The following is a 57,671-nucleotide window of genomic DNA, read 5'->3' as shown; positions in this document are numbered from 1 at the left end:
GCCATCCACGGCGCTTCGCCGCTGACGGTGTTCCGCAAGGTGACGCTGCCGGCGATCGGGCCCGGCCTTGCGGCGGCAAGCTTCTTTGCCTTCCTGCATTCGTTCGACGAACTCGTGCTGTCGCTCTTCCTATCGAGCGCCCAGCTGAAGACCCTGCCCCTGCGTTTGTGGGCAGACGTGAACTACCAGCTCAATCCGGTGCTCGCCGTCGTGTCGACACTGGAAGTGCTTCTGGTCGTCGGCGGTATCCTGCTTGCACGGCCGGTTCTGGCCGGCCCCAAGCGTGCCGCCGTATAACACCGCATACCAAGTCCAAGAGGAGGAAAGCCAACATGCTGAGGAGACATGTCATGGGAGTACTGAAAGCAAGCGTAGCCACGGGATTGCTGGCAACGGCAATCACGCTGGGCGGCATTACGGGAGCCGCCGCCCAGAGCAAAGAAGTGATCATGCAGGATCCGGGCGGCGCTTATGGCGAAGCGCTGCGCAAGATCATGTACGATCCCTTCGAGAAGGAAACCGGCATCAAGGTCGTCACCGTGCAGGAAGCGCGCAGCGGCCCGAAGATCAAGGCGCAGGGTGCGACCGGCAAGGCCGGCTGGGACCTGACCTTCATCTTCGACCAGGAAACCAAGCTGCTCGGCGATTGCTGCCTGCTCGATATCGATTACAGCAAGCTGTCCGAAGGCGCCCAGAAAACGCTGGCCACCATGCCCGACAACCTGAAGCGAAAAAAGGGTGTGGCGCTGCAGGTGATCGGCGTCGCCCTCGCCTATAATACCGATAAGTACACCAAGACCAAACCGAACAACTGGGCCGACTTCTGGGACGTCAAGGCGTTTCCCGGTAAGCGCTGCATGCCCGGCTGGTCCCGCTTCGTGTTCGAAGCAGCCCTGATGGCCGATGGCGTCGCCAAGGACAAGCTGTACCCGATCGACATGGACCGGGCCTTGAAGAAGATCGCCGAGATCAAGCCGTCCGTCAGCAAGTGGTGGACGACGTCAGCCCAGGCGCCCCAGCTGATGCTCGATGGTGAAGCCGACATGTGCATGGCCTATGCCGGACGCATCAACAACCTCATCGTCAACGAAGGCGCCCCGGTCAACATGACCTGGAATCAGGGCTTTATCTACTACGACTTCTTCGCGATCCCTAAAGGGTCTCCCAATCCGGAAAATGCGTTGAAACTGCTGTCCTACCGGCTTGAAGCCGACCGTGCAGCAGCGCTTTCCACCGCCTATCCGGTGCCGGTCCCCTCGCCGCTCGTCTACGAGGCCGCCGATCCGCAGGTCAGCCGCCTTTGGGGCAACAACCCGGACAACGTCAAGCAGGCGGTCGAATGGAGTGCCGACTACTGGGGTGCGCCTTCGCCAGACGGCAAGTCCACCAATGAAGAATATGCCCAGGAAAAGCTGAACGCGCTTCTGGCCCAATAACATCACCGAAGGCCGCGGCCTAAGTCGCGGCCCTTTTCCCCTTGCACCTGTTGATTGGAACTTTGGTATTCTCATGCAGACCTATCCCGACGTCCTGCTTTTCATCGACGGCGAGTGGCGCCATGCGCTGAAGGGCGAAACCCTTCCCGTCACGGATCCGGCCACCGAAGAGGTGATCGGCAACATTGCCCGCGCCCGCAAGGAGGATCTCGACCTTGCGCTCGCCGCGGCCGACCGGGGCTTCAGGATCTGGCGCGACACCTCCCCCTTCGAGCGCTCGAAGATCATGCGCAAGGCGGCGGATATCCTGCGTGAACGCGCCGACCGGATCGCCTTCCTGATGACCCGCGAGCAGGGCAAGCCGCTTGCGCAGTCAAAGGCCGAGGTTTTGAGCGGCGCCGACATTATCGACTGGTTCGCCGAGGAAGCACGCCGCACCTATGGCCAGATCATTCCGGCCCGGATCAGCGGTGTGTCACAGATGGCGATCAAGCTGCCGGTTGGGCCAGTTGCCGCCTTTACGCCCTGGAACTTTCCGATCAACCAGGTGGTGCGCAAATTGTCAGCGGCAGTCGCCACCGGATGTTCGATCATCGTCAAGGCGCCGCATGAGACGCCGGCCTCGCCCGCAGAACTGATCCGCGCCTTCGCCGATGCCGGCGTTCCGGCGGGTGTCGTCAATCTGGTCAACGGCAAGGCGTCGGAGATCTCCGAATACCTGATCCCGCATCCGGTGATCCGCAAGATCTCGTTTACCGGCTCGACTCCGATCGGCAAGCATCTGGCCGCACTTGCCGGGCTGCACATGAAGCGTGCAACGATGGAACTTGGCGGCCACGCGCCGGTCCTCGTGTTCGACGATGCCGATATCGGCAAGGCGATCGAAGTGTCTGCCGCCTCGAAATTCCGCAATGCCGGCCAGGTTTGCGTCGCACCCACCCGCTTCCTGGTGCAGGACGGCGTTGCCGACCAGTTTCTCGACGGCATGGTCAAGGCCGCGCAGGCCATCAAGGTCGGCAACGGCTTCGATGCCGACACACAGATGGGCCCGCTTGCCAATGAGCGTCGGATGACCGCCATCGAGGCGATGATCGGCGATGCCGTCGCGCGCGGCGCCGAACTGAAGACCGGCGGCCGGCGGATCGGCAACAAGGGCCATTTCTTCGAACCGACAGTGCTGGCCAATGTGCCGATCTCGGCCGAAATCATGAATGACGAGCCCTTCGGGCCGGTCGCAATCGTCAATCGCTTTAAGCATTATGACGAAGCGATCGAGGAAGCCAACCGCCTGCCCTTCGGCCTGGCATCCTACGCCTTCACCGGCTCCATCAAGACAGCGCACGCGCTCGGCCGGCAGATGGAAGCGGGCATGCTCAGCATCAACCATAACGGTCTTGCGCTGCCGGAAGTCCCCTTCGGCGGCATCAAGGACTCGGGTTACGGCACCGAAGGCGGGTCCGAGGCGACACAGGCCTATCTTGAAACCCGCTTCGTCAGCCAGATGAGCTGATGGCATGCGCTCCGGGCGACCGGTTCCGGAGCGCGTCCTCCCCACCCATTCTGAGTGAGCATGCATTGGTAACGGGATTGTGATATAATGCTGGTCTGGTTCAGAAAGCAGTGCGCAAGTTATGGATAAGGCATTTGTCAAAGGGTTGCGGCTTCTGGAAACGCTGGCCAATAGCGACTGTCCGCGCAGCGTCACCGACCTTTCGGTGCAGCTTGAGCTGACCAGGAGCAATGTCCACCGTATGCTGGCGACGCTGACCGATCAGGGATACGTCCGGCAGCTTCCCAGATACAGTACCTATGAACTGACCACCAAGATCTGGCAGCTGGGCAGCAATGTCATCCGGCGGATGGACGTCACTACGCTCGCCCGCCCCGCCATGCTGAAACTGTCTGAAAAGACGGGCGAGACCATCCATCTCTCGATCCTTGAAGACACAGATGTGGTCTATCTCGACAAGATCGAGGGCTCTCACCACATCCGCGCCCATACCAGTGTCGGGTCGCGCGCCCCCGCATGGACGGTGGCCACCGGCAAGGCCATGCTGGCGGAGTTGCCCGACAGTTATCTCGACAGGTTCGAACCCCTGATTAAGCCCCATACTTCATCATCGAAAAAAAGCGTCGCCGAACTGCTGGCCGACATCAAACTGGTGCGCCAGCAGGGCTATGCCGCGATCTATCACGGCGAGTGGCGAGAAGGCATTGCCGCTTGCGCCTGCGCTATCACAGATAGATCCGGTGAGCTTGTTGGCGCCATCGGCATGTCGGGTCCGGATTCGCGCCTGAAGCGCAAGCAGATCAAGCAGTTTTCCAGTGACGTGATGGAAGCGGCAAGGACCATCCGGCTGGCCCTCGGAGGTTGAGATTTCCGGCCGAAAAACACGCCGCCTCTCCTATCCCGGCACCGACGCAGATTCCCCGTCGACCGTCACAAAATACCAACTTCAGGGCAATTTCTGCCCATATTGGCCGCGATCATACCTCAGGCCCTTGGGCCATCTGCAAAAATTCCGCATTATCGCTTGTCAACCGCAAGTGGATGAGACGAGCCTCACCCCAGCTGCTGTCGGGGGGAGAGCAGACAACCTCGCCGCAACGGCCCCGATCTTCGCAACCTCATGCCGCCTTCACCTTGTCCCGATAAATCCTGATCCGCTCCCTGATCCCGACCCGGCTTGCGGATCGCACCAGACTGGCGAGATCAGCATCATAATCCGCAGCGTCGGTTGCCACGTAAAGCGCTTTCACCGTCTCCGCCTCCAACCGATGGCCGGCAATGCCAATTCCAGACAACAGCTCCTCCAGGCCATCCGCAGCAACGATATCGGTCGCCAGACCTTGCGCCAACGCCGCTTGGTCCGTTAGCGTCAACCCGCCCGTCAAGCAGGTCCGCGCATTGTCGCGCCCGATCCGACCGGCAAGCCGCGAGGTGCCGAGCACCAACCCGAACGCCGCGCCCGGAAAGGAGAAACTTGCCCCCTCAAGCGCAATGCGCCGATCGCAACTGACAAACAGATCGGCGCCGGCGCCAAAACACCGTCCCTTGCCGATCGCCACCGTCATCACAGGCGAAGAATGCACCTTCTGCAGCAGCTTTTCGATCTCGACAAACCGCAAAAGCAGGCTCGCATCCGTCTCGCTCTCAAGCGTCGAGAGGTCGAAACCGGTGCAGAAATGTTTGCCCTGCCCCTCCAGCACGATTACTCTTGCGCCCTCATCCAGGCACCGGTCGAAACCGGCGCAGAGGTCTGCCACGATCTCGGAACTCAGCGCATTGCCCTTAGCGGCCCGATCGATAATCAGATGATGCCGCCCGTCCCTTTCGACCACCGATACACTCCGAGGCGTGTCGCCTTCGGTTACACTCAAAGCTACCATGTCAATCGCCTCTCCCGGTTCCTCCGACCAATCGCGATACGGCCTGCGCCGCCTCTACGACCATCAACCCCCATGATTTGATTTCGCGCGGCTTGAACCGCGTGCCGGGGCCGGAAATGCCGATTGCACCCACCACCCGGCCTGTCGCATCCGATATTGCCGACGCGATGCCAAACACGCCGTCGCGCCACTCCCCACGGTTGACCGCATAACCCTGCTTGCGGATAGCAGCGAATTCCGCTGCCAACACATCAGCGTCGGTCATCGTCTGGTCGGTGAAGGCGGTGAGCGGCTGCGTCAGCCGCAGCCGCAAAGTCTCGGGTGGTAATTGCGCCAGCATCGCCTTGCCGGTCGCCACGCACCAGGCCGGTGCCCGCCCGCCGACGCTGGTATAGGAGCGGATCGGCTGCAGGCTCTCGATCTTGTCCATATAGACCACTTCCGCCATGTCCAGCACCGAGAGATGCACGGATTCACCGGTCAATTCGGCAAGCTGCGTCATGTGCGGACGGGCGATCTTTGCCAGATTGAAGCGCGAACCGACCTTGAGCCCGATTTCCCAGACCTTGGATGACAGTTCGTAACTGGCATTCGCATCATTGCGCCGCACATAACCAGTCGCCACCAGCGTTGTCAGCAGCCGGTGCACATTGCTTTTGGTCAGATCCAGCTCCCGCGCAAGGCTGGTCACGCCGCGCGGTTCGTCGCTGTTGGCGAGCAGTTCGATCAGCGTAAGGCCCTTGACGAAAGTGGTATCCATGGCCGCCCTTCAAACGAAAAATCCATGCCGGATCGGCATCAGATCGAGTTCAATATTCGACCCTGTGTTTCATTTATTAGAATACACCTTTGAGATTGTCACGTCCCCCAGGGCCGTGTCGATGCAAAGTTTCGATGGACAAACGGCATGACTTGATCTTTAATCGCCAATATTCGATACAATGTATCATTATTTGGAACATCTGGAATTGCGTCAAAACCGGATTGCGCTCCACGGGAGGAGACCCTTGATGAATGAACGTGAACTGCCTCTGCAGGGCATCAAGGTGATTGAATTCTGTCAGGTCGCGGCCGGCCCCTTCTGCGCCATGCTGCTGGCCGATTTCGGTGCCGACGTGATAAAGATCGAGAATGTCGATGGCGGCGACGGCATGCGAAAATGGCCGCCAATCAATAACGGTTACAGCGAAAACTTCGCCTCTCTTAACCGCAACAAACGGTCACTGGCACTGGATCTCAAGAGCCCGGAAGGTAAGGAAATCGCGCTAAAGCTCTGCTCCGAGGCGGATGTCGTGGTGGAGAATAATCGGCCAGGCGTGATGGATCGGCTCGGGCTCGGTTACACCCAGCTCAGCCGTATCAACCCGGCTCTTGTTTACGCCTCGATCTCCGGTTTCGGCCAGACCGGGCCGCGTGCGGCGGAAGGCGGTTTTGACGTCACCATCCAGGCGATGGCCGGCGTCATCAGCGTTACCGGCGAGGACAATGGCGGACCGGTGAAATGCGGCGTGCCGATCAGCGACTTTTCGACTGGGCTTTATGCAGCCTTCTCGATTTCGAGTGCGCTGCGCCAGGTCGGCATTGACGGAAAGGGCCGATTTATCGACATTTCCCTGCTCGGCGCCACGTTAGGCGTTGCGGCACTGCAGACTTCGGAATATTTTGGAACAGGCGTTTCGCCGCGGAAAATGGGAGCTGCGCATCCGCGCAATGCGCCTTATGAAGCTTTCAAATCCGGCGACGGGCATTTTGTTATGGCAGCAGGAAACGACAAACTTTGGAGATCCGTCTGCGAGATCGTCGGGCGTACAGATCTGCCGCTTGATCCGCGGTTCAAGACGAACAGCGACAGGGCGATCCATCAGGTCGAATTGCGCATCCTGCTGGAAGGAGTCTTCGCCAAAAGCTCCTCGGCCGAATGGCTGGAGAAGTTCCGCGCTGCTGGCGTTCCCTGCGCACCGATCAACGATTATGCCGCAGCACTTTCCGACCCTCAGGTCGAGGCCATGGGCTGGATCCAGAATATCGAGCTCCCCGGCGGCGTGACCGCCCGCACCTTCGGTTCGCCGGTGCGGCTGGATGGCGAAACGTTGAAGATCCGACAAAATCCCCCGGCGCTTGGCGAACATAACGCCGAGATCATCGCGTCTCTGGAGGCGGGCAAGCCTGCCGTCCCGGTGCAAGAAAAGGTGGCGTGATGAGCATCAAGAACTTCAGAGACTTCGTGAAGGATCTGACCGACTTGGCCGACCGCGATCCCGACGAGGCGGTGATGCTGCAGGCGGCGCATCCGCTGATGCAGGACTTGCTGCGCACCGACCAGTGGCTACCGGACATGTTCGCCAAACCCAATCCGGACCGCTACAGCCAGTATCTGCTACATTGCGACCCCAAAGAGCGGTTCTCTATTGTTAGCTTTGTCTGGGGGCCGGGCCAGGAAACGCCGATCCATGACCACACGGTCTGGGGCCTGCTCGGCGTGCTGCGCGGCTCGGAAATCTCGCAGCGTTACCAGCAGGAATTCGGCGCCATGCACAAGATTGGCGATCTGGAATATCTTGAAAGCGGCCAGATCGACATGGTCTCGCCGACGATCGGCGATATCCATCAGGTCCAAAACGGCCTGAAGACCAAGCCGTCGGTCTCGATCCATGTCTACGGGGGCAATATCGGCCGTATCAACCGCCACGCCTTCAAGAATGACGGTAGCCAGAATTCCTTCATCAGCGGTTACAGCTCTGAAATCGTGCCGAACATCTGGATGGCAGACAAGCCATAAGGGCGGGCCGATATCGGCCGCCCCTTTTCCTCGATACTTGGGGAAACGCTTCAGGCGACCGGTGCTGGCTCGCCCGTTTTGGCATGATCGCGCAGATACCCATCGAGCGCCTGAACCTTATCGGCAGTCAGATGCAGACCAAGCTTGGTCCGCCGCCAGAGGATATCCTGCGCCGTAAACGCCCATTCCTTCACCATCAGCCAGCGAACTTCGCATTCGTAGAGATCGACGCCAAAATGCTGGCCGAGGTCCACCATGCTGCCAGCACCCTTCAGCATCTCCCGAACATCCGTGCCGTAAAGCCGTAGCAGCCGCCTGGAATGGGCTGCTGTAAGAAACGGATAGGCTTTGCGCAGATCGGCGAGCGCATCGGAAAACCCAGTTGCCGGAAAATCACCACCCGGCAGATGCGATGACGCCGTCCATGGCCTGCCCTTGGCACCGATCCCGGACGCGATCTTCTGCAGCGCGTGTTCGGCAAGGCGGCGATAGGTCGTTAGCTTGCCGCCAAAGACATGCAGCACCGGCGCCTCACCCGCGACCTCTTCCAGCTTCAGCACATAATCGCGCGTCGCCTCCTGCGCTGCTGTCGCGCCATCGTCGAACAGCGGCCGGACGCCGGAATAGGTCCAGACGATATCGGCTGGTGTGACCGGCTCAATGAAATATTCGCTCGATGCCGCGCAAAGATAGTCCACCTCGGCATCGGTGATCTCAACCTTGGCCGGGTCACCGGTATAGTCGCGGTCGGTCGTGCCGATCAGCGTGAACTCGCCTTCATAGGGAATTGCAAAGATAATCCGCCCATCCGGATTCTGGAAAAACAGCGCCCGCTCATCCTCGAACTTGCGACGGATGACGATATGGCTGCCCTGCACCAGCCGGACATTGTGAGCGTCGTCGCGTCCCAGCGCTTCGCCGAGCACCTTGTCGACCCAGGGGCCAGCCGCATTCACCAGCATCCGCGCTTTGTGCTCCACCCTTTTTCCATTAGCTTCGACTTCGATCCGCCAGAGATCTCTGTCACGCCGGGCTGAGATCACGCGGGTCCGGCTGAGAATGGCGGCCCCCCGTGCCTGCGCGTCACGGGCATTCAGCACCACCAGCCGTGCATCATCCACCCAGCCATCGGAATATTCGAACGCCTGGGAGAAGATTGGTTTCAACGGCTTGCGCAGTGGATCGCACCGCATGTCAATCGACCGGGTCGCCGGAAGCAGCTTGCGGCCGCCGATATGGTCGTAGAGAAAAAGCCCAAGCCTGATCAGCCACGCAGGCCGGACACCACCCTTGTGGTAAGGCAGGACAAAACGCATCGGCCGGATGATATGCGGCGCCATCGCCCAGAGGACTTCCCGTTCCGTCAGCGCCTCACGGACCAGCCGGAACTCGTAGTGCTCTAGATAACGCAAGCCGCCATGAATCAGCTTGGTGGCAGCCGATGACGTGCCGGCGGCAAAGTCCGTCTGTTCGGCCAGAGCCACCGAATATCCGCGCCCGGCTGCATCGCGGGCAATGCCGCAGCCATTGATGCCACCACCGATGATGAAGAGGTCGTATATCGGATCGTTCATTGCCATTTACCCTATGGTCGTCGTTACGGCGTGCCGCCCGGCACGCCGCCTGTGTTGAAGAACCTGTCAGTTGCAGGGGTAACGAAGCGCCTCTTTATCCAGGAAGCGGCGCACATCGCCGGCAATCTGGGAGGCCGCCTTGCGGATGGTGAATCGTGAAGCGCCGGCAATATGCGGCGACAGCGTCACGTTCTGCAGCTTCAGCAGAGGCCAGTCCGCCGGCGGCGGCTCCTTTTCGAACGTGTCCAGGGCGCAACCGCGCAGCTTGCCCGAGGTCAGCGCGTCATAAAGCGCATTGTAATCGACCAGCGGCCCGCGCGCCGTGTTGACGAAATAACTGCCGTCCTTCATCAGCGCGAACTTCTCGGCGCTCATCATGCCACGCGTCTCTGTCGTGACGCGCGGATGCAGGGTCACGACATCGCTCTGAGCCAACAAAGTGTCGAGATCGGAGGTTGTCACGCCATCGTCGGCATCGTCGCGGGTCAGCTGCTTGTAGGGATCGCAGACGATGATCTTGCATCCGAACGGTCTCAGCATCTTGACGACACGGCTACCGACTTCGCCGTAACCGATCACGCCCACCGTCATTTCGCACAGTTCGCGACCGGTGATTTCCTCATGGTACAGATCGCCACGATAATCGCCATTCATCAGCGCCACATGGCCGCGGGTGAGATTGCGGATTTCTGCCAGCATTGATGCCATCGCGAATTCGGCCACCGCCGACGCATTGCGGCCGGGCGAATTCGATACCTTGACGCCGAAATCCTTGGCCGCCGCCATGTCGATATTGATCGGCCCGCCGCGCGAGACGGCGATGAACTTCAGATCGGGCGATGCCTCGAACGTATCGCGGATGACCGGCGCCAGATGGCAGATCAGGATCTCGCAGCCGCTGATGAAATCGTAAAACTGCTCCGGGCGGCCGACAAATTCGCCGACCGGCAAGGTCGGATCGACCTTGGTGATATTACGCTCGATCGGCCAGCCAAGCTCCATCGTCTCGATCACGAATGCCCGACCGGGCATCTCGGTCTCTAAGGCCTCCTTGAAATAGAAGGGCTTCATGAAGCCGTCGCCGATGATCCCGATACGGACCGGATTAGCATTGTCATTATCCATTGTGCGTTCCCTTTCATTTCAAAAATCATAGCCGATCCGGCATTCATGCCGGCTCTGCCACGCTGTTGCGCTCCAGCATGGGCCCCGCCGCCATCGGTGGACCCGAAATATCCTCGCGCCAACACGCCTTCAGATGCCCCGGCGACACTTCGACAAGCGGCGGCACACTTTGCGCGCACATCGGCATTGCGTCAGGACAGCGGGTCCGGAATACACAGCCCGAGGGCGGCGACAGGGGCGAGGGGATATCCCCCTCCAGCATCTGGCGTTTTGGAGGTGAAAGGCTGGCCGTCACGCCATTTGGCTGTCGGCACCAGCTTGAATGTGTAGGTCAGCCGGTCGGCGCTGATGTCGTAGCTGGCTGCCCGTTTGCCGACGACCTTCTGCAAGGCCTTGTCATAGACGACCAGCGGCTCATAGGCGAGGGTAAGCGCCATGTAACCGGTCGTTGCCATCAAGGGATTGCAATTGCCGGGAAAACCGCCCGGACCGACGGCGAAACCGCCGGTCATCGTCTTGTCGGCGGCAAAGGTCGTGGTAGCCATCGGCATCATTGCCACACCGATTGCGATCGAAGCGGCAGTCATTTTCAATGTCTTCAACAGCACGACAGGTTCCTCCCTTGTGCACTCTACTTTTCACAATCCCGGCCGTCCTCACGCGGCCGGAATTGCGCCTCCTCGGATGCCTTTGTGCTTATGCCTTCATGACGATGTTCGGAGATTTGTAGACGACCGCATCGTTGAGACCGATGCCGAGGCCCGCGGTTTCCGGAACAGTGAACGTTCCGCGTTCCGGCTGCAGGTCCACGTCGCAGAGTTCGATGTTCCAGGATTTCTGCGCGTAGGTATGGTGCTCGTGGATCGTGAAGTTCGGGATCACGGTTTCCAGATGCAGCGCTGCCGCCGTCGAGATCGGGCTGCCGCAGACATGTGCCTGCACGCCGACATCGTACATATGGGCGTAATCGCAGACCTTCTTCGCTTCGGTCAGGCCGCCCGTCAGGCCGATATCCGGCTGGATGACGTCAAGGCTCTGGTCTTCGAGATAGGGCCGTAAGCCCGAGCGGGTATAGATGCGTTCGCCGCCGGCAATCGGTATGCGGGTACCGCGCGCCACCTTGTCGTGCAGACGGGAATTCTGGTAGTTCACCGGCTCTTCGTAGTAGAAGATATCCAAATGTTCGCAGGCCCGCGCGATCTGCAGCGCCGATGTCGCACTCGTTGCGCCATGCACCTCCAGAATGATGTCGATATCGCTGCCGACGGCATCACGAATGGCTTCGAGACGCTCCACATACATCCGGATCTGCTTCGGCTGGAACATCCGCGTCAGATCGTAATGACGCTTGCCACCGGCATCGAACATCAGCGGATCGACCTTGACGCAGGTATAGCCTTCGGCGACGGCACGAAGAGCGGCATCCGCATAGGCCTTCGGATCCGTCAGGCTTTCGACCTTCTCCTGCCCCCAGCCGAACTGCAGCTGGCTGGCATAGGAGCGCAGCGTCGGATTGGTCTTGCCGCCCAGCAGCTTGTAGACCGGCAGGCCGGCGGCCTTGCCCTTGATATCCCAGCAGGCCATGTCGATGGCGCTGATGCCGGCAAACACCACGGCGCCACCACCGAGACCCCAGAAGGATTCACGGTACATCCGCTCCCACAGAAGTTCGTTCGACATCGGGTCAGCGCCCATGGCAAATGACTCGACCAAATTCTTGACCATATGCGCGGCCGCACTGCGGCCGATGCCATAAGCCATGGCCGCTTCGCCGACGCCCATCAGACCTTCGTCTGTCTCCAGTCGCAACAGCACCGGGTGCCATGGCGGCCGCTTGGGGCATTCGATGTCGAAAATTTCGGCCTTCACGATTTTCATGCGTAGTTACCTCTCCCGTTCGGCTTGCGCCGTCCTCAACTCCCGGAACCGGGAGGAAAACAGCTCCGCCTCCCTCCCATGCGTTTGCACGATCTGACGTGCGACGAGCCATGAGCTCAGCAAGTGCTGTTCCAGCACCGCACCGAGACCAGGGCCATCCCTCCGCCGCAGCATCTCAACGATCTGCCGGTGCTCCTCCTCAGAGCTTTCCCAGCGATCGGTGGTGGTGACGCCCAGACGGTTGAAATAATTGTAGACCGTCATGCGCAGCGAAATATTCGCGTAATAATCGATCAGCACCGGGTTGCCGCTCAGCACCACTATCGTCTTGTGGAACAGACGGTTGGTGGCCCACCAGTCGTTCGGATTGTTCGCCAGCCGCAACCCATCCATCTTTTCGCAGAGGCCTGCCAGGTGATCGACCTCGGCATCGGTGACGCGCCCGACCGCCAGTTCGGCGGCCCGATATTCGAACATGCCGCGCACTTCGAGCATGGATTTGATGTCGGCATCGGTCAGCGTGGTGATGATCGCGCCGCGATTCGGCGACATCTCGACCAGCTTCTCACCCACCAGGATCGACATCGCCTCACGCAGCGGCGTGCGGGTGATCCCCATCCGGTCCATGATCTCGCGCTCGTTCAGCTTCTGCCCGGGCAGAAGCACACCATTGGAGATGTGATCGCGGATCTGATCTGCAACGAGCCGGGAAAGCGGCTGGCGAATTTTCATGCTGAATTTCCTCCTGGCGACTTTCATATACGAAATATTCCGGTTTCATATATTAAAAATTATATCACGTATATTTTTCTGCTAGAAACCGTCCAGGCAGGCAGTGAGGCCGGGTCGGTCCGCGCTGTGCGCATGGAATGAAACGGGAGGGTCCGGTGGTGAATTTGGCAAATGGCTTGGGCGAGGAATTTGGCGCGCTGATCACATCGCGGTTTCCGCAGGTGAAGCTCACCAAATGTGGACAGAGCGAACCGTGGAAAATTCCGGCCGGAACCGAGGTGGCCTTCATCGGCCCAGGCCCCGGCTGGCGCAACCCGCCCAAGGACCTGCCGGTCTATTGGGGAGCCTTGAAATGGGTTCAGGCCGTCTCCGCTCACATCGATTTCTTCGAGGCGAAATTCAACAGATCCACGTTTTGACCTTGGGCTCAAACAGCTCAGAGGCATTATTGAAATGCTGATTCACCAATGATTTCAGAGACAACAGTTGCCGCCTGGATTATCAACGGGCTGGTTGTCGTGCGATTATGAAAAACCGCGTATTGCAGCGATGGCGGCTGATAGGGCGTGCGAATGATCTGCAACCGGCCACTGGCGAGCTCGGCGCGACAGAAGGCCGGTGGCAAGGCGGCAGCGCCAAGACCTGCTGCGGCGAAATCGCGCAGGCCCGCAAGGTTCGAGGCGGTCAGGATCCGTGAGGGGTATAGCCCGCGCTGTTGAAAGAAATCGATCAGCATTTCATGGAAACGCGACGCTCGCGGCTGTAATATGAGCGGCAGCTTTGCCAGTTCGGCAATGGTGTCGATTTTGCCTTGCGGCAGTAATTTTGGGCTGCACATCCATTTTGACCGGCTCTCGGTGAGGATGATGTACTTGAACTCGCCTGCACGCATCGGCAGCGAAGGACACACAATGAGATCAAGCGTATTGTGTCGCAGGCCGTCGACAAGAAAATCGTTCAATCCGACAGTCGGATCCACCTGCACGCCCGGAAAACGGGCGCCGAATTCCTCCAGCATCTTTTCCAGATAAAGCGCCGATACCAGCTCGGTAATGCCGAGCCGCAATATGCTCCCTTGAGAGGGAGAAAGCGCTGTTGCCTCCATGATTTCGGTACGCGTATCCAGCATCTTTTCGCACAGCAGAAGAATGCGGCGGCCTGTGGGGCTGAGCGTGAGTGAGCGCCCGGCGCGCTCGAACACGTCTATTTGCAGCGCAAGTTCAAACTCTTGAAGTCGTTTGGATATCGTCGATTCGGTCGTATTGAGCCTTTCGGCAGCCTTGCCGATGCCTCCCAAACGGGCAACGCAATGAAATGCCTCAATTTGCTTCAACGTTATCATGATGTTCCCCGGATACTAGAAAAATACGACAGCTTAAGTCTCGATTAATTCGCTTTTAATATAGTGACCATTGAAGCAAGTTCCCTGTCAAGCACGATAACAGGGAACAAAAAGATGGTTGAGGATACTCTTGTCCGGCAGTTCGCCGGCCTTTCGACGACCCTTGTCAGCGACAATCTGGACCGCTTGCGCGGCGCGGTGGGTTTGTCACCCATTCATGGCGACCGGCCTCTTTGTGGCCGGGCATTCACCGTGCAGACCCGTCCCGGCGACAACCTTTTCGTCCATCTTTCGCTCGATCTAGCCGAGCCGGGCGATGTGATCGTCATTGATGGCGGCGGGCACGAGACGGGTGCGCTGATGGGCGAAATCATGATGCGCTACGCAAAAAGCCGCGGCATTGCGGGCTTCGTCGTCGATGGCGCCATCCGCGACGCCGGTTCGTTCAAGGAGGCCGACTTTCCATGTTTCGCCCGCTCCATCTCCCATCGCGGCCCCTATAAGAACGGCCCCGGCAATGTCGGAGCCACCGTTTCCATCGGCGGAATGACGGTCAGCCCCGGCGACATCATCATCGGGGATGCCGATGGCGTGGTCGCCGTGCGCCCCGACGAGGCGGACACTGTGCTGGAAAAGGCAACCGCCCAGCTGGCAGCGGAACAGCGCCTGCTGGCCGAAATTGCCGCAGGCACGTTTGACCGCTCATGGCTGAAAGACCTGATCGAAGCCCATAGAGGGCGTTGATATGAGCGACAGGGAAACGATTTCGATGCGATCCGGCAATCTCGGCCGGAGCGTTCTGGCAAGTCCGGCGCTGCTGGTGGTTCCCACCATCCTGCTGTTGCTGTTCACCTATGTCTGGCCGCTCCTTCAGGTGCTGCGCCTCAGCTTTTCGGCGGCGGATGCCAGCGTCCTCGACGGGGCGGGGTTCACGCTCAAGCACTACATCGATTTCTTCCTCGACCCGACCTCGTTGCGCGTCATATGGCGGTCTTTCTGGATCTCGATTGCCAGCACCATCATCGCCCTGGTCGTGGCCTATCCCTATGCGATCTCGATCGCCAGAGGCGGCCCGATGATGCGGCGGCTGTTGATATCGATTGCCCTGCTTCCCATGACGACGAGCGGCGTGGTGCGGGCCTATGGCGTGATCATGGTGCTGGGGCGTGAAGGTCCGCTGAATGCGCTGCTGCTCACGCTCGGCATCGTGTCGCGTCCGGTGGAGTTTCTCTATGGCCCGGCAGCACTGATCATCGGCAACGCCTATTTCGTCCTGCCTTTCGTCATTCTGCCGCTGGCAACCGGCATTGCCCGCATCGACCGACGATTGCTGGACGCGGCATCGACCCTGGGGGCAACCCGGCTGGCGATGACCAGAACCGTGACCTTGCCGCTGCTCGTTCCGGCTATTGCCGCCGGCTCCGTTGTGGCATTCACGCTGAATATGACGGCATTCGTGACGCCGGGGCTGCTGGGTGGACAGGGGTATCTGGTCATCACCACGCTCCTTGGCCAGCAGATGTTCGCGCTTGCCAACTGGATAACCGGGGCGGTGATTGCTGTCGTCCTTCTCGCCATCGTTATCGTCACCATGTCGGTTTACCAGGCGTGGATGGACAGGAAGGCAAAGTTCTATGCTCCGCGCTCCTGATATCCGAAAGCTGGCTTCCATGCCGGCAACAGACTGGATCCGCTACATCGCCACCGGCTTCGGAGTTATCGTTCTGCTGTTGCCGATGCTGGCCATCATCATCTCGTCCTTTGGCGAAACCGCCTATGCAAAGTTTCCGCCCCAGGGCTTCACACTCAAATGGTATGGCGCATTCAACGAGGTTCCCAATCTCATATCCTCGCTGCTCTACAGCCTGAAACTGGCGGCCATCGTCACGGTGATCTCCGTATCGCTTGCGCTGATGTCGGCGATCGGGCTGACATTGCGGATCATTCCGGGCCGGGCTTATGTCACCAGCTTTCTGATGCTGCCGCTTGTCCTGCCGTCCATCGTCGTCGGACTTGCACTGCTGTTGTTTTTCAGCACCGTCTGGTCGGCGGATTACTTTACCGGACTGATCATCGGCCACCTCGTCATCAGTTTTCCCTATGCGCTTCGCAGTATTCTGCCAGCACTTGAAACGTTCGACCGTAATCTATGGGCAGCCAGCCGCACGCTGGGCGCCAATCCGTGGCAGGCATTCCGCACCATCCTCGCACCACTCGCCATGCCCAGCGTTCTCTCGGCGACGCTGTTCGCCTTCCTGATTTCTTTCGACAACTACAACATCTCGGCGTTCCTCCAGGACCCGCTGACACCGCCATTGCCGGTGGTTCTGTACAACCAGGCAGAGCAGGCCCTCAGCCCTGTGCTGATGGCGGTCTCGACGGCGCTCATTCTGTTCTCGGTCGTCTTGATCGCGTTGTTCGGAAAATACCTGGTCCAAAAGTCCGACAGATAATCCAGCAGACACAAAACCACAGAAAAAGGGGAATAAACATGAAAAACAATAGCATGGACTTGAATGCAACTCGCCGCACATTTCTGAAGACGGTCGCTATCGGCAGCCTTGCCGCACCCTTTATCGCCAACCGCGCCTTTGGGCAGGAAGGGATGCAGGTTCTCGTAACCCTGCCCGACGCCTCGGTCGAAAAGCTTGTGCTGGCAAAGGTCGCCCCGATCATGAAGGAGCGATACAAGGTCGAACTCAAGACGCAACAATCATCCTCCTCGCAGGTGCTCTCGGCCATGCGTGTGCAGCGCCGCCGCCCGACCTTCATTGCGGCAACGCTCGATCTCAGTTTCGCAAACCAGGCCCTTGAGGAAGATCTGGTCGAACCAGCAACGGTTGCCAATATCCCGAACCTCAAGGATGTGATGCCCAAGGCGCTTGCCGCGGACGGCAAGATCGTCAGCTTTATTTTGAGTGCGGATACCCTGACCTTCAACACGAAGATCTGGTCCGAGGCACCAAAGACCTATGCGGCCATCTTCGCCGACGACAAGGTGGCACTGACCGCCTTTCCCGCCAGCGGTTCGAATATCGGGCTTGAATTTCTCGCCGCCGCATCGGCCGCCGGTTCAGGCAAGCCGCTGGCCGAGGCGATGACCGACCTTGAGGGCGGCATCCGCTATCTGGCGAACTATCGTGATCGGATCAAGATGATCTATAGCCGATCCCAGGAGGTCATGCCGCTGCTGGCCAATGGCGATGTCGGCGTGTGCTTCAACAAGACCCGCTTTCTTACCGACTGGATCAACCGCGATGCGCCGCTGGATTGCACCGTTCCCTCGCAGGGCGCTTTCTACAGCCTCAATTGCCTTGTGCCGGTCAAGGACAGCCCGGCGCCGGAACTTGGCCACGCCTTTATCGACATCATGCTGTCGCCGGAAATCCAGGACCTGTGGGCCGCTGAGATCGGCTCGGCCCCCGTCAATCGCCTCGTCACGCCCAATGTGCCGGAGAAGCTGAAGCGCGTCGTGCCAAATGCCGCCGATCTCGAAAAACTGGTGCTGCTGCCGCAGCTGACCCAGGCGCATATCGCCGATCTCACCAAAATGTTTAACAGTGACGTCGCGCGATGATGCCAGACATGCCAAACGGTTGCGCGCTGGAATTGCGAAAGGTCGTCGCCTCCTATGGCGGCGAGACGGTGGTCAAGGGCATCGACCTTTCGGTGGCGCCCGGTGAGTTCGTTTCGCTTCTGGGGCCAAGCGGCTGCGGAAAATCGACGACCTTGCGCCTGGTGGCGGGGCTTGAGCGGCCGGTCAGCGGCGAGATCATCGTCAATGGCAGGGATCTCACCCGTGTTCCCCCCAACCAGCGCGAAATGGGGGTGGTCTTTCAGGATTATGCCCTGTTCCCCCACATGAATGTGGCCCGTAACGTCGGCTACGGGCTGGAGATGCGCCGCAAATCCTCCGCTGAAATCGCAGAACGCGTTTCGGAAATGCTGGAGATGGTCGGCCTCGGCGATTACCGCGACAGGTTGCCTGGCGAACTCAGCGGAGGGCAGCGCCAGCGCGTTGCCCTGGCCAGAGCCCTTGCCACCAGACCGGCCGTGCTGCTTCTGGACGAGCCTTTCGCAGCGCTCGATCGGCATCTGAGATCGCGCATGCAGCACGAGCTGCGACGCATACAGCGGCTGATGTCTGTTGCCACCATCTTCGTGACCCATGATCAGGAAGAAGCGCTGGCGATGTCAGATCGCATCGCAGTTATGTCGCAGGGTGTGCTCTCGGATATCGGCGAACCCCGCCGCATCTATGACGACCCCGCCTCCCGCTTTGCGCTCGATTTCATCGGCGGCTGCTCGAAGCTGCCGGTGACGGTGCGGGAAATCGGCGAGACCGCGATCTTTTGCGAGCTGAAGGGTCACGACACATTGCTGGAAGTTCAACGGGTGCTGGGCTTTGCGCCCGTTGTCGGGCAGCCCGCCCGCCTTGCCCTGAGATCGAACCAGATCCGCATTCGCCAGGCTGAAAATCCTGACGAAAACAGTTGTCCGGTGCAGGTGAAGGACAAGGTCTTTCTCGGCACCTCGACTGAATACACGTTCGATATGGGAGGATATCCGGTCGAGGCCGTGGAGCCTTCCTCGAACAGGGACATCGCCATTTCTGCAAAGGCGCTGGCCTGCTGGTCGAAAAAAGACGGCTGGCTCATCGCACAAGACTAATCGGGGAGTATATATTATGGAAACACCTTCGAAAAACCTCCTTCGGGAGAAGCTCGCGCGCGGCGAGACGTGCTTCGGTGCGGTCATGCGGCTTTATTCGCACGAGATCGTCGAAATGGCCGGGCTTGCGGGCTGCGATTTCATCGTCGTCGATATCGAGCACGAGCCTTTCACGGTGCGCGAGGCCGCAGATCTCATCCGCACCACGCTTTTATACGGTATGACGCCGATTGCGCGCATCGGTCGCGGATCGGCTCAACTCATCGACCCGCTTCTGTCAGCCGGTGTGCAGGGCTTCAATATTGCCCGCGTCAGGAGTGCGGCGGATCTCGATGAAATCGCCGACATGCTGTTCTACCACCCTCAGGGCAGCCGCACGGTCTATGCACTCGGGCGTTCGGGTAATTTCGGCCACGAAACCGATGAGGGCGAGTGGATGAAAAGGGTCAATGCCGAGATCATGCTGGGCGCCATCATCGAAGAGGCGGCAGCGATCGATAATCTCGATGCCATCCTTGCCCATCCGGCCCTCGATTTCATCGATGTCGGCGCCAAGGATCTGCGCCAGTCCATGGGCATGCCGCCGATGACCGACATTCTCCCCATCGTTGCCGATGTCGTCAAAAAAGCCAAGGCGGCGGGCAAGTACACCGGTCATAGCCTTCAGGGACATGTACCGGATGAGGCGATGTACAGACGCCTTTCGGATGGCAAGGGCGTGATGCTGATTGCAACGCCGAGCGGCATCATCATCTCGGCGCTGGCCGCACAGGTTGCCGCTTCACGGAAAATTTCGACAAGCCAGGAACATGCGGCATGAAAAAGACCTATCTGCCATACCTCACCAATCTTGAAGTCGCAGCCGCCGCAAAGGCCGGTACGGTTCTGCTTTTGCCGATCGGGACTGTGGAGAGCAACGGCCCGCACCAGTTGCTCGGTTGCGATTTCATCATCGCCGAGCGCATGGCGCTGGCCGTGGCGGAAAAAACCAATGCCCTGGTGATGCCGACCCTGCATTATGGGCTGTCGGAAATGCATGATGGCTCGCCCGGCACGTTCACGCTGCCGGAAGCGCTGTTCAGCGACATGGTCGAAACCGTGGTGCGCGAAGCGGCGCGCAACGGCTTTCGCCGCATCGTGATGTTCAATTGCCATCGTCAGAACATCCAACCGCTGGAAATCATCGGTCGCAAGATGCACCGCGAGGCGCTGGCCGAGCTTGCGCTGATCGATCCGCTGGAAGTCGTCCGCGATGTCGCCGCCGATGTCTTTGCCGGCGATAGCAAGAAATCCGCAGGCCATGGCGGCGAGCCCCTGATGTCGCTGATTGCGCATCTGAACGGCGACGATATCCGCCTCGACCAGCGGTTCTCGGCCCATCTCAACCCCGTGGCAGGTCTGGAAGCAGTCGGCTCGTCCAAATTCATCTTCAAGGACAGCAAGGTCGGGCTTTTCCCGATATCCTGCGAGGTCAATGCCAGCGGCGCCTGGGCCGATGTGTCCAACAGTTCGGCGGAGCGCGGCAAGCAGGCATTCGAACGCCTTTGCGCCTATGTGACTGATTTCGTCGAGATGTTTGCCGTCACCACTATTACGGCGGCGCCCGACAAGGCACTCGCGCAGCGCTGAGCAGGGAGAGACACCGATGAGTTCCAGCGCCGCACATCTGACGGACAGGATCGTCGTCTTCGCCTTGGGCGGCACGATCGCAATGGTGCCGGGCGACAAGCCCGGCGCAGTTCCCACGCTCGATGCAGCCGACCTGGTCCGTGCCGTTCCGGGCCTGTCGGATTTCGATATCGAGGCCGTAAGCTTTCGCCAGAAGCCAGGTGCGCATCTGACATTCGACGATCTGGAGGCGCTGGCGTCGGCCATCGAAGATGCCGAGGCCAAAGGGGGGGCGAAAGGTGTGGTCATCACGCAAGGGACCGACACCATCGAGGAGGTGGCTTTCGCACTCGATCTGCTGCTTGACGTGTCAATTCCTGTCGTCGTGACCGGGGCGATGCGCAACCCTTCGGTGGCAAGTGCCGATGGCCCGGCCAATATGCTGGCGGCAGCACGGGTGGCCTCATCGCCGAAAGCCGCCGGGCATGGGGTGCTTGTGGTTTTCACCGACCAGATCCATGCCGCCCGTTTTGTCAAAAAGCAGCATACATCCAGCGTGGCGGCCTTTTCCTCGCCCAACGCAGGCCCTGTCGGCTGGGTTTCGGAAGAGGATGTCATCATCGTTGCATCGGTACCAAGCGGCGGACACATTGCACGGTTGCCGGAGGCGCTGCCTGCAAAGGTCGCTCTCGTTTCACTGACACTCGACTTCGATTGCCAGATACTTGATTTCGACAGGAATGGCGGGGTTCAGGGGCTGGTCATTGAAGGGCTCGGCGGTGGGCACTCAAACCCGGAAACCGCCGAAAAACTGGGCCAGATTGCTGATACTATCCCGGTCTTCCTGTCGTCGCGCACCGGTTCCGGTCAGGTTCTGCGCTCCACCTACGGTTTTATCGGAAGCGAGATGGATCTTCTCGGACGCGGCCTGCACGATACCGGCTGGCTGGATGGCCCCAAAAGCCGAATTCTGATGAACCTTGCTTTGCGTCACGGCCTCGACAGACAAAGCATTTGCAATCTGCTTAGCCGATACCGGGCCTGATTTCGCCAGTTGCGTCGCCTTGAGCCGTTTCGAACCTCTGGTATGACCGGATTTTGCTAAGCTGCTGGTTTCGCGCAAAACTGCTTTGACATCCAATTCGATTGCGGGATCGCCCAACTCCCGCCGGCGTCGTGTCTATAAGGGTGATGCGTTCCAGTGTTCAACTCCCGTCGCCGATACTCAGCCAGAATCGGCCTTAGGAGTGCACTGAAACGCAGTTATGTCGACTGGCTATCAATGTGGCGTGGCTACGCCTTAATATTCCTGGCGGCGACATCTTCTCGACTATCTGGCCGCCATGTTTGCCACGAGATCGCTGAACCGCTCGCCCTGGATACCGACATGCGAGCGAAGCAGGCGACGCGCCTCATCTCCGTCGCCGGCGAAGATCGCCTCGACGATAGCGCAATGCTCCTTGAACGATGTCGACAGGCGATTGCGCACGCGCAGCTGCAGCCTTCGGTAAGGGCGAAGACGCCGATGCAGCTGCGTGCACTGCTCTTCGAGGAAATCGCTGCGGCTCGCCGCGTAGATGGCCTTATGAAAATCCTCGTTGTCATAATAATAGGCGTCGCTGTTACCGGATTTGGCCGATTGCTCGCACCGGCCGTGCGTCGACTTGATCGCCTCGCGCGAGGCCTCGTTCAGCCGCCGGGCGGCGAGCGAGCCGGCCAGACCCTCCATCTCGGCCATGACCTCGAACATCTCAAAGACGCGGTGAGGTCCCGGATCGACGACAACTGCGCCTCTTCGAGGCCGGATCTCAATCAGCCCGATGGCGTCCAGTTGCATCAGCGCTTCGCGTACCGGCGTTCTCGACACGCCGAAGCGGGTGGCAAGCACCATTTCGTCGAGCCGTTCGCCGGGGGCGAATTCGTTGGAAAGAATGGCGTCTTCAATCTCATCCCGGAGCCACCGGCCAACATTTTCGGACATATACGCGCTCCATCATGCGAGGATGATACTCTTGTATACAAGATTCTTGACATTGTGTACCATCTTTGATTGATTACATGCTAGCTGCAAACGCGGGCCATGGGAAGCCAAAGCGGTTGCCGCAGGTCTGACGTGGGATCATGGGAGCACAGGCATGTCTGAAACCTCCTTCTTTACGGACATGCTCCAGAGCATTACCGATCGCGGGCGCAAGCTTTTGTTCTCCGGATCGCGCGTTGCGGACGTGGCCGTTGAAGCGGATACAGAGACGCTCTGCGAGATGCTGCTGTCGAGCCGCGGCGAAGCCTCGGGCATGGCTCTTGCCGCCGAGATTCTCGACCGCTGGAGCGTTCTCGACGCAGATGGCGCCCGGCAGTTTTTCCAATTGCTGTCCGACAGGTTCGGTCCCGATAAGGCGAAACTCGCACGGGCGATCGACACCTACCGCACAGACGAGAGTGCCGCGGCGATCATTGCTCTTCACCAGGCGGCCGAACCGCGGCGGCAGGAACTGTTGCGCCGGTTGAACCAGGCGCCAAGCGGCACGGCGAAACTTGTGCGGATGCGCGAGCAGCTTCTGCAGTTCAAGGAGACGGCAAATGGTTTTCAGGCGCTCGACGCTGATTTCACCCATCTCTTCGGGTCCTGGTTCAATCGGGGTTTCCTCACACTGAGGCCGATAGACTGGTCGACGCCGGCCAATATCCTGGAAAAGATCATCGCCTATGAGGCGGTGCACGAGATTGCCGGCTGGGAGGAACTCCGCCGCCGGCTTGCACCCTCCGACCGGCGATGCTTTGCGTTCTTCCATCCGCGGCTTGCCGACGAACCCCTCGTCTTTGTCGAGGTTGCTCTGACGCGCACGGTACCCAACACGATACATGAGGTCCTGGATGAGGGTCGGCTGCAGATTGCCGCCGGCGAGGCGACGACCGCCGTCTTCTATTCGATCTCCAATTGCCAGGATGGCCTGCGCGGCATTTCCTTCGGCAATTTCCTCATCAAGCAGGTCGTCGACGATCTGCGCAGGGATCTGCCGGGCCTGAAGAATTTCGTTACCCTGTCGCCCGTGCCGGGCTTTGCGCGCTGGCTTTCCTCGATCCGGACCGCAGAGAGCGATCCGCTGCTGTCGGATACGGACCGGGCGGCGCTGGCACTCTTGGATGATCCCATCTGGACCGGCGACGAGGATAAGGTTTTGAAGGTCGAGCGCGCCTTGCTGCCGATGGCGGCGCGCTATTTTCTCACGGCCAAGACCGCGGACGGTCGCCCGATCGATCCCGTCGCCCGTTTCCACCTCGGCAATGGCGCCCGACTCGAGAGACTGAATTTCCTCGGTGACCGCTCGGCAAAGGCCATGCAACAGGCGCACGGGCTGATGGTGAATTATCTCTACAAGCTCGACGATATCGTCGCCAACCACGAGGCGCTGGCGCAGCGCGGCGAAGTTGCCGCCTCGCCGGTCGTCAGGAACCTGTTGAAGCAGCATGGCGAGCCCAATGCAGTGGCAGGCGCAGCCGGCTTTCAGGGCAAGCGCAGATCGTAATGCACAGAATTGGAGGAGGGCAACAATGAGCAACCATCTTTTCGACGCCATAAAGGCGGCCGCCCGCAGCGATGCGCCGTTCATCATGATGAATGGCGGGCGCTCCTGGAATTATGAGGACGTGCTGGCGCTGTCCGGGCGGATCGCAAACACTATCGATGCCCTGGGCATCCGCCCCGGTGATCGGGTGGCTGTTCAGGTCGACAAAAGTGCGGAAGCCCTGATCCTCTACCTCGCCTGCCTGCGCAGCGGCGCGGTCTACCTGCCGCTCAACACCGCCTATACGCTCAACGAACTCGATTATTTCATCGGCGATGCGCAGCCCCGGCTCGTCGTCGTGCCCGCCGCCACGCGCGACAGCGTCGAGACCGTCGCCAAGCCACACGGTGCGATCGTCGAGACGCTCAACGCTGATGGCAGCGGCTCGCTGATGGACCTTGCCAAGGACGAGCAGCCTGATTTCGTCGACGCCTCGCGCGGGACTGACGATCTGGCCGCGATCCTTTATACGTCCGGAACCACCGGGCGCTCCAAGGGCGCGATGCTCACCCATGGCAATCTCCTCTCCAACGCATTGACCTTGCGGGACGTCTGGCGGGTCACGGCCGACGACCGGTTGATCCACGCCTTGCCGATCTTCCATACGCATGGGCTTTTCGTTGCGACCAACGTCACCCTGCTGTCCGGCGCATCGATGTTCCTGCTGCCGAAATTCGATCCGGACGAAGTCCTGTCGCTGATGCCGCAGGCGACGCTTATGATGGGCGTACCGACCTTCTACGTGCGCCTTCTTCAGAACCCGCGGCTGGATCATCACGCGGTCTCGACCATGCGCCTGTTCATTTCCGGTTCCGCGCCGCTTCTGGCGGAAACCCATGTCGAGTTCAAGAACCGCACCGGTCACGCCATCCTCGAACGCTACGGCATGACCGAAACGAACATGAACACCTCGAACCCCTATGACGGGGAACGGATTGCCGGAACCGTCGGCTTCCCGCTGCCGGGAGTGACGGTGCGCGTCACCGATCCGGCCACCGGAAAGGTGTTGCCGGCCGATGAAACCGGCATGATCGAGATCAAGGGGCCGAATGTGTTCAAGGGCTATTGGCGCATGCCGGAAAAAACCGCCGCCGAATTTACCGCCGACGGTTTCTTCATCAGCGGCGATCTGGGCAAGATCGATCCGGCGGGTTATGTCCACATCGTCGGCCGCGGCAAGGACCTGGTGATTTCGGGCGGATACAACATCTATCCGAAGGAGGTCGAGGGCGAGATCGATCAGATCGTCGGCGTGGTGGAGAGCGCGGTCATCGGCGTGCCGCATCCGGATTTCGGCGAAGGCGTCACGGCCGTTGTGGTTTGCAAGCCCGGTGTCGTGCTCGACGAGAAAGAGGTTCTCGGCGCGCTGACGGATCGGCTCGCTCGCTACAAGCAGCCCAAGCGGGTGATTTTCGCCGAAGACCTGCCGCGCAACACCATGGGCAAGGTGCAGAAAAACGTCCTGCGCCAGCAATACGCCGATCTCTACACGAGGACATAGACCGGCAGCGCTCTCGGGAGGAGGGCGTCGCTATTCCACATCAATTCGAAAACAACGACTAAGGCGCTGGAGGCGCCGGAGGGAGGGGAATCATGGGTATAGAATTGTTATCCATAGGGCTGCTCATTGCGATGTTCATCATCGCGACGATCCAGCCGATCAATATGGGCGCACTGGCATTTGCCGGCGCCTTCGTGCTCGGCACCATGGTGATCGGCATGAAAACCAACGATATTTTTGCCGGTTTTCCAAGTGACCTGTTCCTGACGCTTGTCGCCGTCACCTATCTTTTCGGCATAGCCCAGATCAATGGCACGATCGACTGGCTCGTCGAAGGCGCCGTGCGCATGGTGCGCGGCCGGATCGGCCTCATCCCCTGGGTGATGTTTCTCGTCGCCGCCATCATCACCGGCTTCGGCGCTCTCGGGCCTGCGGCGGTCGCCATCCTTGCGCCCGTTGCCCTCAGTTTTGCCGTGCAGTACCGTATCCATCCTGTCATGATGGGCCTGATGGTCATCCATGGTGCGCAGGCTGGCGGCTTTTCGCCTATCAGTATCTACGGCGGCATCACCAACCAGATCGTTGCAAAGGCCGGCCTGCCCTTGGCGCCGACGTCGCTGTTCCTGTCCAGCTTCTTCTTCAACCTGGCGATTGCCGTGTTGGTCTTCTTCGTCTTCGGCGGCGCCAAGGTGCTGAAGCAGGCATCCGCATCACTCGGCCCTCTGCCGGAACTGCATCCGGAAGGCGTGACGGAAGCAATCCGCGGCCACGGCGGCACACCTGCCAAGCCGATCCGGGAGCATGCCTACGGCACGGCGGCCGACACCGCGACAACGCTGCGCCTGAACAGCGAACGGATCATGACCCTGGTCGGGTTGACCGCGCTGGGCATCGGCGCGCTGGTCTTCAAGTTCAACGTCGGCCTCGTCGCAATGACCGTCGCGGTGGTGCTTGCGCTGCTGTCTCCAACGACGCAGAAGGCTGCAATCGACAAGGTCAGCTGGTCCACGGTGCTGCTGATCTCAGGCATTATCACCTATGTCGGCGTGATGGAAAAGGCAGGCACCGTCGACTACGTGGCGCATGGCATTTCGAGCCTCGGCATGCCGCTGCTGGTGGCGCTGCTGCTCTGCTTTACCGGTGCCATCGTTTCGGCCTTCGCCTCATCGACCGCACTGCTCGGCGCCATTATTCCACTCGCCGTGCCGTTCCTTCTGCAAGGTCACATCAGCGCCGTCGGGGTCGTCGCGGCCATCGCCATCTCCACGACGATCGTCGATACCAGCCCGTTTTCCACCAATGGCGCGCTGGTGGTTGCCAACGCGCCGGATGACCGGCGACCGCAGGTGCTGCGGCAATTGCTGATCTACAGTGCGCTCATCGCCATCATCGGCCCGATCGTCGCCTGGCTTGTGTTTGTGGTGCCAGGCCTGGTCTGAGTGCGGGTTCGGTCACAGTAACGTCTGCGTGCCGGATCCTGTTCGGCACGCAGACGAGCTGGTTGAGGAGAGAAACCCATTCGACATTGCCGATTGGCATGTTCAATCCCGATGCTTCACAGCCCCGCCGACCAAATCCTTTATCCCCTTGGATCGTATTCCCCCAACGAACCGGCATATTTGGCCAGCCTTTCTTCGGGTAGAAAACGTTTCTCGATGTCCAGCACCGCCGGAAAGCCGGTCAGTTCCAGATAGGAGAAGGTGCCGAGCTTCGATTGCTTCTGCGTCTCCATGAAATCGTTGAACGCATCCGCTTGCCGCTCACGGCAATCCCGCAGGAAGGCTTCCATCATCAATTGAGAGACCTTCGAGATGGAAATATTGTAGACCGCAGCGCCACTTGCTTCATATTCCGCCGTCGACAGCGCAGGCTTCACGGAACTTGCATTGATGTAGATCGCGACCTCCGGAAAAGCCTCCAATACGCGCTGCATTTCTTCGCGGCTCTGCAATGCCATAACCATCAGCATATCGACACCGCAGGTTAGATAGGCCTCGCAGCGGCGCAAGACTTCATCGACGCTTCCGCCCACGGCAGCCCGCGAATCCGTTCGGGCGATGACGACAACGTCCGGATCAAGATCGTCGCGTTTGGCGCAGGCGGCCCGATACTTGGCGCTCGCCTCAGATATCGACACCACCTCTACGCCCTTCGTGAAGCCGCAGCGCTTGGGAAATGTCTGGTCTTCCAGAAAAAAGCCCGCGACGCCGGCAGTGATGAACTCATGCACGGCGCGCGTGGTATTCACCACATTGCCGAAACCCGTTTCGCAATCGGCAATAACCGGAATGGAAATCGACTGACAGATGCGCCTGATGTTATCGGTCGCCTCCGTCAGCGTCATGAGGCCGGCGTCCGGCATACCCATGATATGGGCGGCTGCCTGCGATCCGGAATGGAAAAACAGGCGAAAGCCTGCGGCTTCCGTCAGTTGGGCATGGTGCGGTGTTGCACCAGAAATGCCGACAAGCGGTTTGCGGTCTTCCCGCAGCTGGCGCCTAAGCTCTGAACTCATGCGACCGGATATGACCTCGGGGCGAAGATGCATTTCTATCCTCCCTGTTCCTCAGAGGGCTTCTGTCCCATAGGGCAGCTTATATGTCAACATATATAGCCATTTTAGCCATTCTGAAGGATTTTTTCGCCTTCAATGCTTAAATGTGTTGACAGATTTTATCTCATCGACTTAGTTCAGCAGACTTTGATTGACGGCATGGGAGGAGCTATGACTGTCAGAAATTGGCCAGCCGCCATACTCGGCATTGTAATTTTCGCGATCGGCGTCGCGGTATTCCTGACCGCTCGCACGATCAAAGGCGGCTTTGGCTACGACGCCGTAGGCCCTGCCGTATTTCCCATGATCATAGGCAGCGGCTTCGTGATTGCCGCCATCATGATCGGCCTCGAAAGCATGAGCGTCGATCCAGAGCCGACCGATGACCAAGAGAGAAACAATTTCTGGCCGGTCATCGTCATCTCTGCCGCCCTGCTTGTCGAAGCCCTGCTCATCAAGCGCGTTGGATGGGTGCCGATGGCGGCCATTGTCTTCACGTCCGGTGCCTGGGCGTTCGGCAATCGCCGGCTGGTCGTGAATGGGTTCTTCGGCTTGGTGCTGTCGGCCTTGATTCTTTTCGCCTTCAACTGGGGGCTCGGCCTCGATCTTCCGCTCGGCATTCTTGCGCCGATTCTCCCTGCCAATCAGTAGGTCCGGCCAAAATGGATACATTTTTCGATCTGATGAATGGCTTTGCCATTGCCCTGACCCCCGCCAATGTCGGCTGGTCGCTGCTGGGCGTAACCTTGGGAACCGCAATCGGCGTGCTGCCGGGTATCGGCCCGGCAACCACGGTGGCGCTTCTCATGCCGCTCACGCTTGGCCTCGATCCCATATCAGCTTTCATCATGTTCGCCGGAATCTACTACGGCGCCCAGTATGGCGGCTCCACGGCATCCATCTTACTGAATACGCCGGGTGAAGCCGGCGCAATGATGACGGCGCTTGATGGCAATGCGATGGCCCGCAGGGGTCGCGGCGCCCAGGCATTGGCCACCGCTGCAATAGGCTCTTTCGTTGCCGGAACGATCGCAACGATTGGCCTTACCTTCGCGGCGCCGCTTCTCGTCAACGTCGCGCTCATGCTGACGGCGCCGGACTATTTCGCGTTGATGATATTGTCGCTCGCGACGGTCACGACCGTCATGGGCAGCTCGATCGGCAAAGGGATCGCCGCCCTGTGCTTCGGGCTGTTTCTCGGCTCGATCGGCCTTGACCCGCAAACAGGGCAGGAACGCTTTACCTTCGGCATCATCGAACTCCTGGATGGGATTGATACGGTCGTCGTTGCCGTCGGATTGTTCGCTGTGGGCGAAGCGCTGTTCGTCGCGGCACGCGAAGGCGGCGTCGCCGACAAGATCCATGCATTGAAGGGATCGATCTGGATGAGCCGGGAGGACTGGTCGCGATCCTGGAAGCCCTGGCTGCGTGGCACTCTCATCGGCTTCCCGATCGGCGCCATTCCCGCCGGAGGGAGCGAATTGCCGACCATTCTGTCCTACACGCTGGAAAAGAAGCTGTCCCGTAAGCCGGAAGAATTCGGCAAGGGTGCCATCGAAGGCGTCGCCGGGCCGGAAGCCGCCAACAATGCCTCTGCGGCTGGTGCATTGTCACCACTGCTGGCGCTCGGCTTGCCAACCTCCACGACAGCTGCAGTTCTGCTTGCCGCCTTCCAGCAATATGGCCTGCGACCCGGCCCGATGCTGTTTGAAAGCAATAGTGATCTGGTCTGGGGTCTGATTGCCAGCCTCTACATCGGCAACGTGCTGCTGCTCATCCTCAACCTGCCGATGGTGGGCATCTGGGTCAAGCTGCTGTCGATCCCCAAGCCCTGGCTCTATGGCGGCATTCTGGTGCTGGCATCGCTGGGCACCTACAGCATCAACGGCAATGCGGTCGATCTCTTCCTGCTTTGGCTCATCGGCATCATAGGCTTCTTCTGTCGGGTTCTGGAGGTCCCGATCGTGCCCTGCATTCTTGGCCTCATTCTTGGACCGATGATCGAACAACAGATGCGCCGTTCGCTTGCCATTAGTCAGGGTGACTGGACGGTGTTTCTGACCCATCCCGCCTCGGCCGTCATGCTGGCCCTGGCAGCCGCGATCATCTTTGTCCCAACTCTCATGCGCCTTCGCCGCTCCAACGACCCGGCGCCCGGTGGTGCCCCGGCCCCTTGAACAAACGGAAGTCACAATGTCGCCTAGAGCCGAATATCGAAAACTCATCCGTGACCGCGCAGGACACGTCATGCCCGGCGTCTACGATGCCTTGTCGGCCAGAATTGCCGAACGTGCAGGCTTCAAGCTGATCGGTGGCGGTGGGTTTTCCGCCATCGGCACGATGATGGCCGGCGCGGATATGGGGCAGTCCAACATGCGCGATTATGCGGAGCATTACGGTCGCATCTGCGCGGCGGTGAATATCCCCGTCTCCGTCGATGCCGATACCGGCTTCGGGGATGTGCATAACGTGACGCAGATGGTCCGCAGTTTCGAGACGGCAGGCGTTTCGGCGATCATGCTCGGCGACCAGAGCTTTCCCAACCGCTGCGGATATCTGCCAGGCAAGGATGTCATTCAGGTGGAAGAAATGGTCGCCAAAATTCGTGCAGCCGTCGCCGCCCGCCGCGATCCTGACCTCGTCATCATTGCACGCACGGATTCCCGTTCCACTCTCGGACTTGATGAAGCGATCATGCGTTGCAAGCTCTATCTCGAAGCCGGCGCAGATCTCGCCAAGCCGCAAGGGGTGGACAGGCCGGAGGAAATTGCCCGCTGCATGGAAGAGATCCCTTGCGAATTTATGGCAACGCTTTCTCAAGCGGCGCGGCAGCGCTTCACGGATATCGCGGCGTTGAAGGCGCAAGGTGTCGCCACGATCAGCATGCCATCGATATCGCTGTTTGCCGCCGCGCACGCGGTTGATGCGACTTTGCGATCGCTTGCCGCCGGAGGCTCGCTGGCATCGGTCGAAACCGGGCTTATGCCGCTCGATGACTACAATGAACTCGTCAATCTCAATGGCATGATCGCCAATGAGATCAGGTTTCGGGAGGAGGCCGCGGGTCTTGTGCAGCGCCACAGCGCACAGTCCACCACACATTTTTCAGCAACCATCGACATGGGAGGAAACGTTCGATGATCTCACGCAGACTGTTACTGGCAGCTTTTGCCACCACTCTTGCCATGCCGGCATTGCAAGCCGGAGCGCAAAGTATCAAAAACCTCGATGTGACCGTGCCAGGCGGACCGGGCAGCGGGCTGGACCAGGTGGCGCGCGCCATCGAAGAGACGGTTCGCCTCGAAAAGTTGGCGCCGTCCGTCAAAGTCACCAACATCCCCGGCGGCGGCGGCTTTGTCGCGATCTCGCAATTCGTGACCAGCAAGGAAGGCAATGGCAACGCCATCGTCGTGCAAGGTGCCGGTACAGTGTTTTTCCCGCTGACCAACAAGACACCTGTAACCCTGGCAGATGTGCGCCCGCTGGTGCGATTGGCAGGCGAATATGAGGTGATCGCGACGCGCGCCGATTCCGACCTCAAGTCCTTCAAGGATCTGATGGAGACGTTCAAGGCCAATCCGGGAAGCGTCGCCTGGGGTGGCGGATCGCCCGGATCGACCGAAAACATCTTCTTCGCTCGCCTTGCAAAACAGGCTGGCCTAGAGCCAAAGCAGGTCAACTTCATTCCGCACCCGAACACGGGCGAGGTCGTGGTATCGGCGTTGAACGGTCAGGCAACGGTTGTGGGCGGCGGGCTGCAGGACTTCCTGACGCAGGTCCAGGCCGGAAAGTTGAAGATTCTCGCCGTAGCCTCGCCTGAACGTCTACCGGGCGTGGATGCACCAACCCTGCGCGAACTCGGCTACGACGTTGTCTTCGCCAATTGGCGCGGTATTTCGGTCCACAAAAGCCTCGATGAGGCCCAGGCCAAAGCAATTTCGGACTTTGTCGAGAAGATGAAAGAAACACCACGCTGGAAACAGATCCTACAGGAACGCGGCTGGCTCGACATGTATCTGAATGAGGCAGACTATCAGGCCTTCATCCAGAAAGAGACGGCCAGTGCCAAAGAAATCCTGAGCGCATTGGGATTGGCTGCCAATTGATGCCTCTCAGGGCAAAAACCCTCACTGTCCTGCTGGTCCTGGCAGCGGGGGTTGCAGGCGGACTTCTGTTCCGCCTGCTCCATCTTCCACTGCCCTGGACATTGGGAGCGATGTTCGGGGCAGCACTTCTTTCCTTCTACGACCGAAGCCGGGTCTTACCGCCCATTTTCCGCGATGGCGCGCGCCCGGTCATCGGCGTTATGGCCGGAAGCGCATTCACGCCAGTGGTCGCGCAGACGATCACCAGTTGGTGGGTTCTGGTGCCGATACTGGTCATCTTCTTTCTACTGGTCACCACCTGCGGCTTCTATTTTTTCCGTCGGCTTGGCTATGATCGCTCAACCGCCATTTTCGCCTCCATGCCGGGTGGGCTTGGCGAAATGACACTGCTGGGCGGGCAGTTCGGCGCAGATGTCCGCAAGCTGGTGCTCGTTCATTCGGTCCGCATCATCATCGTCGTGTCTGTCGTACCGATTCTCTTGATGTTGATGACGGATGTCAATCTCGCGAGGGGCGCCGCACCCGTTGCCGACCGCACCTCTGCCAGCGCCGCCGACTGGCTGATCTTGCTGGCATGCGCGGGACTTGGATACGTGGCGGGGCGTCCCTTGCGCTCTTTTGGCGGTATCATGATCATGCCTTTGCTGTTCAGCGCCTGTGCCCATGGCGTGGCGATAACCGCCGTTGCCCCACCTGCGTGGCTGGTGGCCGGGATGCAGGTCATCATCGGCTGCATCACCGGCGCGCGATTTGCCGGCATCAAGTTTCACGAAGCACGTCTTGCTCTGATACAAGGCGTTTTCTGGACCTCGATCCTCATCGGTCTGGCGCTCGCGGCCGCAGAGGCCACCAGCATTCTCGTCCATCAATCATTTGCCGCGTTGTTTCTGGCTTTTGCGCCCGGCGGCTTTGCTGAGATGAGCATCATCGCCTTTGCAGCCAATATCGAAGTCGCATTCGTCGTGACCTGCCATGTCTTTCGCACAATTTACGTTGTGCTTGCAGGTCCCTCCATTCATCGCCTGCTGGCAGGCAATCGCAATTGACGTCAAGGCTTATCAAACCGGCCAAACGACCGTAATATTGCGCTCCAAGACGACATGAGGCAGCCATTGGGTATGGATCACATCAAGATGCAGACGGCGGATATTCAGCACGGCGGCATGGACGCAGAGGGAACCCTGGCTGAGCGACTGTTTCACCAACTCACCGAGGCCATTCTCATGGGGGAAATTCCTCTGGGCTCGAAAATCAGCGAACCGGCGCTGGCCCAACGGTTCGGCGTCAGTCGCGGTCCGCTCAGAGAAGCCATGCATCGGCTTCAAGAGCGTCGTTTGATAACTCGTACCGCAAACCAGGGGGCGCGGGTGACCGAAGCCACCCCGGAAACACTGTCTTCCCTCTTCAGTGTGCGCGAAATGCTGGAAGGCCTTGCTGCGCGAGAAGCGGCGATCAAAATGACGCCTTCCGATTTCGTCAGGCTGCGTGAAACGATCGAACACCACGAGGCCGGGCTTGCAGGGCTGGAGCCAGGGCAACACAATGCGCTGGGCACCGTCGACAGGGACTTCCATTTCCAGATTGCCCAATCCAGCCAGAACGATCTGCTGATAAAGCTGCTCTGTGAAGAACTCTATCCGCTTTTGCGCCTTTATCGCAGCCGCAATGACAGCTTCGAGCTGCGTCAGCGTGCCGTGGTGGAGCACAAGCGCATCTACGACGCCATTGTCGACCGGGATGCTGATCTCGCCGAAATCATGATGCGCCGCCACATCGCCAGCGCCAGGAAACGCCGCGTCGAGGCCATGCAACGCGATATTGCGCTAGAAGCCACGGCAACACCCACCGGCAGGCGCAAGCGAGTATCGAATGTCGCAGACGCAAAGCACAAAATTTTCTGAAGCAATGGGTAGCGGCAATGCCTTCATCCTGCGGGACTTTCGCAAGCCGTCTGCAAGAAAATCCTGATGCTTGAACCGAGGCTGATGAGACAAGGCGTGCCGCGGCTTGGATCACCGCTTCCGCCGATCGCGAAGGTTTATTTTTCAGGTTTTACAGGAAGGCCGGACAGTTGGATTTTCCTCTCCAGCAGCTCAAGCCTGTCCTGTCCCCAGAACCCTTCTCCATCGAAGAAATAGAACGGCGCACCGAACACGCCCTTGCCGATCGCCTCCTCGGTATATCGGAAGTACGTCTCGCTGATCTCCACGGCGCTCGAAAGGGCGGCAATCTCCCTGGTTGGCAATTCGAGGCTGTCGCTGATGTCGGTCAGGACGGCCATATCCTCGATGTTGCGGTCTTCCACCCAGCGGGCAATCATAATCCGGTGGACGAGGGCATGCAGCGGCAGACCCAGCTTTTGCGCGGCAATCACAAAAAACGACGGAAGTTGCGCGTTTGTTGCCGGATATTTCGGCTTAAGATTGATCGGCATGCCGAGAATGTCGCGGTAGCGCACCATCTCCAGCAAGCGGTAGTCCTGCCGCTCTTTTGCGCGCAGAGGCAGCTTCAGTCCACCCGTCCTGTCGAAGACAGTCGTGAAATCGATCGGATAATAATCGATCGCGAGACTGTATTTTTCGGCAATCTCGGCAAGGCGCGGGTTTCCGAAATAGGCCCAGTCGGAGTTGATCCAGAAATAGTATTCAATGCGGTCGGTCGCCATCGTCCCTTACCCTTTGGTCGCAGGTTCTCGGTGGCGGGGCACTACCCGCACCGCCGCCCGTCCAACATCGTTGATGCTGTTTCGCGAAAATGAAATTCAGCCGAGAAACACGCTTTCGTCCTGGCCTTTCGACACAGGCAATGGCTGTTCGCACAGCCTGCCGATTTTGACATGCATGCCGGTTCGCGATGACTCTTCGAGCGCGTCGAGCACTTCAAGCACATGCAAGGCCAGCTTGCCGTTGGCGCGGTGCTCGCGCTTTTCCCGGATCGCCGCCGCCATGTCGATGAGGCCGATGATGCGGTAATCGGCAACCTCGCGCCCCGCCCGGGTGGTGCGGTTGTTCGTGCCGAAAGCGAACTCCTCGGTCGCCAATGCCTTCCACGGCTCACCATGCACCGCGACTTCAGGAACGCCACCGAAGAAATTCGGATCGGGGTTCTGCAGGCTGCCTTCCGTGCCGTAGATTTCGATGCCCGGCCGCCTTGTGCTCATCACATCCCAGGATGTGGTGATCGCTAGATTGGCGCCGGACCTGAACAGCAGGCTGCCATTGATCGTCGTCGGCACCTCGACCTCGAACTGCGTGCCGTTCAGCGCGTCGCTGGTAATCGTGCGCGTCTCGAACCCCTTGGTCGCCATCGCCGAAACCGAGGCGACGGGGCCGAGCAGATTGACCAATTGGGTGATGTAGTAGGGCCCGATATCGAGGTGCGGACCGCCGCCCAGCTTGTAGAAAAAGCGAGGATCGGGATGCCAGTGTTCCATGCCACGCGTTGCAACACAGACACTGCCGCCGATCACCCTGCCGATCAGGCCGTCATCGATCGCCCGCCTGCAGGCTTGGTGGCTTGCCCCCAGAAAGGTGTCCGGTGCGCAGCCGACACGCAATCCCTTGGCTTCGGCCGCGTCCAGAACCGGCTTTGCATCGCCCAGGCTGGCGACCAACGGCTTTTCCGAATAGACGTGCTTGCCCGACTCGATGATCTTGCCGTCGATCTCCGCATGAGCACCAGGAATCGTCAGGTTGATGACGATCTCGATTTCGGGATCTGCCAGCAGTTCCTCGACCGTCATCGCCTGGCAATTGTGTTCGGCAGCCCTTGCCTCGGCCGCCTCGCGGCGCAGGTCGGCGACACCCTTGACGGTGAGAATCTTGGACCGTGCAGCGCCCGTCAAATAGGAATTGCTGATGACCCCGCATCCGATGATGCCAATCGTCGTCGCTTGCATGTCAAACCTTTTTGCGCGTGATATAGTTGAAGCTGTTGGTGACGGACTTGACCGGATCGAGCGGCTTGTCATGTTCGACGACCATCAGGCCGGCACCGTTGTCGAGGCAGAGCTGCCACAGTTTGGTCCAGTTGAGCACGCCATGGCCCACATCGGCCCAGCCCGCTTCATCGAGGTTCTGGCCATCCGCAGCCAGGTCCTTGACATGAGCGGCGGCCATACGGCCCTTGTGCTGCGGCACCACTTTGTGCGGATCAAGCCCACCGCGAACGATCCAGGCGATATCGGCCTCCCATGAAAGCGGGCTGGCGCCTGCGGCATCGAACAGGATGTCGAGGGCGATCCGGCCGTCCTCCTTCTCGACCATTTCCCAATTGTGATTGTGATAACCGAGCCGAATGCCGGATGTGGCGAAACGGTCTGCAAGCTTGCCGAGTTCCAGGCCCAGATCCTGCCAATAGGCGGCTGGCGACAGTCTCTCCGGCGCCGGCACCGAGGGCATGAACAGGTGCTCGAAGCCGAGCGTGTGGCACGCATCGAGGATGGCCTCCGGTTTTTCGCGCAGCGCCGCCATACTGACATGGCTGGACGATGCAGAGAGCCCCCGGGCAGCAAGCTTTGCCGCCAGACCCCCGGCGTCATCCAGATGAGTGCCGATCAGTTCAACATTGCGATATCCGGCGCCCTCGACGGCATCCAGAATGAGGTCCAGTTCGCCGAGTTCCCGCAGCGTATAAAGCTGGACGGAGAGTGTCGGTTCTGCAGTGCCTTTGGTCATTTCAAATCCTTTTTTCAGTGGCGGCATCGAACAACGACGCGCGTTCGAGTGCGAACTGAACGCGCGCAGTCTTGCCGAGTGTACGGGCAAGAACCGGGTTCAGCCGTGCGGAGAATTTCTGGCCTTCGACCTCGAACCAGCACAGCGTGTCCGCGCCCATCGGCTCGATAAACAAGGTCGTCACGTCGATCCCCCGTTGGCTCGGGTCCTCGACAATTGTTATATGCTCGGGCCGCAAGCCGAGGACGACCTTGCCAGACATCGGCGCGGTAAAGGGATAAGCTCCCATATCGAGAGACAGGCTGCCAAAATCGAGCGTCCGGTCGCTGTTGAGCGTCGCCTGCAGAAAGCTCATGGAAGGCGAGCCGACAAAGCCCGCGACAAAAAGCGTGGCCGGCCTCTCGTAGAGTTCCTCCGGCGGCGCATATTGTTCGACCCTGCCACCCTTCATGACCGCGACGCGGGTTGCCAAGGTCATCGCCTCGATCTGGTCATGCGTGACGTAAAGCATTGTCGCACCCAGAGAGGCATGCAGCCGCTTGAGTTCGCCCCGCGTCTCGGTGCGCAGCTTGGCGTCCAGGTTGGACAGAGGCTCGTCGAACAGGCAGACGCTGGATTCACGAACGAGAGCGCGGCCGATGGCGACGCGCTGACGCTGCCCGCCGGACAGGGCGGCAGGTTTGCGGTCGAGGTAGGATTCGATCTGCAGCATCTTGGCAACGCGATGGACACGCTCGTTGATCGTGGCCTTGGGGACCTTGTTGACCGTCAGGCCGAAGGACAGGTTCTTTCGCACCGACATGGTTGGGTAGAGCGCGTAGGATTGAAACACCATTGCAATGCCGCGTCGGCTCGGATCAACGTCGGTGACATCGGTGCCACCGATGTCAATCGAACCGCTATTGATGGGCTCGAGGCCGGCGATGGCGTTCAGAAGCGTCGACTTGCCGCAACCCGAGGGCCCAAGCAGGACGATGAACTCGCCGGGATCGATCTGAAGGTCGATGGACTGCAGCACGTGCAGCGGGCCGTGCCACTTGTTGAGATCCTTGATGCAAATTCCAGACATCGGGTTATCCTTTGACCGCGCCAGCGGTGATGCCCTGCACGAAATAGCGGCCGGACAGGAGATAGAGGAGGAGCGGAGGCAGCGCCGTCAGAAGCGTGGCAGCCATGTTCACGTTGTATTCGATCTCGCCCATGGAGACGTGAACGATGTTGTTGAGCTGCACCGTCATCGGCAGGTTGTCACGACCCGCGAAGATCAGGCCAAGCAGGTAGTCGTTCCAGATGGCGGTGAACTGCATCATCGTCGTGACTGCGAGAATGCCCGGCGACATTGGAAGGATGATGCTCACGAAGATCCTCGTGAACCCGGCACCATCGATCCGCGCCGCTTTGATCAGTTCTTGCGGCAGGCCAATGTAATAGTTCTTGAAGATCATCGTCATGACCGGAAGTCCGAAGATGATGTGAATAAGGATGATGCCGGGCAGCGAGTTGTACAGGCCGACCGTGCTGAAGATCCGCACGATCGGATAGAGGATCACCTGATAGGGAATGAATGCGACGATCATCAACGCCGTCATCACAGCCTTTGCCCCGCGGAACGGCCACATCGCTAGGGCATATCCGGTTACGGCGCCCGCCAGCACCGAAAGCGCCGTTGCAGGAACCACGATCTTGATCGAGTTCCAGAACCCTTCGCTTAAGCCCGAACAGGAAAGGCCTGAGCACGCCGAAAACCAGGCCTTGCCAAAATGATCGAGGCTCGGCTGCACCGGCAACGAGAAGATCGATCCGGATCGGATTTCATCCATCGGCTTGAGAGCGGTAACGACCATCACGAATAGGGGCAGCAGAAATGCCGCCGCGACGAGAATAAGGATCACATAGATCGCCAGCTTGTAGGCCAATGGCGACCCGGCAGTACGGTCGAATGTCGCCATTACTGCTGCCCCTTCCTGGTGTAGAACAATGGGGTTATGACCGCGACAATGGTGATCAGCATGGTGATCGCGGCAGCCGAGGCGAGGCCGAGATTGGCGCGTTCGAACGTGTAGTCGATGACGAACCGACCTGGCAGATCCGATGAGTTTCCAGGGCCGCCATCGGTCATGGCAACGACGAGGTCGTAGCTTTTGACAACGGCGATCGCCAGCAGGACGACGCAGGTCATGATCAGCGGCTTCAGCATGGGCAGAACCACCTGGGCATAAACCCGGGCCTTGGAGATGCCGTCGAGCCTGGTGGCTCTCCAGATTTCCTCGTCCACCCCGCGCAGTCCGGCCAGGATGATGGCCATGATAAGGCCAGCCTGATGCCACACTGCCGCAAAAACGAGCGTGTAGATCGCGTAATCCTTCTGGATGATCCAGTCGAACGTAAAACTTTCCCAGCCGAGGCTGCGAACGAACTGCTGCACCCCGATCGACGGCGTCAGCAGCCATTGCCAGATCAGACCCGTGACGATGTAGCTAAGCGACAAGGGGTAGAGGAAAATCGTGCGAAATATGGATTCGAACCGGATCTTGCTGTCGATCATGATCGCCAGGCCGACGCCGAGGACAAGGGTTCCGGCGACCATGAGGCCGCCGAAAATGAACATGTTGCCGAAGGACACGATCCAGCGTTCGGTGGAAAACAGCCTGACATATTGCTGGAAGCCGACGAACGTGTAGTTCGGCATGATACCCGAGCGGGTCAGCGAGATGTAGGCGGTCCAGCAAATGCTTCCGAGGAAGCATACCGCAATGACGACAACCGTCGGCAATACCGCCAGCTTGGCCTGCAAATTTCGTATTGACATGATCTTCCCAGCGATCACTTGTCGATCTTGCTCAGGATGTCGGCAAGCTTCTTTGCAGCGTCCTGCGCAGTGATTTTCGGGTCGTTCCAGTATTGAACGATCAGATCGCCGATCGCACCTTCGGTATCGCCACTGAACACGCCGGAATAGCCGGGCACGAGGTTCTGTGGTGATTGCCGCACGACATTCTCGGTCAGCGCACCGCACATATCGAGATTGGCAATCTTCGCATCGGTGCGCGACGGCAAGCTGCCCTTGATCGAATTGAACGATACCTGGACTGCCGGATCCATCACCGTGTCGACAAGCTTCTCACGTGCTGCTTTCTGGTCGGATGCCGGGAAAGCCATCAGATCGACGATCGTGATGAGATGGTTCTCGTTACCAGGCGCGAGCGTGCAGCCGAACTCCTTGCCCGGCGTCATGCCGGCCACGACGAACTCTGCCTTGGCCCAATCGCCGATGATCTGCATAGCAGCCTGGTTCTTCTGTACCAAATAGGACGTATCGTTCCACTTGCGGTTCGGGCTGCCGGAGTCGACGTAGTTGGTCAGGCCGCGCAGAACCTCGAAGGCCTTGACCGTGCTGGCATCAGCGGCCGCATCGGTGTCGTGATCGACCCAGACCTTGCGATAGTGATCACTGCCGCCAGTTCCCAGAAGGACCGACTGAAACAAGTAATGCATCTGGGGGCGCTGGATACCGATCGCCAACGCAGTCAGGCCCGCAGCCTTGATCTTATCGGCGACAACAAAAAACGCGTCCCAAGTCTTGGGAGGTTCGATCTTCAGGTCGGCGAAGATCTTGGTGCTGTAGAACATCATGTTGGACGCCTGGATGTTCAGCGGCGCCGCTATCACATGGCCGTCATAGGAAATCCGGTCATACAGAAGGGGAGGAAGCACAGCCTTCCAGTTGCCCTTTGCAGCGTCGTCGTCGAGGTAGGCGATCAGATCCTGGCTTGCGAGGTCGCGAAGCGCAAGCACGCTGGTCCACTGCATGGCCGTCGGAGGGTTTCCGCCAGCGATGCGGTTGATGGCGGCGGCACGCGCAGCAGGACCGCCGACAACGGCGCTATCGATCCATTTCCCACCCCTCTGGGTGTAGGCGTCGGCAATGGCTTTGACCGCCTTTGCCTCTGCCCCGGATGTCCAGAAGTGGATGACGTCTGCTTCTTGTGCGAAAACAAATGTCGGCAGGACCGACAGACCGGTCATGGCCAGACATGCGCCTGCAAACAGGCGACTTCTAAAGAGGCTGCATTTCATCACATGTTCCCTTTTTTATTTTGCCGTCTGGGTGGATTAAGGATCAACAAAATTCCAAAAGCAACCAAAAAATTTGGAAAATAGACAACATGTTGTTTCTGCGCATAAAGAGACAATCCCATCATTGCAATCGATATATCTGCATAGATATATCGCCTTACCCTATAAAATTGGTCTCTAGCGGTGACAACGAGTGCCCCGATCGAGTCACCACAAGAAAATGGTCATCGTGCCTTGCCTGCTTCTGATTTATAAATTATGTCCTTAAGACAACATATTGTCCACTTGGCATCAGAGATTATGACCCACGCATGGAATGGCCGGGTAATCGGCTTACACAAAACACCTAGGGCATTTTTGCCCATGAGTTCGGACAACGAACTGGAGCTCATCGCTGGCAAAGGCATTGCCGGGGACCGTTATTGCCTTGGCCGGGAGGAAGGTTTTTACTCGCAGAAGCCGGAGGACGGTCGCCAGATCACCTTTTTTGAAGCCGAGACGCTCGATGCGATAGAGCGCGACTACAAGATCACGATGCGGCCTGAAGATCACCGGCGCAATGTGACCACCAGGGGCGTACCCTTGAACTGGCTCGTCCATCGCCGCTTTTATGTCGGCGAGTGCCTTTTTGAGGCAACCCGGCTGTCGGTTCCCTGCAAGCATATCGAGGAGATTCTCGGCAAGCCGGTGTTCAATCCCATGGTCCACAGATCCGGATTGAACTGCCGCATTTTGATTGGCGGCGTCATTCGCCTCGAAGACGAGATAAGGCCCGCCTAAATGCCGCAACTGATTACGTTGAAGGTCGATAGGATCGACGATATGGGCGGCGGCGTGCGCCGGCTATCGCTATGCGACCCGGACAGGTGGCGGCTGCCTGCTGTGCGCCCAGGAGCACATATCGAGGTTCATATCCCTGACGTCGGAACCCGGGTTTACAGTCTCTGCGGGGATCCGGCCGTTGAAAACCAGTGGCAGATCGCGGTGAAACGCTCAGAGACATCCCGCGGCGGCAGCGTCTGGTTGCATGAGCAGCTGACAGAGGGTGCCATCGTCTATTCATCATTCCCCAGAACGGGCTTCAGGATTGTCGAGAGCGCAACACGGCACATCATGATCGCCGGCGGCATTGGGATCACGCCATTCTTGTCGATGGCGCATGTTTTGGAACGACTTGGTCTTGATTGGCAGCTCCATGTTCTCCATCGTGGCCCGATGGACATCGTTCAGGACTACAAAGGCTGGATCGACCACGGACGATTGAGGACCTATGACACCTCGACCGGCCGCCGCCCGAATCTTTCGGACATTCTGGCTCAGCCTGATGCTTCGGTTGCAGCCTATTGCTGCGGGCCGCAGTCGATGATCGATGCATTTCAGGAGCAGACGATGGCCTGGCCGCAAGACCATGCCCAGATCGAGTATTTCCTCCCCCCGAAACTCGCCCCGGCTGCCAATGCCCGCCCATACACCGTCGAGTTGAAGAAATCGGGCGTGACGGCGGAGGTCGGCAGCGGCGAAAGCCTGTTGAAAGCGCTTCTTCGCATCGGCAAGAAGGTCGATAGTTCGTGTGAGGGCGGTATCTGTGGGGTATGCGAGCTGGCCTGGCTTCAGGGTGACCCCGTCCACAGGGATCTTATTTTGTCGCCGGACCGCAGGATGACCCATCTCCTGTCCTGCGTCTCGGGCTGCGCATCGGAACGCTTGGTGATTGATTTATGATTTTGGCGGCAAAAACTTCGCTTGGCATGAGAATCAAGACACTGCGCAAGGCACGTAACTTGACGCTCGACGCACTGGCAACTCTTGCAGCGACCGACAAAGGCTATTTGTCTCGCCTGGAGCGTGGCATGAAGTCTCCAACCGTCGCGACATTGCTCAAGCTCTCGGAAGCCTTGGGCGTCCCGATGGGAGAACTGCTCGGAGAGCAAATCGCTTCCGACGTGATCCATGTCACACGCAAAAGCGAGCGCGTTCCAATCGGTGGCGAAGAGGGCGGCGGCATGCTGCAATCCTTGAGCGGCAATTCCTCGTCCTTGAGCGCCTTTATCATCCATCCGGAGACCGAATTTACAGCCCACCGGCCGGAATCGGCACATGCGGGCGAGGAATTCCTGCTGACCTTGTCCGGCTCTATCGAGATCCGGTTTCCGGATCGGGGCTTTGTTCTCGACGAAGGCGACAGCCTGATTTTTCCCGGCCACCTGCCGCATCGTGTTCGCAGGGTTGGCGATCAACCCTCTTCTGCCCTCGTCGTCGTCGGGCGCGGTCAGGCCTGACATAGCGAGACATCAACGCGCAAACGTGGAGCTCTACCGGCCCGCGAACGGAGAAGTTATGAAAACGATCAAGGGCCCAGCCCTGTTTCTCGGCCAGTTCGCCGGCGATACGGCACCGTTCGACACCTGGGACGGCATTACCCAATGGGCGGCCGACAAGGGCTATCTCGGCGTGCAGGTGCCAACCTGGGCCGGCCAGCTGTTCGATCTCAAGAAGGCGGCCGCGTCCAAGGATTATTGCGACGAATTTTTAGGCGTGGCGCGCGGCAATGGCGTCGAGGTGACCGAGCTGTCGACCCATCTGCAGGGCCAGCTGGTCGCCGTCCACCCGGCCTATGACGAGGCTTTCGACGGTTTTGCGGCACCGGAAGTGCGCGGCAATCCGAAGGCGCGCCAGGCCTGGGCGGTCGAACAGGTCAAGATGGCGATCACCGCCTCGCGGCATATGGGCATTTCCGCCCATGCAACCTTTTCCGGGGCGCTCGCCTGGCCGTTCCTCTATCCCTGGCCGCAGCGCCCGGCCGGCCTGGTCGAGGCCGCCTTCGACGAGCTGGCCAAGCGCTGGACGCCGATCCTCGACCATGCCGAGGCGCATGGCGTCGACGTGTGCTACGAAATCCATCCGGGCGAAGACCTGCATGACGGGGTGACCTTCGAGATGTTCCTGGAGCGGGTGAAGAACCACCGCCGCGCCAACATGCTCTACGATCCCTCGCATTATGTGCTGCAGTGCCTGGATTATCTCGACAATATCGACATCTACAAGGACCGCATCAAGATGTTCCACGTCAAGGACGCGGAGTTCAACCCGACCGGCCGGCAGGGCGTCTATGGCGGCTACCAGGGCTGGGTCGGACGGGCCGGGCGCTTCCGCTCGCTGGGCGACGGGCAGGTGGATTTCGGCGCGATCTTTTCAAAAATGGCGGCCAATGATTTCGACGGCTGGGCCGTGGTCGAATGGGAATGCGCGCTAAAGCATCCGGAAGACGGCGCCCGCGAAGGGGCCGAATTCGTCAAGGCCCACATCATCCGCGTCACCGAGAAAGCCTTCGACGACTTTGCCGCCAGCGGCACCGACGACGCGGCCAACCGGCGCATGCTGGGGCTTTAGTTCCCTCTTCTCCCCGGCGGAGAGAAGATGCCCGACAGGGCAGATGAGGGGGGCTGCAGGCGTTCGTGTATCGGGCTACCCCCCTCGGCCCTGCCGGGCATCTCCCCCTCAAGGGGGGAGATCGGATGGAGCCGTCGCCGCATTACCCCAGAAGGGCACAATGCCCGCGGCCAATCTCCCCCCTTGAGGGGGAGATGTCACGGAGTGACAGAGGGGGGTAACCCCTTGGCACAAGATTAGATTTCAAAGGAGGAAACCCATGACCATCGAAGCCGGAAAAACCCCATCGCGTGCCCCGAAAATCCGTCTCGGCATGGTCGGCGGCGGGGCGGGGGCGTTTATCGGCGGCGTGCATCGCATGGCGGCGCGGCTGGACGACCGCTTCGATCTCGTCGCCGGCGCGCTATCGTCGACAGCGGAAAAGTCGCTGGCTTCCGGCCTTGAGCTCGGCCTCGATCCGGCCCGTTGTTATGGAAGCTTCGAGGAGATGGCAGACAAGGAATCTGCGCGGCCCGACGGTATCGAGGCGGTGTCGATCGTCACGCCCAACCATGTGCATTATCCCGCGGCAAAAGCCTTTCTGGAGCGCGGCATCCATGTCATCTGCGACAAGCCGCTGACCTCGACGCTCGACGATGCGCTGAAGCTCAAAACCGTGGCCGACCAGTCCAAGGCATTGTTCATCCTCACCCACAATTACACCGGCTATCCCATGGTGCGCCATGCCCGCGAGCTGGTGCAAAACGGCGAATTGGGCGAGATCCGGCTGGTGCAGATGGAATATCCGCAGGACTGGCTGACCGAGGCGGTCGAGCAGACCGGCGCCAAGCAGGCGGTGTGGCGCACCGATCCGGCGCAATCGGGCCTCGGCGGCTCGACCGGCGATATCGGCACCCATGCCTATAATCTCGGCTGCTTCATCTCTGGCCTCACCCTCGACGAGCTGGCCGCCGACGTGCACACCTTTGTCGAAGGCCGCAGGCTCGACGACAATGCCCATGTCATGCTGCGCTTCAAGGCAAAAGGCTCCGACCGGCCGGCCAAGGGGTTGCTGTGGTGCAGCCAGGTGGCGCCGGGCAACGAGAACGGCCTGAAGGTACGCGTCTATGGCGCCAAGGCCGGGCTCGAATGGGTGCAGGCCGATCCGAACTATCTGTGGCTGACACGGCTCGGCGAGCCCAAGCAGCTGATCACCCGCGGCGGGGCCGGTGCCGGCGCTGCCGCCGCCCGCGTCACCCGCATCCCGGGCGGCCACCCGGAAGGCTATCTCGAAGCCTTCGCGACGATCTACACCGAGGCCGCCCACGCCATCCATGCGGCGCGCAGCGGGGCTCCGGTCGATCCGGCGGTGATGTATCCGACCATTGACGATGGCGTGAAGGGGGTCCGCTTTATCGAAGCATGTCTGGCATCGAGCGAGCAAAACGGCGCGTGGGTCTCTCTTGCGCCGACTTGAACCACTCTGCCCTTCGAACGCGTTGCAGGCGCGCGACGACGCCTGATGCAAGCAAGACTTTTGCCGATTTCAAAATGGAGCCCACATTGAAAGTCACAACCGTTGCTATTGCCGGCCTTGGTGCCATTGGTCTGTCGGTCGCCCGCAGCCTGGACCAGGGCAAGGTTCCCGGTTTCAAACTTATCGCGGTTGCCTCCCGGGACAGTGAAAAAGCCCGCCAGGCCGTTTCGACCTTCAATACCGTACCTTCCATCAGAGCCGTGCTCGCAGACATTGTGGATGCGGATATCATTATCGAGGCCGCGCCGGCGGCGGCCTTTCTCGACATCGCAAGACCAGCCGTCGCCGCCGGCCGCACTTTGGTCGCCTGCTCTGGCGGCGCATTAATGCGCAATATGGAGCTGGTCGACGAGGCCAAGCGTTCCGGAGCGCGCATCATTGTGCCGACCGGCGCTATCATCGGCCTTGATGCCGTTAGAGCCGCGGCTCAGGGGACTATCCACAGTGCGGTCATTGAGACACGCAAGGCACCAAAGGGGTGGAGCGGAGCACCGCACCTCATCGCGCACGGCATCGAACTGGATGGCTTGACGGAACCGGTCTGCATTTTTGAAGGCAACGCGCTTGATGCTGCTGTCGGCTTCCCCGCAAATGTCAACGTTGCGGCGGCACTGGCAATGGCAGGCATTGGACCCGAGAGAACACAGGTGAGGCTGTTTGCCGATCCCAGTGTGCACCGCAACACCCATCGTATCAGCGTGGACTCCGATATCGCGCGCTTCTCTATGACGATCGAGGGGATTCCCAATCCGGAAAACCCGCGGACCGGTCTTCTTACGCCGCTATCGGTCATCGCCTGTCTGCGAAGCTTGAACGATACACTTCGGATAGGGTCCTGATCGGACTGATAGAAATCCGAGGAGAAAGGCGGGCTCCTGAATTGGAGTTTCTTCGAGCTATACCGGGTTCCGCTTCCGTCGCGCCAGCAATGGAAAGGCTTTGCAAGCTGGCAAAGGCCGCGCTCAACACGCGACCTCTGCCACTCTTCCCGCAGGACGTTGAGCTGACTCTTGAGGAGGCCTCTGCAGTTTTAGGTGTGTCGGAAGATCAACTTATTGAACGCCTGAACGCGAAATTCGACGGTCGCAGGTTCCATAGGGATTTGAGATGCGTAAATTTGTGGTGGCTCCTACATAGCCAAGAAAAATCTGATTTGGAGGGTGATAGAAACCAGTCGCCTTGAAAGAACTCGAACCACGGCACTCAGGCGGCTTACGCCAAGCCGCGTAAAATATGTGACATTAGCCTCAGTAATTTAGCTGAAGAGGGCTATGGCACGCCATCTATGGACAGACCAACAAATCGAGAGTTTCATTTCCGTAAATAATTGGCGAGGCTGTCTTGGCAAAGCCACAGCTTGGAGGACGTCGAGCGCCTCGCGACCATCGACATCCCGGGCAAGTCCGCGGCATTGTATAACGCTGCACTTCGACCAATTGGTGTCGCGAGAACCGTGAAACATTCCTGCAGCTGGAATTCGTTCCCCGTTCGAGCTAGTTATGGCGCTCAGCCCTTCGAGGGCGCTCCAGAACGGATGTTGGAATGGCATTGTTTGAAGTGCAGCAGAGACAAAATCTGAGCGCCGCCGCCACTCGGCTTCTGGATTATATCGAGCGACACCCAAACGCCGTGCTTGTCAGCTCCGCACTCGAGCTTGCTGCGAAGATCGATGCATCAGACGCAACCGTGATCCGCTCGATCCAATCGCTTGGCTTCGATGGGCTACCTCACCTGAAGACCGTGATCGCAGAGAAACTCGATGAGGGTACGCGCACACCGGTCGACAAGGTGGGCGTGACCTTGAGTGAGTTGACGCAGGATCGAAGCCGGCCTCCCCTCCAACTCGTGGTCGAGGCCTACACCAGAACGCTTGAAAAACTCTCAAGACCGGGATTGCCAGAGCAGTTTCAGTCCGCGGCGCTGCTCCTGAATAATGCCAGCCGGATCGGCCTTCATGGGGGTGGCCCGCTTATTCGCCTGGCGCAGCAAACCGCCACACATCTTGGCCGGATTGGTCGTTCGAGTTTCGTGATGGAGGGCACGGGCCACGCCTTCGCGGACGCTCTATTGGGCCTGGAGCCGGGCGATGCGGTAATCCTCCTCGCCTACGGCAAGGTTCACAAGGAGAGCCTCCTCATCAAGCAGGAGCTACAACGTCTTGGTGGGATCCTGATCGTCATCACCGACAACCCGGCCGGTCGTTTGGCGGTCGGGGCTGAGGCGGTTCTGGAGGTGCCACGAACCGAGGTCGGCAATATGACGTTCTACGGAACGATCCTACTTGCCCTTGAGACGCTTGTCCTGTCTCTGACCCAGCTTGGCCCGGACCGTGCCATGGATGCAGCGCGCCGACTGCGCGATTTTCGCAGTGACCTGGATCAACGGTCCTAAAGACTGGGCGGACGTCGTCAGCACTACATTTCACTCAGCCGGAACGGATCGAAATCCTAATACGCGCATGATGGCCGCCTGAATCAGGAATTCTGGCGCAAATTAAACTTGATGATTTTGATCATGAATGGTAATTGACACTACGCTGCGTAGTGGTCGGGCTCCGAAACACGACGTCATTCCACGGGCAGCGATACGCCGGACAGGCTGAAACCTGGTCCTGGCAGGGTTGTCATGTCGAGTTTAACCAGAGGAGCTTACTGATGATTTCCCGAAGAGCGGTCCTTGCCGCGTCCGTGGTGCTCGGCGCCGCCACCACAGTGCTTGGCCGCACCGCCCTGGCGAAGGAAGAACGGGTCCTCCAGATCACCTCGCCTCGCGAGATCACCAGCCTCGAACTGGCGGACACCAGTTACCATTTCCGCAGGCTTCGGGTCGCCGAGACGTTGGTGACGATCGATCCCAACGGCAAGCTTGCTCCCGAACTCGCCAAAAGCTGGTCGGTCAGCGACGACGGCCTGAACTGGACCTTCGTCATCCGCGAAGGCGTGCGCTTTCATGACGGCAGCGCGTTGACCCCGGAACTGGTTCGCGACGCGATCGAGGCCATGCGCAAGTCGCGTAACAACACAGAAATGGTGCCGCAGTTGCCGATTTCATCGGTCAACATCGACGGTCAGGCGGTTGTCGTCACCCTGAAGCAGCCGTTCAGTCTGGTCGCGGATTTTTTCACGGACGGCCCCGCGGTCATTCTGGCAAAGTCCTCTTTTGGACCTGACGGGACCGTGAAACAAATCATCGGCACGGGCCCTTACAAAATCACCCGGATCGAGGGCAAAACCTCGGTGGATCTGGAAGCCTTCTCCGACTATTGGGGAACGCCAGCGCACATCGAACGAGTTCATTTCACCGGCGCCACCTCGCCCGACACGATTGCAAACATGGCAGAGGCGGGACAAGTTGATCTGGTTCTCGGTCTACCGCAGGCGTTGCGCGACCGGGTAGAGGGTAGCGGAAATGTCCGCGTCAAGCAGGTCCAGACGGCACGGATCAACGGTGTCTTCGTCAATGCGGGGGACGTGCGCTTCGATGACCCAGCTGAGCGTCGGGCAATCTCATTGGCCTTGGACCGGCAGGGGATTGCCAAGGCACTGTTCGGCAATCCAAAAGCCGCAGCCAACCAGCTCTTCTCTGCCGCCTTTCCCGACTGGTACGATCCCGATCTGCCGCAGATCGAACGCAACGTCGAAGAGGCCGGGCGGCTATTGGCTGGGGCCGGCTGGACCAAGGGGCCGGACGGCGTCCTGACCCGCGAAGGAGCGCGCTTCTCGTTTACGATGATTGTCGGCAAGCAGCCGGAAGTGAAATCTCTGGCGGAGGCGATCCAGGCGCAACTTGCCGAGCTCGGCATTGAGGTCAAGCTCGAAAACGGCAATCAGGGGCAGGTGCTGGAATCCATCGCAAAAGGGAGCTTCCAGTTCGGTCTTACGCGTCGCAACTACGGGGCGGTGCCCGATCCGGTCGCTACTCTCGTCCTGGATTATGCCGAAAGCAATGCAGCGAATGCTGTGTGGAGCGGCGTGAACTACCGCAATCCGGACATGGAAAGCGCCCTGAGCGAGTATCTTGCCGCCCGCAACGAGGACCAGCGCACAGCATCCCGCAAAAAGATTCGCGCGCTCTTGAACGGCGATCTGCCGGTCATTCCGGTGGTCTGGTACGATTACAACGTGTCGATTTCCGATCGAATCGCGTTCGACAGCGTGCCGATCGATGCCCTCGAGGTGAGCTTCTGGATTGACCGCGTCCAATGGGCTGGCTGAGGTATGCCTGCCATGCGCGGCATTGCCGGGGCGATCGTCAGTCATCTGCTGGCAGCGGTGGGCGTTGCGTTTGCCGTCGCCAGCCTCGCCTTTGTCGCAGTGCAGATGGCCCCCGGCGATATTGCGTTTCGGGTTGCGGAGGCTCGTTATGGTGAACGGATTTCCCTGCAAACCGTTGATCAGGCGCGCCAGATAACGGGCCTGGATCAGCCCGTCATTCTGCAATATGGCCGGTGGGTTGGCTCCGTGTTCACCGGCCAGCTAGGGCGCTCGATGATCAGTGGCCGCGAGGTCACGCCTGAGGTGTGGCACAGTTTTCAGACGACTGTGAGCATTGCGATCATTGGTGTCAGCATCGCTCTTTTCCTCAGCCTGCTGATAGGTTTTGCGGCCGGGGTGCGGCGAGGCAGCATTGTCGATCGAGGATTTCTAGCCGTTTCCGCGGTATTGTCATCAGTGCCGTCGTTCTTGCTCGGCATCATTCTGATTACGATATTTGCCATTGGCCTGCGCTGGCTGCCGGCGGCCGGCAATAACCTGCCCGGTTATGCGATCCTTCCCTCCTGCACGCTTGCGCTTGCGCTCCTTCCGGAGCTTTCGCGCGTGGTCCGCAACGCCGTGGTGCAAGCGATGCAGGACTTCTATCCGACCTATGGGCGGATCAAGGGCCAGAGCTGGCTGCGGATCATCTTTTCGCATGCATTGCGGCCGACACTCGTGCCGGTGATTGCCTATTGCGGACCGCTGGTCGCTCATACGATCGGCGGTCTGGTCGTCATCGATGTGCTGTTCAACCTCGACGGTCTCGGAACACGGCTGATCGATAGCGTTCTGGCGGCGGACATACCGATGGCAATGGGTGCAGGGTTGCTCATTGGCATCTCCGTAGTCGCAATCAATGGCCTCAGCGACATCGCGGTAAGGCTGCTCGATCCGCGACTGTATGTGGCGGGCCAACAGCCATGACGTTTTCATCGCTCGATCGAGTTGCCATCAAGCCCCGGCGCATGCCGCCACGTTCGATCGTGCTTTTTGGATTCATGCCTTTGGCTGTGATGCTGCTGGTGGGGTTGTTCGGGCCACACCTGCTGACGGTCGACCCCAACCGCCAGGATCTCGGTGCAGCCTATGCTTCTCCGTCCACCGAATATCTTTTGGGCGCCGACAATCTTGGTCGGTCAATCGTCGCTCGGCTGATTAAAGGAACACGCATATCGCTCGGTATTGCCTTTGCCGGTGTGGTCGCCTCGCTGGCCACCGGCCTGGTGCTCGGATTTCTAGCCGCGTTTCGAACCGGCTGGACGAGGCAGATCATCATGCGCCTATCCGACGTGATCATCGCCTGCCCCAGCCTCTTGTTCGTCATCCTGGTCTCGGGCCTGTTGGGAGGCGGTATCGGTCCGATCCTCTTTGGTCTGTGGATGTCGCAATGGCCAGGCTTTGCCCGTCTCACCGCTGCGATAACAGCGCGTGAACTGGCAACCGATCATGTCGAGGCGTCCCGCCTGCTCGGGTTCCGTTCGGTCTACATCTTCCGCACGCATGTATTGCCGGCAATAGCTCCCTATCTTTCCTCCCTTGGCGCCCTGACGGTTGGCGCCAATGTCCTGACGATTTCGTCGGTCGGCTTCCTCGGTCTTGGCCTTCGACCGCCGGAAGCCGAATGGGGCGGGATGATCGCAGGAACCATGACTTTCTTCAGGTCATCACCCCACATGGTGCTGGCCCCGGCCGGGGCCATTCTGGTCTGCACGCTCTCGGCAACGCTGATCGGCGAATATTACAGCGCCCGCCGCCAAGGCACCGAGGAGGTTGCCTTGTGAGCACCCTTGCTGTCGAACGACTGACGATCGCAACGGCTGATCGTATCATCGTGGAAAACCTCTCGCTCAGCGTCGCTGCTGGCGAAATCCTCGCCGTTCTCGGGGAGACCGGCAGCGGCAAAAGTCTGATCGGCAGTGCGATCATGGGCCTCATGCCGAGCGGCGTTTCGGTCTCTGGCCGCATCATCGTCAATGGTCGAGTCCATGACGCAGCCGACCGCACAGCACTTCGGTCTCTATGGGCAAAAGACCTCTTCCTGCTGCCGCAGGAGCCGCTCAATGCACTTGCGCCTCTGCTCAGCGCAAAGTCTCAGGTCGCCGAGCAAATTCACTCGCCACGACGGTCGCACGAAGCCATCGCAGCGCTTCGCACCATGCAACTTGATGCTGAACATCACGGCAAGCGTCCATTCGAATTGTCTGGCGGCATGGCCCAGCGCGTGATGGCGGCGATCGCTTCCGTGACCAGTGCCGACATCATCCTCGCCGACGAACCGACAAAGGGTCTCGATGCAGATCGGCGCGACGTTGTGGCCCAGGTCTTCAGTGCATTGCGGAAGAGCGGTCGTGCGATTCTCCTTATCACCCACGATATCGCGCTTGTGCGGTCACTGGCCGATCAGATCGCCTTTCTCGATGAACGCTCGATCATGGAATCCGGACCTGCGAAGGAGATTCTGAGGGATCCCCGCACGGACTATGCGCGTCGATACATAGCGAGCGATCCCGCAACGTGGGGACACCGCCCCTATGCGCGCTCAACGACTGCGAAAGTTATTGAGACTGATCATCTCCGCATCGGTATTGGCAAAAGAATTCTGGCGGACGATGTGAGTTTCCATTGCCATGCCGGGCATATTTCGGCGCTTCTGGGCAAGAGTGGCATCGGAAAGACCACCCTTGGCCGAACGTTGCTCGGACAGACCTCGCCACTTGCTGGGACCATAAGGCGGCCGACAGCCGAGCGCGGCGGCTCCTTTCAAAAACTCCATCAGGATCCGACACGGGTGTTCGCGCCATGGCAATCACTCGGACGCAGCCTCCAAGACCTGCGCCGCCTGCCAGACGGCGACCGCGGCTTCAACGAAGTCAATGGATTGATGCAGCGCTTTGGCCTGCGGTACGACCTGCTCAATCGCCGCCCAAGCCAGATCAGCGGTGGTGAAGCGCAACGCCTGGCACTGGTCCGCATTCTGGCGATGAGGCCGACGATGCTGATTGCCGACGAGCCGACGTCGCGCCTCGATCCGCCGGTGCAGGAGCAGGTTGTCCGGCATCTACGCAAAATCGCCGATGAGGACGAACTGGCCATTCTGCTCATCACCCATGATCAGGACCTGAGCACGGCGATCGCGGACCGCCGCATGCTGATGGTGGCGGAAGACAACGCCCCGGCGACGTTGATCGATGTCACGAGATCGACACCGGACACGCTTCATACTTGACGTAGTTAACATTACGCACTACGCCAAAAAAAAGATACTTGTAGCATTCACTACGATCGTGACGGCTCGTGAGGATATAAGCATGCATTTTGACGCCCAGCTCTGGGCAGCGACCAAGGGCTTCCGGGCTCGCATCGCCGCGGCCATCGCCCTCGGATTTGTCTCGCTCGCGTTTGGGATCGCAAGATTCATCATCCTCGGCTGGCTGATCGCGCGTCTGTTCGAAGGCGCCCCACTGGCCGATCAGTTGGTTGCCATTGTCGCACTGCTGGCGGTTATCCTGTCGCGCATGGGTCTCGAATACTGGCGCGCCATGGTCGCGCATCGTACGGCAGCCCTTATTCAGGATCGGGTAAGGCTCAGCCTCTTCGACCAGATCGTTCGTCTGGGGCCTGCATGGCTCGCAGAACGAAGGACGGGTAGCATCGCCCTGTCGACGATCGATGGTGTCGAACAGCTCCAGGCGTTTTTCGGCCAGTTTATCCCACAGGTCGCCATCGCCTTTCTGGCGCCAGTGCTGCTGTTTGCTGTCCTGTCGTTCTGGGATGTCCCCGTTGCCGCCGTGATCTCGGTGGCCGCTATTCTCGCCTTGATCTTTCCGGTGGTCCTCAAGCGTATCGGCGAACAGTCGACCTTGCGCCGAGTACGCTCGTTCAAAGCTTTCGGTGCGGATTTTCTCGATGCCGTACAAGGCTTGCCGACCCTCAAGGCGTTCGGCCAGAGTGCCGCGTTCGGCGAGCGGCTTGCCCTGAAGGCAAACCAGTTGGCCGACAGCACACTGTTTGTCCTGCAAGCCGCCCTTATGAGCCGGGCATTCACGGACCTCGCCATCGCCGGCGGTGCGGCTGCCGCCATTGCGCTTGGCGCCTGGCGCGTCAGCCATGGAGAAATGAGTATCGAGGCCTTGCTCATCGTTCTGATGGCAGGGACCGAGGTGTTCCGGCCCTTGCGCGATCTGCGCTCCCTGCTCCATAGGGGGATGATGGCCAACGCAGCCGCCGTGGGCATCAAGGCATTACTGCAGGCGACCCCGCCGCGCCCGCCGCGCGAGACGTTCGCTACTCCGGAAATCGAGCCGTCGCTATCATTTGAGAATGTGCGGTTCAGCTATTCGGACGAACGTGGAGCGGCCTTGAAGGGCATATCGTTCGAGGTTAAGGCGGGCGAGCGCATCGGCATTGTCGGCTACAGTGGCTCGGGCAAATCGACCATCGTCAAGCTTCTGCTGCGGTTCTATGACGCTGATACCGGCACAATCCGCATTGGTGGGCATGATGTCACGGCGCTGGCCGCCGATCACATCCGTGACCAGATCGCCGTCGTGCAACAGGATACCTATCTCTTTTATGGTGCTGTCGAAGACAACATCCGTATTGCCCGCCCCAATGCGACAGCAGACGAGGTTGAGGCCGCCGCGCAGGCAGCGAACGCTCACACGTTCATCACCGCCCTGCCAGAGGGCTATCGTACGATCATCGGGGAGCGCGGTCTGCGACTTTCCGGGGGCCAGAGACAGCGCATCGCGATTGCCCGTGCGGTCCTGAGGGACGCTCCCATCCTCATCCTCGATGAGGCACTCTCGTCAGTCGATGCCGAGAACGAGAGCATCATCCAGGCCTCGCTCGATGATCTCTCCAGGGAGCGGACGACCATCGTGCTCGCCCATCGCCTGTCGAGCGTGATCGACGCTGACCGTATCCTCGTGGTTTCCGATGGCCTTATCGCCGATAGCGGCACGCATGCCGAACTGATCGCGCGCGACGGCCCGTACCGGAAACTCATGGCCGAGCAGGTTCAACTGAGCGAGAGTAACGCCCTGCTCGACTTCAACACGGTCGTAGCACCCGAAAAGCAACGCGCGGCCGAGATCGTACAGACAACCCCGGCAAAGCCTCAATCGACAGAAGGTGAGAGGATCGCTGCGGGTCTCACGGCATTCCAGACCCTCGGGACGTTGTTCAGATTGATTGGACCCTGGCGCAAGCAACTGGTCCTGACGGTCACGTCCGGCGTGGGACGCGTCTATGCTTTGATCGGCGTCAGCACGCTCAGTGCTCTGACGGTGGCGGCAATTAAGACGGGCACACCGTTCGGAGCCTATCTCATTTGGATGGCGGCTCTGGTGCCTCTGGCGGCATTCTTGCAGTGGAACGAATCCTGGCGGTCCCACGACATGGCCTACAGTTTGCTCGCCCAGATGCGGGTCGATCTATATTACGCGCTGGAAAAGCTTGCACCCGCCTATCTTCTGAAGCGGCGCTCGGGTGATCTTGTTTCGCTCGGGACGCAGGACGTCGAGACGGTCGAATACTTCTTCGCTCACGTTGTGGCGCCGGCGATGGTGGCGCTCCTGATACCACTGACCGTTCTGATCGCTCTCGCCTTCATAGCTTGGCCAACGGCGGTCGTGCTGCTGCCGTTCCTGGTGTATGCAGCGCTCGCGCCGGTGTCTGAGAGACGCAAGGTGGATGCTCTTGGCGGTCAGGCTCGCACCGAACTGGGTGGTCTCAACGCCTTCGTCGTCGACACCGTGCAAGGCATGGGCGAGCTCATTGCCTTTCGCGCGGTTGCTGCGCGCCGGAAGCTCTTTCACGATCAAACTTCCGAATATCAGCGCACGAGAGTGGCGCTCAATGCTGACCTGTCGTTCCAGACGGCCAAGCAGGAGGTGGTTTCCGCCCTTGGATCAACAGCCGTGCTGGTCACTGCGGCCTTTATGATCCACAGCCACGCCTTCGAGCCAACGCTTCTCCCGCTCGTCGCCCTCCTGTCGTCGGCGGCCTTCCTGCCGGTATCGGAACTGGCGCAGGCCGCACGACAGCTCGCCGACTCGATCGCGTCCACGCGGCGCGTCCATGCGGTCCATGTCGAACCCATTCTGGTTACTGACGGACCTAAGCTCCTGCCCGGTTCGACCAGTGGATCCGAACTGGAATTTTCGAACGTCAGCTTTTCCTACGACAAGACGGGATCTACCGTGCTTGAGGAGATTGATTTCAAGGTGCCAGCCGGCGCGCGGATCGCCCTCGTCGGCTCGTCGGGCGCCGGCAAGACGACGATCGCAAACCTGGTGCTGCGCTTCTGGGATCCACAGCAGGGGCGCATTACAATCGATGGCCATGACTTGCGCGAAATCACCCTCAACAGTCTTCGCGAGCATATCGCGCTCGTCGCGCAGGACACATACCTGTTCAATGCGACCTTGGCCGAAAACATTCGGCTTGCTCGTCCAGATGCCACCCAGGAAGACCTGGACCTGGCTATCCAGCGCGCTGCCCTTACGGATTTTGTTGCATCACTGCCAGCCGGTCTCGAAACGCCTGTTGGAGAACGAGGCGTTCAGCTATCCGGTGGACAAAGACAGCGCATTTCAATTGCCCGGGCATTCCTTAAGAATGCGCCGGTGCTGATCCTGGACGAGGCCACCTCTCATCTCGATGCGGCGAGCGAAGCGCATGTGCGAGCAGCACTCGACGAGCTTATGATCAACAGGACAACCCTCATCATCGCCCACCGGCTATCGACCATTCAGGCAGCCGACCAAATCCTGGTGATGCGGGACGGGCGGATCGTCGAACGGGGAAAACACCGTGATCTGATGAGCCTGGGCGGATTTTACGCCGAGCTGATTGGCCATCAATCGGCAGGAGCGGCTCCGGCCAGATCCTGACGCCAGGCCCCCCAGAGGTCGACGCAAACACCTCGGTGTCGCGGTTACGGCCAATGGCTTGCCCCTGCCGTGCTGGGCCACGTTTCGGCTCATTCAACCACAAAGCCGGACAGACTCTTCGGCTTCGAAGCAAGATCTCTATCGTTGCTTATACGAGGATTTTCCTTCTTTGTTCTCATGATTCACATGTTCTGATAGACCGGCCCTTCGCCGCCTTGTGGCGGTACCCAGGTGATGTTCTGGTTCGAGTCCTTGATGTCGCAGGTTTTGCAGTGCACGCAGTTCTGGGCGTTGATGACGAAAACGTCCTCGCCGTCCTTTTCCACCCATTCGTAGACGCCGGCCGGACAGTAGCGGGTCGAGGGCCCCGCATAGATGTCGTGTTCGGAGCGCTTCTGCAGCTGCATGTCCTTGACCTTGAGGTGCACCGGCTGGTCCTCCTCATGGTTGGTGTTGGACAGGAAGACCGACGACAGGCGGTCGAAGGTCAGCACACCATCCGGCCGTGGATAGGCGATCGGCTTGTGTTTGGCGGCCGGCTCCAGCGAGGCGGCATCGGTCTTGCCGTGTTTCAGCGTGCCGAAGACCGAGAGACCGA

At 59.7% G+C, this 57,671-nt stretch carries 53 protein-coding genes and 2 pseudogenes (1 of these 55 running past the window's edge); 36 read left to right on the top strand and 19 right to left on the bottom strand.

Annotated features, from left to right (window positions below):
- The 4 genes from HGO38_RS27750 to HGO38_RS27735 form a co-directional block, all read left to right on the top strand.
- Positions 1 to 297, top strand: partial view of an ABC transporter permease subunit gene (locus HGO38_RS27750; protein ID WP_250959051.1) — the end only. Its footprint begins 1,494 nt before the window's first position; 297 of the gene's 1,791 nt are visible here — the last part of the coding sequence; the start codon falls outside the window, past its left edge; it ends in the stop codon at positions 295 to 297.
- A 53-nt stretch (positions 298 to 350) separates the two neighbouring features.
- Complete coding sequence (locus HGO38_RS27745; protein WP_250959050.1) at positions 351 to 1,436, top strand: ABC transporter substrate-binding protein; 1,086 nt, start codon at positions 351 to 353, stop codon at positions 1,434 to 1,436.
- A 73-nt stretch (positions 1,437 to 1,509) separates the two neighbouring features.
- Positions 1,510 to 2,946 carry an NAD-dependent succinate-semialdehyde dehydrogenase gene (locus HGO38_RS27740; protein ID WP_250959049.1) on the top strand — a complete coding sequence of 479 codons (1,437 nt, stop codon included), beginning with the start codon at positions 1,510 to 1,512 and terminating at the stop codon, positions 2,944 to 2,946.
- Positions 2,947 to 3,067: 121 nt separating this feature from the next.
- Positions 3,068 to 3,811 (top strand): IclR family transcriptional regulator, encoded by a 744-nt coding sequence (locus tag HGO38_RS27735; protein WP_250959048.1) that lies wholly within the window; start codon positions 3,068 to 3,070, stop codon positions 3,809 to 3,811.
- Between the two features lie 253 nt (positions 3,812 to 4,064).
- Here the strand turns inward: HGO38_RS27735 and HGO38_RS27730 are convergent, their stop codons facing one another.
- Entirely contained in the window at positions 4,065 to 4,826 is a 762-nt protein-coding gene (locus HGO38_RS27730; protein WP_250959047.1) for an enoyl-CoA hydratase/isomerase family protein, read from the bottom strand.
- A 1-nt stretch (position 4,827) separates the two neighbouring features.
- Positions 4,828 to 5,586 (bottom strand): IclR family transcriptional regulator, encoded by a 759-nt coding sequence (locus HGO38_RS27725; protein ID WP_250959046.1) that lies wholly within the window; start codon positions 5,584 to 5,586, stop codon positions 4,828 to 4,830.
- A gap of 250 nt (positions 5,587 to 5,836) precedes the next feature.
- Here HGO38_RS27725 and HGO38_RS27720 point away from each other — a divergent pair, with 250 nt between their 5' ends.
- Positions 5,837 to 7,024 (top strand): CaiB/BaiF CoA transferase family protein, encoded by a 1,188-nt coding sequence (locus tag HGO38_RS27720; protein ID WP_250959045.1) that lies wholly within the window; start codon positions 5,837 to 5,839, stop codon positions 7,022 to 7,024.
- A complete protein-coding gene (locus tag HGO38_RS27715; RefSeq protein ID WP_250959044.1) occupies positions 7,024 to 7,605 on the top strand; it encodes a cysteine dioxygenase family protein in 582 nt (193 codons plus the stop codon). Before HGO38_RS27720 ends, HGO38_RS27715 begins: the two co-directional genes overlap by 1 nt.
- A gap of 50 nt (positions 7,606 to 7,655) precedes the next feature.
- On the opposite strand, the gene glpD is transcribed toward HGO38_RS27715, so the two are convergent.
- The 6 genes and pseudogenes from glpD to HGO38_RS27685 all read right to left on the bottom strand — a co-directional run bounded on the left by glpD (position 7,656) and on the right by HGO38_RS27685 (position 12,914).
- Positions 7,656 to 9,185: a glycerol-3-phosphate dehydrogenase gene (gene glpD / locus HGO38_RS27710; RefSeq protein WP_250959043.1), complete on the bottom strand. Its 1,530-nt coding sequence runs from the start codon at positions 9,183 to 9,185 to the stop codon at positions 7,656 to 7,658.
- Between the two features lie 60 nt (positions 9,186 to 9,245).
- On the bottom strand, positions 9,246 to 10,304 hold the full coding sequence (locus HGO38_RS27705) for a 2-hydroxyacid dehydrogenase (protein ID WP_250959042.1): 1,059 nt from the start codon (positions 10,302 to 10,304) through the stop codon (positions 9,246 to 9,248).
- Between the two features lie 43 nt (positions 10,305 to 10,347).
- Positions 10,348 to 10,572, bottom strand: a pseudogene (locus tag HGO38_RS27700) (oligopeptide/dipeptide ABC transporter ATP-binding protein); the annotation flags it as partial.
- A 1-nt stretch (position 10,573) separates the two neighbouring features.
- A pseudogene (locus HGO38_RS27695) lies at positions 10,574 to 10,819 on the bottom strand (ABC transporter substrate-binding protein); the annotation flags it as partial.
- A gap of 181 nt (positions 10,820 to 11,000) precedes the next feature.
- On the bottom strand, positions 11,001 to 12,182 hold the full coding sequence (locus tag HGO38_RS27690; RefSeq protein WP_250959041.1) for a mandelate racemase/muconate lactonizing enzyme family protein: 1,182 nt from the start codon (positions 12,180 to 12,182) through the stop codon (positions 11,001 to 11,003).
- 6 nt (positions 12,183 to 12,188) lie between these two features.
- Positions 12,189 to 12,914: a GntR family transcriptional regulator gene (locus HGO38_RS27685; RefSeq protein ID WP_250959040.1), complete on the bottom strand. Its 726-nt coding sequence runs from the start codon at positions 12,912 to 12,914 to the stop codon at positions 12,189 to 12,191.
- Positions 12,915 to 13,069: 155 nt separating this feature from the next.
- Here HGO38_RS27685 and HGO38_RS27680 point away from each other — a divergent pair, with 155 nt between their 5' ends.
- Positions 13,070 to 13,333 (top strand): Rossmann-fold NAD(P)-binding domain-containing protein, encoded by a 264-nt coding sequence (locus tag HGO38_RS27680; RefSeq protein WP_250959039.1) that lies wholly within the window; start codon positions 13,070 to 13,072, stop codon positions 13,331 to 13,333.
- Positions 13,334 to 13,359: 26 nt separating this feature from the next.
- Here HGO38_RS27680 and HGO38_RS27675 read toward each other — a convergent pair whose 3' ends face one another.
- Positions 13,360 to 14,256: a LysR family transcriptional regulator gene (locus HGO38_RS27675; RefSeq protein WP_250959038.1), complete on the bottom strand. Its 897-nt coding sequence runs from the start codon at positions 14,254 to 14,256 to the stop codon at positions 13,360 to 13,362.
- Between the two features lie 63 nt (positions 14,257 to 14,319).
- On the opposite strand from HGO38_RS27675, the gene HGO38_RS27670 reads away from it, so the two are divergent.
- The 8 genes from HGO38_RS27670 to HGO38_RS27635 are packed head-to-tail and all read left to right on the top strand — an operon-like array spanning position 14,320 to position 21,580.
- Entirely contained in the window at positions 14,320 to 15,000 is a 681-nt protein-coding gene (locus HGO38_RS27670) for an RraA family protein (protein WP_352230514.1), read from the top strand.
- Position 15,001: 1 nt separating this feature from the next.
- Complete coding sequence (locus HGO38_RS27665; protein WP_250959036.1) at positions 15,002 to 15,907, top strand: ABC transporter permease; 906 nt, start codon at positions 15,002 to 15,004, stop codon at positions 15,905 to 15,907.
- Positions 15,891 to 16,709: an ABC transporter permease gene (locus HGO38_RS27660; RefSeq protein ID WP_250959035.1), complete on the top strand. Its 819-nt coding sequence runs from the start codon at positions 15,891 to 15,893 to the stop codon at positions 16,707 to 16,709. The genes HGO38_RS27665 and HGO38_RS27660 overlap by 17 nt, the downstream gene beginning before the upstream one ends.
- Before the next feature lie 38 nt (positions 16,710 to 16,747).
- Positions 16,748 to 17,833 (top strand): ABC transporter substrate-binding protein, encoded by a 1,086-nt coding sequence (locus HGO38_RS27655; protein ID WP_250959034.1) that lies wholly within the window; start codon positions 16,748 to 16,750, stop codon positions 17,831 to 17,833.
- A gap of 8 nt (positions 17,834 to 17,841) precedes the next feature.
- On the top strand, positions 17,842 to 18,927 hold the full coding sequence (locus HGO38_RS31190) for an ABC transporter ATP-binding protein (protein ID WP_352230513.1): 1,086 nt from the start codon (positions 17,842 to 17,844) through the stop codon (positions 18,925 to 18,927).
- Between the two features lie 16 nt (positions 18,928 to 18,943).
- The gene (locus HGO38_RS27645; protein ID WP_250959033.1) at positions 18,944 to 19,747 is read left to right on the top strand and encodes an HpcH/HpaI aldolase family protein; all 804 of its coding nucleotides are present in this window, start codon (positions 18,944 to 18,946) and stop codon (positions 19,745 to 19,747) included.
- A complete protein-coding gene (locus HGO38_RS27640; RefSeq protein ID WP_250959032.1) occupies positions 19,744 to 20,556 on the top strand; it encodes a creatininase family protein in 813 nt (270 codons plus the stop codon). Before HGO38_RS27645 ends, HGO38_RS27640 begins: the two co-directional genes overlap by 4 nt.
- Positions 20,557 to 20,572: 16 nt before the next feature.
- Entirely contained in the window at positions 20,573 to 21,580 is a 1,008-nt protein-coding gene (locus HGO38_RS27635) for an asparaginase (RefSeq protein ID WP_250959031.1), read from the top strand.
- Positions 21,581 to 21,865: 285 nt separating this feature from the next.
- Here the strand turns inward: HGO38_RS27635 and HGO38_RS27630 are convergent, their stop codons facing one another.
- Complete coding sequence (locus HGO38_RS27630) at positions 21,866 to 22,516, bottom strand: GntR family transcriptional regulator (protein WP_250959030.1); 651 nt, start codon at positions 22,514 to 22,516, stop codon at positions 21,866 to 21,868.
- Positions 22,517 to 22,670: 154 nt separating this feature from the next.
- Here HGO38_RS27630 and HGO38_RS27625 point away from each other — a divergent pair, with 154 nt between their 5' ends.
- From HGO38_RS27625 to HGO38_RS27615, 3 genes are all read left to right on the top strand, one after another.
- Entirely contained in the window at positions 22,671 to 24,062 is a 1,392-nt protein-coding gene (locus HGO38_RS27625) for a malonyl-CoA decarboxylase (RefSeq protein WP_250959029.1), read from the top strand.
- Between the two features lie 25 nt (positions 24,063 to 24,087).
- A complete protein-coding gene (locus HGO38_RS27620) occupies positions 24,088 to 25,602 on the top strand; it encodes a malonate--CoA ligase (RefSeq protein ID WP_250959028.1) in 1,515 nt (504 codons plus the stop codon).
- 92 nt (positions 25,603 to 25,694) lie between these two features.
- Complete coding sequence (locus HGO38_RS27615) at positions 25,695 to 27,041, top strand: SLC13 family permease (protein ID WP_250959027.1); 1,347 nt, start codon at positions 25,695 to 25,697, stop codon at positions 27,039 to 27,041.
- A 140-nt stretch (positions 27,042 to 27,181) separates the two neighbouring features.
- On the opposite strand, the gene HGO38_RS27610 is transcribed toward HGO38_RS27615, so the two are convergent.
- The gene (locus HGO38_RS27610) at positions 27,182 to 28,117 is read right to left on the bottom strand and encodes an isocitrate lyase/PEP mutase family protein (protein ID WP_250959066.1); all 936 of its coding nucleotides are present in this window, start codon (positions 28,115 to 28,117) and stop codon (positions 27,182 to 27,184) included.
- 135 nt (positions 28,118 to 28,252) lie between these two features.
- On the opposite strand from HGO38_RS27610, the gene HGO38_RS27605 reads away from it, so the two are divergent.
- The 6 genes from HGO38_RS27605 (at position 28,253) to HGO38_RS27580 (ending at position 34,163) form a co-directional block, all read left to right on the top strand.
- Complete coding sequence (locus tag HGO38_RS27605) at positions 28,253 to 28,807, top strand: tripartite tricarboxylate transporter TctB family protein (protein ID WP_250959026.1); 555 nt, start codon at positions 28,253 to 28,255, stop codon at positions 28,805 to 28,807.
- An 11-nt stretch (positions 28,808 to 28,818) separates the two neighbouring features.
- Entirely contained in the window at positions 28,819 to 30,333 is a 1,515-nt protein-coding gene (locus tag HGO38_RS27600; RefSeq protein WP_250959025.1) for a tripartite tricarboxylate transporter permease, read from the top strand.
- Positions 30,314 to 31,297 (top strand): isocitrate lyase/PEP mutase family protein, encoded by a 984-nt coding sequence (locus HGO38_RS27595; protein WP_250959024.1) that lies wholly within the window; start codon positions 30,314 to 30,316, stop codon positions 31,295 to 31,297. Before HGO38_RS27600 ends, HGO38_RS27595 begins: the two co-directional genes overlap by 20 nt.
- A 128-nt stretch (positions 31,298 to 31,425) precedes the next feature.
- Positions 31,426 to 32,262, top strand: a complete 837-nt coding sequence (locus HGO38_RS27590; RefSeq protein WP_250959023.1) for a tripartite tricarboxylate transporter substrate binding protein — start codon at positions 31,426 to 31,428, stop codon at positions 32,260 to 32,262.
- Positions 32,262 to 33,308 (top strand): AbrB family transcriptional regulator, encoded by a 1,047-nt coding sequence (locus HGO38_RS27585; RefSeq protein ID WP_250959022.1) that lies wholly within the window; start codon positions 32,262 to 32,264, stop codon positions 33,306 to 33,308. Before HGO38_RS27590 ends, HGO38_RS27585 begins: the two co-directional genes overlap by 1 nt.
- 72 nt (positions 33,309 to 33,380) lie before the next feature.
- Positions 33,381 to 34,163 (top strand): GntR family transcriptional regulator, encoded by a 783-nt coding sequence (locus HGO38_RS27580; RefSeq protein WP_250959021.1) that lies wholly within the window; start codon positions 33,381 to 33,383, stop codon positions 34,161 to 34,163.
- 137 nt (positions 34,164 to 34,300) lie between these two features.
- Here HGO38_RS27580 and HGO38_RS27575 read toward each other — a convergent pair whose 3' ends face one another.
- The 7 genes from HGO38_RS27575 to HGO38_RS27545 form a co-directional block, all read right to left on the bottom strand.
- The gene (locus tag HGO38_RS27575; protein WP_250959020.1) at positions 34,301 to 34,927 is read right to left on the bottom strand and encodes a 2-hydroxychromene-2-carboxylate isomerase; all 627 of its coding nucleotides are present in this window, start codon (positions 34,925 to 34,927) and stop codon (positions 34,301 to 34,303) included.
- A 96-nt stretch (positions 34,928 to 35,023) separates the two neighbouring features.
- Positions 35,024 to 36,160, bottom strand: a complete 1,137-nt coding sequence (locus HGO38_RS27570) for a Gfo/Idh/MocA family protein (RefSeq protein ID WP_250959019.1) — start codon at positions 36,158 to 36,160, stop codon at positions 35,024 to 35,026.
- 1 nt (position 36,161) lies between these two features.
- Positions 36,162 to 36,938, bottom strand: coding sequence for a sugar phosphate isomerase/epimerase family protein (locus tag HGO38_RS27565; protein ID WP_250959018.1), 777 nt, complete (start codon positions 36,936 to 36,938; stop codon positions 36,162 to 36,164).
- A 1-nt stretch (position 36,939) separates the two neighbouring features.
- A complete protein-coding gene (locus HGO38_RS27560; RefSeq protein ID WP_250959017.1) occupies positions 36,940 to 38,007 on the bottom strand; it encodes an ABC transporter ATP-binding protein in 1,068 nt (355 codons plus the stop codon).
- Between the two features lie 4 nt (positions 38,008 to 38,011).
- Complete coding sequence (locus HGO38_RS27555) at positions 38,012 to 38,887, bottom strand: carbohydrate ABC transporter permease (protein WP_250959016.1); 876 nt, start codon at positions 38,885 to 38,887, stop codon at positions 38,012 to 38,014.
- Positions 38,887 to 39,747 carry a carbohydrate ABC transporter permease gene (locus tag HGO38_RS27550; RefSeq protein WP_250959015.1) on the bottom strand — a complete coding sequence of 287 codons (861 nt, stop codon included), beginning with the start codon at positions 39,745 to 39,747 and terminating at the stop codon, positions 38,887 to 38,889. The genes HGO38_RS27555 and HGO38_RS27550 overlap by 1 nt, the downstream gene beginning before the upstream one ends.
- A 14-nt stretch (positions 39,748 to 39,761) precedes the next feature.
- Positions 39,762 to 40,964, bottom strand: a complete 1,203-nt coding sequence (locus tag HGO38_RS27545) for an ABC transporter substrate-binding protein (RefSeq protein WP_250959014.1) — start codon at positions 40,962 to 40,964, stop codon at positions 39,762 to 39,764.
- Between the two features lie 351 nt (positions 40,965 to 41,315).
- Here HGO38_RS27545 and HGO38_RS27540 point away from each other — a divergent pair, with 351 nt between their 5' ends.
- The 12 genes from HGO38_RS27540 to HGO38_RS27485 all read left to right on the top strand — a co-directional run bounded on the left by HGO38_RS27540 (position 41,316) and on the right by HGO38_RS27485 (position 57,073).
- Positions 41,316 to 41,795, top strand: coding sequence for an MOSC domain-containing protein (locus HGO38_RS27540; RefSeq protein WP_250959013.1), 480 nt, complete (start codon positions 41,316 to 41,318; stop codon positions 41,793 to 41,795).
- Entirely contained in the window at positions 41,796 to 42,737 is a 942-nt protein-coding gene (locus HGO38_RS27535; protein ID WP_250959012.1) for a PDR/VanB family oxidoreductase, read from the top strand.
- Positions 42,734 to 43,294, top strand: coding sequence for a helix-turn-helix domain-containing protein (locus HGO38_RS27530; RefSeq protein WP_250959011.1), 561 nt, complete (start codon positions 42,734 to 42,736; stop codon positions 43,292 to 43,294). Before HGO38_RS27535 ends, HGO38_RS27530 begins: the two co-directional genes overlap by 4 nt.
- A 58-nt stretch (positions 43,295 to 43,352) precedes the next feature.
- On the top strand, positions 43,353 to 44,405 hold the full coding sequence (locus HGO38_RS27525) for a sugar phosphate isomerase/epimerase family protein (RefSeq protein ID WP_250959010.1): 1,053 nt from the start codon (positions 43,353 to 43,355) through the stop codon (positions 44,403 to 44,405).
- A gap of 259 nt (positions 44,406 to 44,664) precedes the next feature.
- Entirely contained in the window at positions 44,665 to 45,861 is a 1,197-nt protein-coding gene (locus tag HGO38_RS27520; protein WP_250959009.1) for a Gfo/Idh/MocA family protein, read from the top strand.
- A gap of 74 nt (positions 45,862 to 45,935) precedes the next feature.
- The gene (locus HGO38_RS27515) at positions 45,936 to 46,760 is read left to right on the top strand and encodes an aspartate dehydrogenase (RefSeq protein WP_502941649.1); all 825 of its coding nucleotides are present in this window, start codon (positions 45,936 to 45,938) and stop codon (positions 46,758 to 46,760) included.
- A 703-nt stretch (positions 46,761 to 47,463) separates the two neighbouring features.
- Positions 47,464 to 48,312: a MurR/RpiR family transcriptional regulator gene (locus HGO38_RS27510; protein WP_250959007.1), complete on the top strand. Its 849-nt coding sequence runs from the start codon at positions 47,464 to 47,466 to the stop codon at positions 48,310 to 48,312.
- Between the two features lie 134 nt (positions 48,313 to 48,446).
- Entirely contained in the window at positions 48,447 to 50,135 is a 1,689-nt protein-coding gene (locus HGO38_RS27505) for an ABC transporter substrate-binding protein (RefSeq protein WP_250959006.1), read from the top strand.
- A 12-nt stretch (positions 50,136 to 50,147) separates the two neighbouring features.
- Positions 50,148 to 51,101, top strand: coding sequence for an ABC transporter permease (locus HGO38_RS27500; RefSeq protein WP_250959005.1), 954 nt, complete (start codon positions 50,148 to 50,150; stop codon positions 51,099 to 51,101).
- 74 nt (positions 51,102 to 51,175) lie between these two features.
- Positions 51,176 to 51,958 (top strand): ABC transporter permease, encoded by a 783-nt coding sequence (locus HGO38_RS27495; RefSeq protein WP_250959004.1) that lies wholly within the window; start codon positions 51,176 to 51,178, stop codon positions 51,956 to 51,958.
- Positions 51,955 to 53,403, top strand: a complete 1,449-nt coding sequence (locus HGO38_RS27490) for an ABC transporter ATP-binding protein (protein WP_250959003.1) — start codon at positions 51,955 to 51,957, stop codon at positions 53,401 to 53,403. Before HGO38_RS27495 ends, HGO38_RS27490 begins: the two co-directional genes overlap by 4 nt.
- A gap of 82 nt (positions 53,404 to 53,485) precedes the next feature.
- Positions 53,486 to 57,073, top strand: a complete 3,588-nt coding sequence (locus tag HGO38_RS27485; protein ID WP_250959002.1) for an ABC transporter ATP-binding protein/permease — start codon at positions 53,486 to 53,488, stop codon at positions 57,071 to 57,073.
- 182 nt (positions 57,074 to 57,255) lie between these two features.
- Here HGO38_RS27485 and HGO38_RS27480 read toward each other — a convergent pair.
- Positions 57,256 to 57,671 (bottom strand): 4Fe-4S dicluster domain-containing protein (locus HGO38_RS27480; RefSeq protein WP_250959001.1); only part of this gene is annotated, 416 nt, incomplete at its 5' end.

Source organism: Rhizobium sp. CG5, from assembly GCF_023701945.1.
In the GTDB taxonomy this organism is placed as follows: domain Bacteria; phylum Pseudomonadota; class Alphaproteobacteria; order Rhizobiales; family Rhizobiaceae; genus Allorhizobium.
This window is presented reverse-complemented; position numbering and strand designations above follow the sequence as displayed.

Bases quoted from the DNA above. Each gene is read 5' to 3' on its own strand.
- HGO38_RS27745 (WP_250959050.1), top strand. From the start codon at position 351: ATGGGAGTACTGAAAGCAAGCGTAGCCACGGGATTGCTGGCAACGGCA.
- HGO38_RS27740 (WP_250959049.1), top strand. From the start codon at position 1,510: ATGCAGACCTATCCCGACGTCCTGCTTTTCATCGACGGCGAGTGGCGC.
- HGO38_RS27735 (WP_250959048.1), top strand. From the start codon at position 3,068: ATGGATAAGGCATTTGTCAAAGGGTTGCGGCTTCTGGAAACGCTGGCC.
- HGO38_RS27730 (WP_250959047.1), bottom strand. From the start codon at position 4,826: ATGGTAGCTTTGAGTGTAACCGAAGGCGACACGCCTCGGAGTGTATCG.
- HGO38_RS27725 (WP_250959046.1), bottom strand. From the start codon at position 5,586: ATGGATACCACTTTCGTCAAGGGCCTTACGCTGATCGAACTGCTCGCC.
- HGO38_RS27720 (WP_250959045.1), top strand. From the start codon at position 5,837: ATGAATGAACGTGAACTGCCTCTGCAGGGCATCAAGGTGATTGAATTC.
- HGO38_RS27715 (WP_250959044.1), top strand. From the start codon at position 7,024: ATGAGCATCAAGAACTTCAGAGACTTCGTGAAGGATCTGACCGACTTG.
- glpD (WP_250959043.1), bottom strand. From the start codon at position 9,185: ATGGCAATGAACGATCCGATATACGACCTCTTCATCATCGGTGGTGGC.
- HGO38_RS27705 (WP_250959042.1), bottom strand. From the start codon at position 10,304: ATGGATAATGACAATGCTAATCCGGTCCGTATCGGGATCATCGGCGAC.
- HGO38_RS27690 (WP_250959041.1), bottom strand. From the start codon at position 12,182: ATGAAAATCGTGAAGGCCGAAATTTTCGACATCGAATGCCCCAAGCGG.
- HGO38_RS27685 (WP_250959040.1), bottom strand. From the start codon at position 12,914: ATGAAAATTCGCCAGCCGCTTTCCCGGCTCGTTGCAGATCAGATCCGC.
- HGO38_RS27675 (WP_250959038.1), bottom strand. From the start codon at position 14,256: ATGATAACGTTGAAGCAAATTGAGGCATTTCATTGCGTTGCCCGTTTG.
- HGO38_RS27665 (WP_250959036.1), top strand. From the start codon at position 15,002: ATGAGCGACAGGGAAACGATTTCGATGCGATCCGGCAATCTCGGCCGG.
- HGO38_RS27660 (WP_250959035.1), top strand. From the start codon at position 15,891: ATGCTCCGCGCTCCTGATATCCGAAAGCTGGCTTCCATGCCGGCAACA.
- HGO38_RS27655 (WP_250959034.1), top strand. From the start codon at position 16,748: ATGAAAAACAATAGCATGGACTTGAATGCAACTCGCCGCACATTTCTG.
- HGO38_RS31190 (WP_352230513.1), top strand. From the start codon at position 17,842: ATGCCAAACGGTTGCGCGCTGGAATTGCGAAAGGTCGTCGCCTCCTAT.
- HGO38_RS27645 (WP_250959033.1), top strand. From the start codon at position 18,944: ATGGAAACACCTTCGAAAAACCTCCTTCGGGAGAAGCTCGCGCGCGGC.
- HGO38_RS27640 (WP_250959032.1), top strand. From the start codon at position 19,744: ATGAAAAAGACCTATCTGCCATACCTCACCAATCTTGAAGTCGCAGCC.
- HGO38_RS27635 (WP_250959031.1), top strand. From the start codon at position 20,573: ATGAGTTCCAGCGCCGCACATCTGACGGACAGGATCGTCGTCTTCGCC.
- HGO38_RS27630 (WP_250959030.1), bottom strand. From the start codon at position 22,516: ATGTCCGAAAATGTTGGCCGGTGGCTCCGGGATGAGATTGAAGACGCC.
- HGO38_RS27625 (WP_250959029.1), top strand. From the start codon at position 22,671: ATGTCTGAAACCTCCTTCTTTACGGACATGCTCCAGAGCATTACCGAT.
- HGO38_RS27620 (WP_250959028.1), top strand. From the start codon at position 24,088: ATGAGCAACCATCTTTTCGACGCCATAAAGGCGGCCGCCCGCAGCGAT.
- HGO38_RS27615 (WP_250959027.1), top strand. From the start codon at position 25,695: ATGGGTATAGAATTGTTATCCATAGGGCTGCTCATTGCGATGTTCATC.
- HGO38_RS27610 (WP_250959066.1), bottom strand. From the start codon at position 28,117: ATGAGTTCAGAGCTTAGGCGCCAGCTGCGGGAAGACCGCAAACCGCTT.
- HGO38_RS27605 (WP_250959026.1), top strand. From the start codon at position 28,253: ATGCTTAAATGTGTTGACAGATTTTATCTCATCGACTTAGTTCAGCAG.
- HGO38_RS27600 (WP_250959025.1), top strand. From the start codon at position 28,819: ATGGATACATTTTTCGATCTGATGAATGGCTTTGCCATTGCCCTGACC.
- HGO38_RS27585 (WP_250959022.1), top strand. From the start codon at position 32,262: ATGCCTCTCAGGGCAAAAACCCTCACTGTCCTGCTGGTCCTGGCAGCG.
- HGO38_RS27580 (WP_250959021.1), top strand. From the start codon at position 33,381: ATGGATCACATCAAGATGCAGACGGCGGATATTCAGCACGGCGGCATG.
- HGO38_RS27575 (WP_250959020.1), bottom strand. From the start codon at position 34,927: ATGGCGACCGACCGCATTGAATACTATTTCTGGATCAACTCCGACTGG.
- HGO38_RS27570 (WP_250959019.1), bottom strand. From the start codon at position 36,160: ATGCAAGCGACGACGATTGGCATCATCGGATGCGGGGTCATCAGCAAT.
- HGO38_RS27565 (WP_250959018.1), bottom strand. From the start codon at position 36,938: ATGACCAAAGGCACTGCAGAACCGACACTCTCCGTCCAGCTTTATACG.
- HGO38_RS27560 (WP_250959017.1), bottom strand. From the start codon at position 38,007: ATGTCTGGAATTTGCATCAAGGATCTCAACAAGTGGCACGGCCCGCTG.
- HGO38_RS27555 (WP_250959016.1), bottom strand. From the start codon at position 38,887: ATGGCGACATTCGACCGTACTGCCGGGTCGCCATTGGCCTACAAGCTG.
- HGO38_RS27550 (WP_250959015.1), bottom strand. From the start codon at position 39,747: ATGTCAATACGAAATTTGCAGGCCAAGCTGGCGGTATTGCCGACGGTT.
- HGO38_RS27545 (WP_250959014.1), bottom strand. From the start codon at position 40,964: ATGACCGGTCTGTCGGTCCTGCCGACATTTGTTTTCGCACAAGAAGCA.
- HGO38_RS27540 (WP_250959013.1), top strand. From the start codon at position 41,316: ATGACCCACGCATGGAATGGCCGGGTAATCGGCTTACACAAAACACCT.
- HGO38_RS27535 (WP_250959012.1), top strand. From the start codon at position 41,796: ATGCCGCAACTGATTACGTTGAAGGTCGATAGGATCGACGATATGGGC.
- HGO38_RS27530 (WP_250959011.1), top strand. From the start codon at position 42,734: ATGATTTTGGCGGCAAAAACTTCGCTTGGCATGAGAATCAAGACACTG.
- HGO38_RS27525 (WP_250959010.1), top strand. From the start codon at position 43,353: ATGAAAACGATCAAGGGCCCAGCCCTGTTTCTCGGCCAGTTCGCCGGC.
- HGO38_RS27520 (WP_250959009.1), top strand. From the start codon at position 44,665: ATGACCATCGAAGCCGGAAAAACCCCATCGCGTGCCCCGAAAATCCGT.
- HGO38_RS27515 (WP_502941649.1), top strand. From the start codon at position 45,936: ATGGAGCCCACATTGAAAGTCACAACCGTTGCTATTGCCGGCCTTGGT.
- HGO38_RS27510 (WP_250959007.1), top strand. From the start codon at position 47,464: ATGGCATTGTTTGAAGTGCAGCAGAGACAAAATCTGAGCGCCGCCGCC.
- HGO38_RS27500 (WP_250959005.1), top strand. From the start codon at position 50,148: ATGCGCGGCATTGCCGGGGCGATCGTCAGTCATCTGCTGGCAGCGGTG.
- HGO38_RS27495 (WP_250959004.1), top strand. From the start codon at position 51,176: ATGCCTTTGGCTGTGATGCTGCTGGTGGGGTTGTTCGGGCCACACCTG.
- HGO38_RS27485 (WP_250959002.1), top strand. From the start codon at position 53,486: ATGCATTTTGACGCCCAGCTCTGGGCAGCGACCAAGGGCTTCCGGGCT.